Annotated in this window: 51 protein-coding genes and 2 pseudogenes (2 of these 53 only partly in view); 27 read left to right on the forward strand and 26 right to left on the reverse strand. The window is 71.5% G+C overall.

The window, feature by feature from the left end; genetic code table 11:
• The 3 genes from KQY30_RS32090 to KQY30_RS32100 form a co-directional block, all read right to left on the reverse strand.
• Positions 1-1,233, reverse strand: partial view of an NADP-dependent isocitrate dehydrogenase gene (locus KQY30_RS32090; RefSeq protein WP_217310042.1) — the 5' portion only. The gene continues 987 nt to the left of window position 1, outside the view; the window shows 1,233 of its 2,220 coding nt (coding positions 1-1,233); the start codon lies at positions 1,231-1,233; the stop codon falls past the left edge of the window.
• Positions 1,226-2,218 (reverse strand): helix-turn-helix transcriptional regulator, encoded by a 993-nt coding sequence (locus tag KQY30_RS32095; RefSeq protein WP_217310043.1) that lies wholly within the window; start codon positions 2,216-2,218, stop codon positions 1,226-1,228. The genes KQY30_RS32090 and KQY30_RS32095 overlap by 8 nt, the downstream gene beginning before the upstream one ends.
• Before the next feature lie 71 nt (positions 2,219-2,289).
• Entirely contained in the window at positions 2,290-3,624 is a 1,335-nt protein-coding gene (locus KQY30_RS32100; protein WP_217310044.1) for a LuxR C-terminal-related transcriptional regulator, read from the reverse strand.
• A 432-nt stretch (positions 3,625-4,056) separates the two neighbouring features.
• On the opposite strand from KQY30_RS32100, the gene KQY30_RS32105 reads away from it, so the two are divergent.
• From KQY30_RS32105 to KQY30_RS32125, 5 genes are all read left to right on the forward strand, one after another.
• Complete coding sequence (locus KQY30_RS32105) at positions 4,057-4,818, forward strand: hypothetical protein (protein ID WP_217310045.1); 762 nt, start codon at positions 4,057-4,059, stop codon at positions 4,816-4,818.
• Positions 4,802-5,809 (forward strand): hypothetical protein, encoded by a 1,008-nt coding sequence (locus KQY30_RS32110; protein ID WP_217310046.1) that lies wholly within the window; start codon positions 4,802-4,804, stop codon positions 5,807-5,809. Before KQY30_RS32105 ends, KQY30_RS32110 begins: the two co-directional genes overlap by 17 nt.
• Positions 5,806-7,188 carry a M56 family metallopeptidase gene (locus tag KQY30_RS32115; RefSeq protein WP_217310047.1) on the forward strand — a complete coding sequence of 461 codons (1,383 nt, stop codon included), beginning with the start codon at positions 5,806-5,808 and terminating at the stop codon, positions 7,186-7,188. Before KQY30_RS32110 ends, KQY30_RS32115 begins: the two co-directional genes overlap by 4 nt.
• Before the next feature lie 183 nt (positions 7,189-7,371).
• The gene (locus KQY30_RS32120; RefSeq protein ID WP_217310048.1) at positions 7,372-9,294 is read left to right on the forward strand and encodes a LamG-like jellyroll fold domain-containing protein; all 1,923 of its coding nucleotides are present in this window, start codon (positions 7,372-7,374) and stop codon (positions 9,292-9,294) included.
• Between the two features lie 29 nt (positions 9,295-9,323).
• On the forward strand, positions 9,324-11,063 hold the full coding sequence (locus KQY30_RS32125; RefSeq protein WP_217310049.1) for a PHP domain-containing protein: 1,740 nt from the start codon (positions 9,324-9,326) through the stop codon (positions 11,061-11,063).
• A gap of 103 nt (positions 11,064-11,166) precedes the next feature.
• Here KQY30_RS32125 and KQY30_RS32130 read toward each other — a convergent pair whose 3' ends face one another.
• Positions 11,167-11,895: an HAD family phosphatase gene (locus tag KQY30_RS32130; protein WP_254407415.1), complete on the reverse strand. Its 729-nt coding sequence runs from the start codon at positions 11,893-11,895 to the stop codon at positions 11,167-11,169.
• 144 nt (positions 11,896-12,039) lie between these two features.
• Here KQY30_RS32130 and KQY30_RS32135 point away from each other — a divergent pair, with 144 nt between their 5' ends.
• Complete coding sequence (locus KQY30_RS32135) at positions 12,040-13,098, forward strand: lactonase family protein (RefSeq protein WP_217310050.1); 1,059 nt, start codon at positions 12,040-12,042, stop codon at positions 13,096-13,098.
• Positions 13,099-13,297: 199 nt separating this feature from the next.
• Here KQY30_RS32135 and KQY30_RS32140 read toward each other — a convergent pair whose 3' ends face one another.
• The 5 genes from KQY30_RS32140 to KQY30_RS32160 form a co-directional block, all read right to left on the reverse strand.
• Positions 13,298-14,218, reverse strand: coding sequence for a sirohydrochlorin chelatase (locus tag KQY30_RS32140; RefSeq protein WP_217310051.1), 921 nt, complete (start codon positions 14,216-14,218; stop codon positions 13,298-13,300).
• 95 nt (positions 14,219-14,313) lie between these two features.
• Positions 14,314-15,300, reverse strand: coding sequence for an N-acetylglucosamine kinase (locus KQY30_RS32145; RefSeq protein ID WP_217310052.1), 987 nt, complete (start codon positions 15,298-15,300; stop codon positions 14,314-14,316).
• A gap of 33 nt (positions 15,301-15,333) precedes the next feature.
• On the reverse strand, positions 15,334-16,011 hold the full coding sequence (locus tag KQY30_RS32150) for a uracil-DNA glycosylase (protein WP_217310053.1): 678 nt from the start codon (positions 16,009-16,011) through the stop codon (positions 15,334-15,336).
• 111 nt (positions 16,012-16,122) lie between these two features.
• Positions 16,123-17,217 (reverse strand): sialidase family protein, encoded by a 1,095-nt coding sequence (locus KQY30_RS32155; RefSeq protein WP_217310054.1) that lies wholly within the window; start codon positions 17,215-17,217, stop codon positions 16,123-16,125.
• A 91-nt stretch (positions 17,218-17,308) separates the two neighbouring features.
• Entirely contained in the window at positions 17,309-18,388 is a 1,080-nt protein-coding gene (locus KQY30_RS32160; protein ID WP_217310055.1) for an NADH:flavin oxidoreductase/NADH oxidase, read from the reverse strand.
• A gap of 176 nt (positions 18,389-18,564) precedes the next feature.
• Here KQY30_RS32160 and KQY30_RS32165 point away from each other — a divergent pair, with 176 nt between their 5' ends.
• From KQY30_RS32165 to KQY30_RS37540, 3 genes and pseudogenes are all read left to right on the forward strand, one after another.
• Positions 18,565-18,915, forward strand: coding sequence for a helix-turn-helix transcriptional regulator (locus KQY30_RS32165; protein WP_254407416.1), 351 nt, complete (start codon positions 18,565-18,567; stop codon positions 18,913-18,915).
• A 200-nt stretch (positions 18,916-19,115) separates the two neighbouring features.
• Positions 19,116-19,379 (forward strand): annotated as a pseudogene (locus tag KQY30_RS37535) (DUF6214 family protein); the annotation flags it as partial.
• Between the two features lie 357 nt (positions 19,380-19,736).
• Positions 19,737-19,946 (forward strand): annotated as a pseudogene (locus tag KQY30_RS37540) (DUF6214 family protein); the annotation flags it as partial.
• Positions 19,947-19,994: 48 nt separating this feature from the next.
• On the opposite strand, the gene KQY30_RS32175 reads toward KQY30_RS37540, so the two are convergent.
• Positions 19,995-20,645 (reverse strand): DUF305 domain-containing protein, encoded by a 651-nt coding sequence (locus KQY30_RS32175; RefSeq protein WP_254407724.1) that lies wholly within the window; start codon positions 20,643-20,645, stop codon positions 19,995-19,997.
• A 179-nt stretch (positions 20,646-20,824) separates the two neighbouring features.
• Between KQY30_RS32175 and KQY30_RS32180 the strand changes: the two genes are divergently transcribed.
• Positions 20,825-22,321 carry an LVIVD repeat-containing protein gene (locus tag KQY30_RS32180; protein WP_217310058.1) on the forward strand — a complete coding sequence of 499 codons (1,497 nt, stop codon included), beginning with the start codon at positions 20,825-20,827 and terminating at the stop codon, positions 22,319-22,321.
• Here KQY30_RS32180 and KQY30_RS32185 read toward each other — a convergent pair.
• Together KQY30_RS32185 and KQY30_RS32190 are read right to left on the reverse strand one after the other, a co-directional pair.
• Positions 22,297-22,950, reverse strand: a complete 654-nt coding sequence (locus KQY30_RS32185; RefSeq protein ID WP_217310059.1) for a TetR/AcrR family transcriptional regulator — start codon at positions 22,948-22,950, stop codon at positions 22,297-22,299. The two genes, KQY30_RS32180 and KQY30_RS32185, sit on opposite strands and share 25 nt — an antisense overlap.
• 401 nt (positions 22,951-23,351) lie before the next feature.
• Positions 23,352-24,062 (reverse strand): HAD family hydrolase, encoded by a 711-nt coding sequence (locus KQY30_RS32190; protein ID WP_217310060.1) that lies wholly within the window; start codon positions 24,060-24,062, stop codon positions 23,352-23,354.
• Between the two features lie 208 nt (positions 24,063-24,270).
• Here KQY30_RS32190 and KQY30_RS32195 point away from each other — a divergent pair, with 208 nt between their 5' ends.
• Positions 24,271-24,510 carry a hypothetical protein gene (locus KQY30_RS32195; RefSeq protein ID WP_217310061.1) on the forward strand — a complete coding sequence of 80 codons (240 nt, stop codon included), beginning with the start codon at positions 24,271-24,273 and terminating at the stop codon, positions 24,508-24,510.
• Positions 24,511-24,553: 43 nt separating this feature from the next.
• Here the strand turns inward: KQY30_RS32195 and KQY30_RS32200 are convergent, their stop codons facing one another.
• The 4 genes from KQY30_RS32200 to KQY30_RS32215 all read right to left on the reverse strand — a co-directional run bounded on the left by KQY30_RS32200 (position 24,554) and on the right by KQY30_RS32215 (position 27,418).
• Positions 24,554-24,886 carry a hypothetical protein gene (locus tag KQY30_RS32200; RefSeq protein ID WP_217310062.1) on the reverse strand — a complete coding sequence of 111 codons (333 nt, stop codon included), beginning with the start codon at positions 24,884-24,886 and terminating at the stop codon, positions 24,554-24,556.
• Between the two features lie 64 nt (positions 24,887-24,950).
• Positions 24,951-25,664 (reverse strand): phosphatase PAP2 family protein, encoded by a 714-nt coding sequence (locus KQY30_RS32205; RefSeq protein WP_217310063.1) that lies wholly within the window; start codon positions 25,662-25,664, stop codon positions 24,951-24,953.
• Positions 25,665-25,745: 81 nt separating this feature from the next.
• Positions 25,746-26,681: a M56 family metallopeptidase gene (locus KQY30_RS32210; protein WP_217310064.1), complete on the reverse strand. Its 936-nt coding sequence runs from the start codon at positions 26,679-26,681 to the stop codon at positions 25,746-25,748.
• 158 nt (positions 26,682-26,839) lie between these two features.
• Positions 26,840-27,418 (reverse strand): DUF5134 domain-containing protein, encoded by a 579-nt coding sequence (locus tag KQY30_RS32215; protein ID WP_217310065.1) that lies wholly within the window; start codon positions 27,416-27,418, stop codon positions 26,840-26,842.
• A gap of 352 nt (positions 27,419-27,770) precedes the next feature.
• Here KQY30_RS32215 and KQY30_RS32220 point away from each other — a divergent pair, with 352 nt between their 5' ends.
• Entirely contained in the window at positions 27,771-29,045 is a 1,275-nt protein-coding gene (locus tag KQY30_RS32220) for a glycoside hydrolase family 71/99-like protein (protein ID WP_217310066.1), read from the forward strand.
• 139 nt (positions 29,046-29,184) lie between these two features.
• Here KQY30_RS32220 and KQY30_RS32225 read toward each other — a convergent pair whose 3' ends face one another.
• The 6 genes from KQY30_RS32225 to KQY30_RS32250 form a co-directional block, all read right to left on the reverse strand.
• On the reverse strand, positions 29,185-31,563 hold the full coding sequence (locus KQY30_RS32225) for an ROK family protein (protein WP_217310067.1): 2,379 nt from the start codon (positions 31,561-31,563) through the stop codon (positions 29,185-29,187).
• A complete protein-coding gene (locus KQY30_RS32230) occupies positions 31,556-34,687 on the reverse strand; it encodes a glycoside hydrolase family 38 C-terminal domain-containing protein (RefSeq protein WP_217310068.1) in 3,132 nt (1,043 codons plus the stop codon). Before KQY30_RS32230 ends, KQY30_RS32225 begins: the two co-directional genes overlap by 8 nt.
• A 199-nt stretch (positions 34,688-34,886) precedes the next feature.
• On the reverse strand, positions 34,887-35,966 hold the full coding sequence (locus KQY30_RS32235; protein WP_217310069.1) for a Gfo/Idh/MocA family protein: 1,080 nt from the start codon (positions 35,964-35,966) through the stop codon (positions 34,887-34,889).
• Positions 35,951-36,619: a ThuA domain-containing protein gene (locus KQY30_RS32240; protein ID WP_217310070.1), complete on the reverse strand. Its 669-nt coding sequence runs from the start codon at positions 36,617-36,619 to the stop codon at positions 35,951-35,953. The genes KQY30_RS32235 and KQY30_RS32240 overlap by 16 nt, the downstream gene beginning before the upstream one ends.
• Positions 36,616-37,956, reverse strand: a complete 1,341-nt coding sequence (locus KQY30_RS32245) for an enolase C-terminal domain-like protein (RefSeq protein WP_217310071.1) — start codon at positions 37,954-37,956, stop codon at positions 36,616-36,618. The genes KQY30_RS32240 and KQY30_RS32245 overlap by 4 nt, the downstream gene beginning before the upstream one ends.
• Before the next feature lie 104 nt (positions 37,957-38,060).
• Complete coding sequence (locus KQY30_RS32250) at positions 38,061-38,846, reverse strand: IclR family transcriptional regulator (protein ID WP_046499968.1); 786 nt, start codon at positions 38,844-38,846, stop codon at positions 38,061-38,063.
• Positions 38,847-39,004: 158 nt separating this feature from the next.
• Between KQY30_RS32250 and KQY30_RS32255 the strand changes: the two genes are divergently transcribed.
• The 5 genes from KQY30_RS32255 to KQY30_RS32275 all read left to right on the forward strand — a co-directional run bounded on the left by KQY30_RS32255 (position 39,005) and on the right by KQY30_RS32275 (position 43,721).
• Positions 39,005-40,393, forward strand: coding sequence for an ABC transporter substrate-binding protein (locus KQY30_RS32255; protein ID WP_217310072.1), 1,389 nt, complete (start codon positions 39,005-39,007; stop codon positions 40,391-40,393).
• Positions 40,394-40,410: 17 nt separating this feature from the next.
• Positions 40,411-41,349 (forward strand): carbohydrate ABC transporter permease, encoded by a 939-nt coding sequence (locus KQY30_RS32260; protein ID WP_254407417.1) that lies wholly within the window; start codon positions 40,411-40,413, stop codon positions 41,347-41,349.
• Positions 41,350-41,385: 36 nt separating this feature from the next.
• Complete coding sequence (locus tag KQY30_RS32265; protein WP_217310073.1) at positions 41,386-42,264, forward strand: carbohydrate ABC transporter permease; 879 nt, start codon at positions 41,386-41,388, stop codon at positions 42,262-42,264.
• On the forward strand, positions 42,264-43,100 hold the full coding sequence (locus KQY30_RS32270; protein ID WP_217310074.1) for an NAD(P)-dependent oxidoreductase: 837 nt from the start codon (positions 42,264-42,266) through the stop codon (positions 43,098-43,100). The genes KQY30_RS32265 and KQY30_RS32270 overlap by 1 nt, the downstream gene beginning before the upstream one ends.
• A gap of 72 nt (positions 43,101-43,172) precedes the next feature.
• Positions 43,173-43,721, forward strand: coding sequence for a GNAT family N-acetyltransferase (locus tag KQY30_RS32275; protein ID WP_217310075.1), 549 nt, complete (start codon positions 43,173-43,175; stop codon positions 43,719-43,721).
• A gap of 141 nt (positions 43,722-43,862) precedes the next feature.
• Here KQY30_RS32275 and KQY30_RS32280 read toward each other — a convergent pair whose 3' ends face one another.
• Positions 43,863-44,546, reverse strand: a complete 684-nt coding sequence (locus KQY30_RS32280; protein WP_217310076.1) for a glycerophosphodiester phosphodiesterase family protein — start codon at positions 44,544-44,546, stop codon at positions 43,863-43,865.
• Between the two features lie 249 nt (positions 44,547-44,795).
• Between KQY30_RS32280 and KQY30_RS32285 the strand changes: the two genes are divergently transcribed.
• From KQY30_RS32285 to KQY30_RS32305, 5 genes are all read left to right on the forward strand, one after another.
• Positions 44,796-46,208 (forward strand): DUF6421 family protein, encoded by a 1,413-nt coding sequence (locus KQY30_RS32285; RefSeq protein WP_254407418.1) that lies wholly within the window; start codon positions 44,796-44,798, stop codon positions 46,206-46,208.
• 26 nt (positions 46,209-46,234) lie between these two features.
• Positions 46,235-47,050 (forward strand): SDR family NAD(P)-dependent oxidoreductase, encoded by an 816-nt coding sequence (locus tag KQY30_RS32290; protein ID WP_217310077.1) that lies wholly within the window; start codon positions 46,235-46,237, stop codon positions 47,048-47,050.
• Positions 47,029-48,114: a low specificity L-threonine aldolase gene (locus KQY30_RS32295; protein WP_217310078.1), complete on the forward strand. Its 1,086-nt coding sequence runs from the start codon at positions 47,029-47,031 to the stop codon at positions 48,112-48,114. Before KQY30_RS32290 ends, KQY30_RS32295 begins: the two co-directional genes overlap by 22 nt.
• 79 nt (positions 48,115-48,193) lie before the next feature.
• On the forward strand, positions 48,194-48,793 hold the full coding sequence (locus KQY30_RS32300) for a transglutaminase domain-containing protein (RefSeq protein ID WP_217310079.1): 600 nt from the start codon (positions 48,194-48,196) through the stop codon (positions 48,791-48,793).
• Between the two features lie 68 nt (positions 48,794-48,861).
• The gene (locus KQY30_RS32305) at positions 48,862-49,554 is read left to right on the forward strand and encodes a B3/4 domain-containing protein (protein WP_217310080.1); all 693 of its coding nucleotides are present in this window, start codon (positions 48,862-48,864) and stop codon (positions 49,552-49,554) included.
• Positions 49,555-49,625: 71 nt separating this feature from the next.
• On the opposite strand, the gene KQY30_RS32310 is transcribed toward KQY30_RS32305, so the two are convergent.
• Both KQY30_RS32310 and KQY30_RS32315 read right to left on the reverse strand, forming a co-directional pair.
• Complete coding sequence (locus KQY30_RS32310) at positions 49,626-50,354, reverse strand: 1-acyl-sn-glycerol-3-phosphate acyltransferase (RefSeq protein ID WP_217310081.1); 729 nt, start codon at positions 50,352-50,354, stop codon at positions 49,626-49,628.
• Between the two features lie 142 nt (positions 50,355-50,496).
• A complete protein-coding gene (locus KQY30_RS32315) occupies positions 50,497-50,919 on the reverse strand; it encodes a DUF4395 domain-containing protein (RefSeq protein ID WP_217310082.1) in 423 nt (140 codons plus the stop codon).
• Positions 50,920-51,018: 99 nt separating this feature from the next.
• Between KQY30_RS32315 and KQY30_RS32320 the strand changes: the two genes are divergently transcribed.
• The 5 genes from KQY30_RS32320 to KQY30_RS32340 all read left to right on the forward strand — a co-directional run bounded on the left by KQY30_RS32320 (position 51,019) and on the right by KQY30_RS32340 (position 55,701).
• The gene (locus KQY30_RS32320) at positions 51,019-51,432 is read left to right on the forward strand and encodes a thioredoxin family protein (protein ID WP_217310083.1); all 414 of its coding nucleotides are present in this window, start codon (positions 51,019-51,021) and stop codon (positions 51,430-51,432) included.
• A 170-nt stretch (positions 51,433-51,602) separates the two neighbouring features.
• On the forward strand, positions 51,603-52,109 hold the full coding sequence (locus KQY30_RS32325; protein WP_046499945.1) for a flavin reductase family protein: 507 nt from the start codon (positions 51,603-51,605) through the stop codon (positions 52,107-52,109).
• Positions 52,110-52,327: 218 nt separating this feature from the next.
• Complete coding sequence (locus KQY30_RS32330; protein ID WP_217310084.1) at positions 52,328-53,122, forward strand: electron transfer flavoprotein subunit beta/FixA family protein; 795 nt, start codon at positions 52,328-52,330, stop codon at positions 53,120-53,122.
• A gap of 108 nt (positions 53,123-53,230) precedes the next feature.
• Entirely contained in the window at positions 53,231-54,193 is a 963-nt protein-coding gene (locus KQY30_RS32335; RefSeq protein WP_217310085.1) for an electron transfer flavoprotein subunit alpha/FixB family protein, read from the forward strand.
• A 227-nt stretch (positions 54,194-54,420) separates the two neighbouring features.
• Positions 54,421-55,701, forward strand: a complete 1,281-nt coding sequence (locus tag KQY30_RS32340) for an aldolase/citrate lyase family protein (RefSeq protein ID WP_217310086.1) — start codon at positions 54,421-54,423, stop codon at positions 55,699-55,701.
• Between the two features lie 165 nt (positions 55,702-55,866).
• Here the strand turns inward: KQY30_RS32340 and KQY30_RS32345 are convergent, their stop codons facing one another.
• Positions 55,867-56,363 carry the end of a LacI family DNA-binding transcriptional regulator gene (locus KQY30_RS32345; protein WP_046499954.1) on the reverse strand. 541 nt of this gene lie beyond the right edge of the window, so 497 of the gene's 1,038 nt are visible here — the last part of the coding sequence; its start codon lies beyond the right edge, outside the window — the gene reads right to left on this strand; it ends in the stop codon at positions 55,867-55,869.

Genomic DNA, 56,363 nt, shown 5'->3' on the forward strand with positions numbered 1-56,363 from the left:
CATGAGGCCGACGTTCGGCACCGAGCCCATCGTGGACGGGTCGAACGCGCCGTTCGCCCGGCAGTCGTCGAGAACGACCTGGTAGATGCCCGCGTAACTGCTGTCCGGGATGACCGCCAGGGTGTCGGCCTCCTTGCCGTCCGGCCCCCACATGTGACCGGAGGTGCGGATCATGGCCGGCATCGAGGCGTCGACGATGACATCGCTCGGGACGTGCAGATTGGTGATGCCACGGTCGGAGTCGACCATCGCCAGCGCGGGGCCCTCGGCCAGCTCGGCATCGAAGGACGCCTTGATCTCCGCGCCCTCGGGCAGCGACTCCAGGCCCTTGAGGATGCCGCCGAGCCCGTCGTTCGGGGTCAGACCGGCCGCGGCCAGCGCGTCGCCGTGCTCGGCGAACGTCTTCGGGAAGAAGGCCCGTACGACATGACCGAAGATGATCGGGTCGGAGACCTTCATCATCGTGGCCTTCAGGTGCACCGAGAACAGCACGCCCTCGGCCTTGGCACGGGCGACCTGCGCCGCGAGGAACTCACGCAGCACCGCCCCCCGCATCACCGACGCGTCGACGACCTCGCCCGCCAGGACCGGCACGGACTCGCGCAGGACGGTGGTGCTCCCGTCGTCCCCCGCCAGCTCGATACGGAGCGAACCGGCCTCGGCGACGACCGCGGACTTCTCGGTGGAGCGGAAGTCGTCGGCGTCCATGTGCGCGACATTCGTCTTCGAATTGGCCGTCCACGCGCCCATGCGGTGCGGGTGCGCCTTGGCGTAGTTCTTCACGGAGGCGGGGGCGCGGCGGTCGGAGTTGCCCTCGCGCAGCACCGGGTTGACGGCGCTGCCCTTGACCTTGTCGTACCGCGCGCGGACGTCCCTCTCCTCGTCCGTCTTCGGGTCGTCCGGGTACTCCGGCAGCGCGTAGCCCTGCTCCTGGAGCTCCGCGATCGCGGCCTTGAGCTGCGGGATCGACGCCGAGATGTTCGGCAGCTTGATGATGTTCGCCCCGGGGGTCCCGGCCAGCGCCCCCAGCTCGGCGAGCGCGTCATCGATCCGCCGGCCCTCCTCAAGACGCTCGGGGAAGCCGGCGATGATCCGCCCCGCCAGGGAGATGTCACGGCTCTCGACGGTGATCCCGGCCGTCGACGCGTACGCCTCGATCACGGGCAAGAACGAATACGTCGCGAGGGCCGGGGCCTCGTCGGTGTGCGTATAGATGATGGTCGAGTCAGTCACCGGTCGCTCCGCTCCACGTCTGCAACTCCACATCTGCAACATTGCTCGACATCAAGATATCTCGTGACCGGTCCCTGTTCGACAGGGCCCTGCCCCCATCGGAGACAGCAGGTTCCACGGCCGGGCGGGCCAGCGACCGGAGCTTCTCCTGGGACGGGGAGCCCGGCTCCGCGTGGTACGTGACCAGCATCTGGCCGGGCGCTCCGGGCAGCGCCAGCTTCTCGTAGCGGAGATCGAGGGCGCCGACGCGGGGGTGGAGCAGCCTGGTCACCCCGCTGGTCCTGAGGCGTACGTCCTGGCGTGACCAGAGCGTACGGAAACGCTCGCTGTCCCGGCACAGCCCGGCGATCGGCCCGGCCAGTCCGGGGTCCGTGACGGCGCCCCCGGCGAGCGACCGCAGATAGGCCACGGCCTTGGCGGTCATCTCGTCCCAGTCGCGGTACAGCGCCCGCATCTCCGGCTCCAGGAAGGCCGCGCGCAGGGTGTCGACGCCCGGGGCGAAGTACGGGGACAGCGCGATGGCCATGGGGTTGGCGGCCAGCGTGGTCATGAAGCGGCCGTGGACATGGGCGGGGGTGGTTGTCCAGTTGTCGATCAGGCTCCGCACGCTCTCGCTGACCTGCTCGGGCCGCGGCGGTCCGCTCGGAGCGGTGCGCACCGGACGGGCCAGCTCGCGCAGATACGCCTCGGCGTCGGTGTCGAGGCGGAGGGCGCGGGCGAGACTGGTGACGACCTGGTCGGAAGGGTGCTGGTCACGGCCCTGCTCCAGGCGCAGGTAGTACTCCACGCTGATGTCCGCGAGCAGTGCGACCTCCTCGCGGCGGAGCCCCGGCACCCGGCGGCGCGAACCCGGGGGCAGGCCGACATCGGCGGGGCGCAGGCGCTCACGGCGGGCCCGCAGATAGTCGCCGAGCAGCCCGGCCCCGTGCCGCGCGGTCGCCCTTCTTGTGGTCGCCGCCGTGGTTTTCGCAGGTCCGGTCGCCATGCGCCCCAGGGTAGACGCGGGCGCGGACATACCGGACCGGGCCGCTCCGCGGGTATGCGGGGTGGTACGGGTCAGCGCGGGCGGTCCGGAGTGTCGTCGCCCGGGGCGTCATTGCGCATACGGCCGTCCGTCGTGAGCGGCGGATCGTCCAGCCTCGGCAGATAGCAGCGCTGGAACAGCTCGCCGGAGAACTCACGGCGGCTGCGGACCCCGGCCTTGTCGAACACCTTCCGCAGATGGTCCTGGACGGTGTACTCGCCGATCCGCAGCGAGTTCGCGACCTCGGCGGTCGAGCGGCCCAGCAGAACATGCTGGGCGACCTCGCGCTCACGCGGAGTGAGACCGTACGCGTCGAGCACGATGGCCGTCAGTTCGCCGGGGCGGCTCGGGGCCAGCGAGACATACGTCAGGGCCTCCGGCTCCTCGGTCCCGTCGGCCCCGCTGTTCTCGGCCTTCTCACGCCAGGCGCTCAGGGTGACCCAGTGGCCGGTACGGCTGATCGCGCGGGACTGCACCTGGACGCCCATCCCGACGGAGCGCACCTTGTTGGTGAGCGCGTCGAGCGTGAAGGGGAACCGGTGTCCGGGGGCGGGGTGCGCCTCCTGGATGAGGCCGAGCCAGCGCTCCGCGGTGGAGGTGCACAGACGCACCTCCTGATCGTCGTCGAGGATCAGCAGGCCGGCGGCGTCCGGCACGTCGTCGCGGTCGATGCCCGCGAGGAGGAGGGAGCGGCGTAACGCGGTCGTGACCGGGGTGCTCACGGTGCCCGCGAGGGCGACCTCGGCCGGGGTGAAGGGCGGCGAGCCCTCCGCCCGGCAGAGCACGAACAGCCCCCAGGTACGGGAGCCGTCCCGCAGGAGTACGCGTAACTCGTCCGCCAGACCCACGGGTTGGAGTACGTCACGGTAGTAGACGCTCTCCGTCATCCGGCCGGTCATGGAATCGCTGAGCAGACTGACGGAAGCGGAACGGCGGGCGAGGGCGCGGATGTTGTCGACACCGGTCTGGGCGGCGTGCTCGATCTCGAACAGCCGGGGCATCACACTGCGCGGAAAGCCGTGCTCGTGCAGGCCTCCGGTGTCGAGGAGTGTCGCGGGATCGAGCATGACGACGCACCAGATGTCGGCGGGAACGGCGCTGAGCAGGGCGTCCGCGCCTGCCTGGAGGACATCGAGCGCCCCCAGCGATTCGGTCCCGCGCAGCCGGCGGTCGAGGGCGCCGGCCAGCGCGTCACGGGCGGCGGGGGCGACCGCGGCGCTTCGTGCGCCAGATCTACCCGATCTGACGGTTTTCCCTGATTTGGGCGATATGGCGGGCTTGTTGGAGTCTTGAGACCCGGCGGAATGGCCGGAACGAGCGGAACCGGCGGGGTCCTGCTCGGGATGAGGACGGGAAGCGGAAGTCACGCGAGCAGGCTAGGGCGAACCCCCAGACATCTGGGATGGGAATGGCACAAAAGCCCGTCTACTTTGGTACCCCCAACCGGGCGGTGCACGGGGGCAGTTGACGTAGCGCCTCCCGCGCGGGCGCGCACGCCGGGGGGCGTGCGCGGGATGGCCCTCGCCGGACGGGGAGAGGGCGCGGGGTAGGGGGGATTCGTCGTACTGGCGTCCCGTGATCGCGAAACGGGGCGCCGGTGCGGCGGCCTCCGATGCGACGGCCGACGGGCCGACGCGACAACGGTACGGCAACAGGGGAGCGGCCGGGGGACGGCCGGCAAGGGGGGCACGATGACGGTGCGAGGAACGCGGCGCAGTACGCGGTACGGGAGGCGGGGGCCGGGTCCGGGCCGGGTCCGGCAGCAGAGGCTGCTCGCGGCGGTATGTCTCGGGGGTCTGATGGCGCTGACCGCCTGCGGGGGTGGCGGGAGCGCGTCCGACGAGCCCTCGGACAGCGGATTCACGGCGACGGCGGAGCCGACGCCGACGGAGACGACGGCGGAGCCCACGCCCTCCGAGACGGAGACGTCGGAGCCGGTCGAGGAGCCCACGGAGACGGCCACCGACGACACCGGTTCCGACGACGACTCGGGCTCGGACGACTACTCGTCGGACGACTCCGGATCCGATTCGGGGTCCGGGGACGACGTCTCGTCGGGCGTGCCGCGGGGCCAGTGGTCGGGCACCGCCCAGATCAGTGTCGACTTCTCGGATCCCGGCTGCGGGGAGGCGTCCGAGTCGTACGAGCTGCCCGCGACGCTGATCATCAGCGATCCGGTCGGCGGGGAGGACAACAGCTTCAATCTCTCGTGGGCCAGCGACAGCCAGACACCGGCGGGGGCGTTCGGGGTCTCCTCCGCGCTCGACGCGACCGACACACTGGACGGCGAGGCGGTGTCGGTCAATTACTGGACCCTCTCCGAGGACGGTTCGGGCGGTATCTCCGGAGACCTCACCGACCCGGGCGACTCCGAGGCGCTCGCGCTGAACCTGCTCTTCGTACCCAAGCCGATCCTGCCGTGCAGCCAGTACATGGTCTTCCCGTACGGCATGGCGACGGGCACGACCCTGGAGGGAACGGTGAGCGAGGACTCGGCGTCACTAACCCTCAGCGGTACATCGCTCGACGGGACGAGGAGCTTCCGTGTCGAGTGGTCATGAGGGACGGCGGCCGGGGGCGGCCGGAGGCACCACAGGCGCGGGCACGGACGCGGGCGCGGCTGCCGGGCGTACGGAACTGCTCGACACCTGGGCCGGACGGATCGCCGGGGCCGTCGCGCCGGACGAGATCTCCTTCGCGGGCCCCACGGCCCGGGTGTACGCGGCCGGCGGCCGGGGCCGCCGCGCCCTGCTCCACTCCGCGCCCCCGGCCCCGGGCGGCGCCGGGGGCGAACTGGCCACACTCCTTCCCACTCTCTGGGACGCGCTGGCGTCCTCCTACCAGTTCCTGATGGCGGCGCTGGCCTCCCCGGCGACCGCCAACGCGATCTCGGGGGCCGCGCTGCTGCTGGCCCTGGAGGAGCGAGCGGAACGGAGGGAGGCGGCCGGTGATTCCGGCGCCGGTACGGGCGACCCGGCTGCCGGGCCCGTGGCGGACGCCGGTCCGGCCGCACCGGTCCCGGTTGTCGGCGCTGCCGGTGTCGCGTCGGCCGCGCCCGGCGCTGCCGACGCCTCCGGCCCGGTCCCGGGCGTCGCGCCGGCCGCTCCGGCGCCGGTCGCGGGTACCGGCACGGCCGGTGGCGCGGCGGTTCCAGCGGCCGGGTCGGGTTCGGACGGCGGGGCCGACTCCCGTGCTCCCGCGCTCCCGGCCGCCGACGGCTCCGGCCCGGCCCCTGGGGCGGCTGCGGCCCCGGCCGCCGCGTCTGCGATCGGCAGCGTGCCCGTCTCCGATCTCGCCGTGATCGCCCGGACCGTCGTGCACGTGTCCTCGTGTCTTCAGGACGGCGGCATGGAACGCCGGGTCGCCGACCGGGTGGCCGCTGAGGCCGTTGCCGCGTTGTACGCGGGGCGCCGGGACGGAGCCGGGGACTTTCTCGGTGCCCTCGCGGGCGATCAGCCGCCGGGCGCGCCCGGCCGTCGCCGCGGGTCCGTCGTACGGCGGCTGCGGCGGCGGTTGGCCGCCCGGCTCGCGGGCCGCGGGTCCGGCGAGTGAGCCGGAACGCGGCCTCCGGCGGGGGCGTGCCCCAGGTCGTACCGCCCCCGCCCTGGCTCTGGCTGGTCATGGTGACGTACGTCTACGACGCGCCGGCCGCCGTCACCTGGTGGCGCGAGCAGATCCAGGACCTCTGGACGGACCGGACGTACCCCCTCTACGTGTCCGGCGACGCCTTCACCGCGCTGCGCGTCATGCTCGTCAGCCAGGCGATTCCCATCCTCTTCATCGTGGCCGGAATGGCGGCCGTTCTGCTGCCACACCTCCGCGGCCGGTACACGGAGTGGCGGTACCACCTCGTCGCGCCCGTCAACAGCCCGGCGAATTCCTCCCTCCACGACATACAGCGACTGCTCGACGCCCACGCGCCGGGGACGGTCCTGACCGTCTCGATGCGGGGCCGCGGCCCCTCGATCAGGGTGTACGCGCGGGGCTGGCGCGGCCGGAGGGTCGCCGTGTCCCTCGGCTTCCTCGCGCTGTGGGAGCGCCGCCCGGACCGGGCGCGCGCCCTGCTGCTCCACGAGGTGGCGCACCTCGCCAACGGCGAGCATCTGATCACCGGCCTCGGCAGCCCCTTCACCGGACTGGTCGGCGCCTGGCCCGTGGTGTTCCTGGTCTGCGCCGTGGCCCCGCTGGTCTGGCTGGTCCTGTCGCGGACGTTCCCCGAGCCGTCGCTGCTGACCGGGCAGATCCTCGCGATCGTCGCACGGCTGCCGCAGTTGCTGATCGTGCCGGTCATCGCCCTGTGGTGCGCCGAGTTGGCGGCGGACCGGTACGCGGTGGCCGCCGCCGGGCCGCGTACCGTACTGCAGGCGATCGACGCCACCAGGGCGTCCGGACCGCGCCGGGTGACCGGCAAGCTGTACCACCCGCCGCGCGCGCTGCGCCGCTGGTTCGTCGAGCACGCGGACCGGCCGACGGCGCCGCTGCTGCTTCTGCTCGCGGGGCCGATCGCCCTGCTGCTGCACGCGGCGGCCGTCACGGTCATCGCCGTCCCGAGCCTGATCCTCAACGACTACGCCCCGTCCACCGCGGTCGCCACCAGTCTCGACATGGCGCACATCCATCTGCTCCGGTGGCCGCGGTGGGCGGCTGTGCTGGCCGTGGTGCTGCTGTGGCCGCTGCTCGCGAGGCGATGGCTGCGGCTGTGGGGTGGCCCAACGAGTCCGGGTGCCCCAACAGCCGTACCGGGCACGACGATCGGGCCGGATCGCCCAGCGGGGGCCGGCGGCCTCGTCCCGTACCCCCGTCGGGCGCATCTGCTCGCCGCCCTGCTGCCGGCCGCGGTCCTCGTCGTGGGGCTGCTGCCGTCCTCCGGCGTGGTCGCGCGCGATCCCCTTCTGCGCCCCGACACCGCCGCGGTGGGGACGGAGCGCTGAGCCGCACCTCCCCGAGCACCGAGCCGTACCGCCGCCCACCCCCTCGGCACCTCGCCAAGCGGGGGCGGCGGTTCCGGCCATTCATGGGTTCTTCCCCCAGCCATTGCCGTACCGGCCCCCAAGTGCCCGCCGCCCCCGCGTAGTTTGCCCTCGGTCAATCGGACAAACTTCGCGGAGACGTACATGTGCAGTCCGCTTCACCGGCCCGACGGCGCCCTCCCGGCCGCCGCCGCCAGCCGTCGTCACTTCCTCAGAGCCACCGGAATCGTCGGCGCCGCCACGGCCGCCGGGCTCGCCGCCGCTCCCGCCGCTGCCGCGCGGACCCCGCTCACGACGGGCCATGACGCCTCCGGGAGCGCGGCTCCCTGGCAGCCCGACCCCGACAGCCCGCGGTTCACGCTCGTCGTGATGCCCGACACCCAGTACCTCTTCGACGGCGCCAGCATCCACCCCGCGCCCGTCGAGGCATCGCTCCGCTACATCCTCGACCACGGCCGCGACGAGAACATCGTCTTCCTGTCCCATCTCGGCGACCTCACCGAGAACGGCCGCGCCGAGGAATTCGGGCCGCTGAGCGATACGTTCACCCTCCTCGACAAGCGGCGCGTCGGCTACAGCGTGGTCGCGGGCAACCACGACATCCCGTCCTCCACCGACGACCAGCGCGGCCGCACCCCGTACCTGGACGCCTTCGGCCCGCAGCGCATGCGCAGGCTGCCCACCTTCGGCGGAGCCACGCCCGACGGCTACAACTCGTACCACCTCTTCCGCGCCGCCGGCCGCGAGTGGCTGGTGCTCGCGCTCGACTGGCGCCCCTCGGCGGCCGGTCTCGCCTGGGCGAAGAAGGTCATCGCGGACCATCCAGGGACGCCGGTCGTCCTCACCACCCACGAGCTGGTGTACGCCGACGAGTCGGGTGACGAGGCCGAGTTCTCCGACCACGGCAGACACCTGTGGGACGAGCTGATCGCCGGGAACGACCAGGTCTTCCTGACCCTCAACGGTCACTTCTGGCCGGCCGCCCGAACCGTCCGCCGCAACGACGCGGGCAACGACGTCCATCTGCACATCACCAACTACCAGAACCGCTACTACGGCGGAAGCGCGATGATCCGCCTCTACCGCTTCGACCTCTCCAGGAACACCATCGACGTGGAGACCATCTCCCCGTGGATCCTGGGCCGGGCGGGCGAGCACCTCAACGAGCTGGAACGGCACGAGATCGAGCTGACCGGGCCGCAGGACCGGTTCTCCGTACCGCTCGACTTCGAGAGCCGGTTCGCCGGTTTCGCACCGGTTCCCGCACGTGGTCCGCGTCCTGCCGCGCGGATGCTGGTGCCGGGCACCGTCGCGTACTGGCGCTTCGACAGCCCGTACCAGGACGGCCCGCGCCAGGACGGTTCGGCCGCCGACGAGGCCCTTCGCATCCGCGATCTGTCCGGCCACCGCAACGATCTGACCAGGGTGCCCGTCCCCGGCAGCGGGCCCGAGGCGCTCCGCTGGTCCGACAGCCACCACCCCGACCAGCCGGGCCACGGCAGCCTGTTCTTCGACGGCGGCAAGCCCCCGCTGCGCGGCGCGTATCTCCGTACGGCCGACGGCGCGCCGCTCAACTCGCACACCTTCCGCGCCGGTTACACCATCGAGGTCTTCTGCAAGGTCCCCGCGGACTGGGCCGCCGGGCACAACGCCTGGTCCTCGCTGCTGAGCCGCCGGGGCACGGCAGGCGCGGCGGGCAAGACCGAGGGCGACCCCAACGAGCCGGTCGCCACGCTCTCCCTCTCCGACGGGCCGGGAGCACAGTGGGCGGCGGCGCCGCTCAACCAGCCGTCCCTGGTCACGAATTGGGGCCATGAGCTGGAGCGCGAGAAGTGGTGGCACCTCGCGGTCGTCAACGACGGGAAGCACACCACGATGTACGTCGACGGCTGTCCGGTCGCCCGCAACCCCGCCACACGCACCACGGGACTCGCGACGCTCGGTCTGCCCTGGCTGCTCGGCGGCTACGAGTACGGCGGGACGCTCGACCAGCTCCTCTACGGCTGGGTCGGCGATGTCCGTGTCGTGGAACGAGCCCTGTCCGTACGCGAGTTCATGAACGCCTGAACTGCCGCGCCCCAAGGAGACCCTCACCCATGCAGGACCCCACACACGACTCCCTTCCCGATGGCCGGCAGTTGCCCCGCTGGGCCGACCCCGCCGTACCCGCCGACTCGCTCGACCCCCAGGGCCTCTCACGGCGCGGACTCCTGCGTACGGCAGGCCTGTTCGGCGCCGCGTTCGCCGGCGGCGCGGCGGCGCTCGCGCCGTCCCCGGCCGGGGCGACGACCGGCGCGGCCACCGGTGCGGCGGCCGGGCACGAGCGCGGGCACGGCAACCAGAGCGACCCCGAACTCGCCTATCTGGTCGGCGATCACCATGTGCACTCGATCTACAGCCACGACGCCAAATACACCTTCTCCCAGCTCTCCCGGGCCGCGTCCACCTACGGTCTGGACTGGCTGGTCCTGACCGAGCACAGCAACATCGGCCACTCCCTGCCCGGCGGCGCCACGGCCGAGCACCGCGAGATAGCCAGGGCGCGCGCCGAGAACCGGCGCATGCTGATCTTCCAGGGCCTGGAGTGGTACGTCCCGGGCGCGGAGCACTGCACGGTCTTCTCCCCGCCCGGACCCCACGAGGTCGATCTGCTCACCAGCTTCGAGCAGGCGTACGACGGCAAGCTGCTGGGCTATACGGCGGGCGCCCCCGGACACCCCGACACCCCGCGCAACGAGGCGCACGCCGTCAAGGCGCTCCAGTGGCTCGACCGGCAGCGCCGTACCGGATACGTCGACGACGTCCTCGTCCTCGCCAACCACCCCCTGCGCCTGGGCATCGACTCCCCGCACGAGATACGCGCCTGGCGGGACGCCGCCCCGGAGATCATGATCGGTATGGAGGGCGCACCGGGTGCCCAGGCGGGCGCCTTCCCCGGCTGGGCCGGGCCGAACAGCATCCGCGGCGAGTACGTCAACTCCCCGTCGGCGGACTCCTGGCCGGGGTATCCGACGGCGGCGTATGTGACGTACGGCGGCTTCGACTGGGCGACCGCGACGGTCGGCGGGCTGTGGGACTCGATGCTGGCGGAGGGCAGGCTGTTCTCCATCACCTCCAACTCCGATGTGCACCGTGTCGCGTTCGACACCTGGAAGAACGGGGACTGGCTGCCCGGCCAGAACTTCGACAACGTCGGCCATCTCCCCGACCCCGTCAACACCACCGAGCCGCAGCCGGGCGGCGACTTCTGGCCGGGCCAGTTCAGCCGGACGCATGTCGGTGTGACGCGGTACGGCTACCGGCAGGTCATGGAGGGGCTCCGGGCCGGCCGTGTGTGGGTCGACCACGGTCAGCTCCTGGACGGTATCGACGTACGGGTGAACACCGAGCACGGCGCCGGGCGCGGGGTCACGCTCGGCGGGCGGCTGCGCGTACGGCGCGGGGAGCGGGTCGTCCTGAACGTCACCGTGACCACGGCGTCCCGGCCCAACTACCACGGAGAGGTGCCGCGGCTGGCGCACCTCGATGTGATCCGGGGCGCGGTACGGGGCCCGGTGCAGGACCGTGACACCTGGCGGGCGCCCGACACCCGGGTGGCGCACACCACGGACGTGCACGGCCGCCGGGGCCGGTACACGCTCCGTATCCCGGTGGGCAGGGCCGAGGAGTCCTTCTATCTGCGGCTGCGCGGCAGTGACGGCAAGCGCCACGGGGCCGGATATCTGGGCGCGGCGATCGACCCGCACGGGCCGGTTCCGCACGAGCCGGGCAACGGCGATCCGTGGGCCGACACCTGGATGTACACCAACCCGGTATTCGTGGACGTGGTCCGCTGACGGACACCAGGTCCGCCGGACGGACATGGGACCGCCCGTCGTGCGCCCGCCGTGCGCTGCCGTGCGCGCGGCGGGCGGTTCCGCGCGCCGGACGGCTTCGATGTCATCGGGCGCGGGGCCGCCGGACGCCTCCGTCCGGCCCGGCGCCACCCGTCTCGAAGAGCCAGGTGTACGCGGCCTGCGCCGTGAACTCGCGCTGCCCGCCCGGGAACAGCAGCCCGGCCGTGGCGAACGCCGGGTCGTCGGCCGTGGCCTGGACATAGGGGACCGCGATACAGCGCATCCCGGCGGCGTTCGCCGCGACCACCCCGGGCCCCGCGTCCTCCAGGACCACACATCCGGCGGGCGCGGCACCCAGCCGGCGCGCCGCCTCAAGGAAGACATCCGGCGCCGGCTTGCCATGGGCGACCTCCTCGGCGGAGACGGTCGCGGTGAAGTACGCGTCCAGACCGGTGGACGACAGGGCCATGTCGATGGCCGCGCGCGAGGAGCCGGACGCCACGCCCATCGGCACGCCCTCGGTGTGCAGCCGCTCCACGAACTTCCGCATCTGCGGGAACACCTCCGTCGAGGCGTGCACCCGTTCCAGATACAGCCGGTTCTTCTCGGCCAGCAGATCGTCGACCGACGCGTCGATCCCGTACTCCGCGCGCAGCGTCTCCAGGGTCTCCCGCGTGCCGATGCCGATGAAGCGGATGTGGTGCTCCCAGCCGAAGCCGGTCACCCCGTACCGGGCCAGGAGTTGGCGTCCGGCTTCGTAATAGTTGGGCTCACTGTCCACAAGTGTTCCGTCGAGATCGAAGATGACTGTCGGAAGCTCTGAAGCGCTCATACGCCCCAGCATGCCCAGCGAAGCCGCGGCTCCGCTCGTCGGCCGGGACACCGGTCGCCGGTGATTGGTCCAGACCGCCTGCTACCGTCGGCCGGGCATCCACGGATCGGGCGTTGCGGTTCAGCCGAAGAGGGGACAGGGACTGTGAGCGGCAGGAACAACGGACGGGCCTTCATCGGGTCGTTCACTTCGGCGGGCGGTCGCGGCATCATCCACGCGGCCGTGGACGCGGACACCGGCGCACTGACGGAGCGGGGAGTGACCGACGCCGTGGCCGATCCGTCCTTCCTCGCGCTCGCACCGGACGGATCCGTGCTGTACGCGGTCTCCGAGACGGACGAGGGCGCGGCGGCGGCCTTCGGCGTGCCTGTCGCGGACACCGGGGGCGGGAGGCCCCGGCTGATCGGCGACCCCGTACCGGTGTGCGGGAGCAGCCCCACCCACCTCACGCTCACCCAGGGGCATCTGCTGACCGCCAACTACGGTTCCGGCAGCGTCACGGTCCTGCCGGTCGGCGCCGACGGCGGACTGCTGGCCGCCGCCGGGGTGCTCCAGCACCAGGGCGCGGGCCCGAACCCGGACCGGCAGCGCGGCCCGCACGCACACCAGGTGGTGACCGACCCGACCGGGCGCTGGATCCTCGCCACCGACCTCGGCACCGACTCCGTACGGATCTCCGCCCTGGACACCGCCTCCGGCGAGCTGGCAGCGCACGGCGAGACGGCGCTGCGCCCCGGCTCCGGGCCGCGCCATCTCGCCTTCCACCCGGCCGGCGGCCATGCCTATGTGCTCAACGAACTGACCCCCACCCTCACCGTCTGCCGCTGGGACGCCGAGCGGGGCGTGCTCGAACCGCTCGGTGAGACCCCGGTCCTGCCCGACAGCGTGGACACCGAGAGCTACGCCTCGGAAGTGGTGGTGTCCCTGGACGGACGGTTCGTCTGGGCGGCCAATCGCGGCCACGACAGCATCGCGGTCCTCGCGCTCGACGAGACCTACGAGAAGCCGGAACTGGTCACCACGGTGGAGTGCGGAGGGCGCTGGCCGCGCGATCTGACGCTCGATCCGGCGGGCCGCCGTCTGTACGCCGCGAATGAGCACTCCGGCGATGTGACCTGGTTCGACATCGACCCGGAGACGGGGGTCCCGGTCCGCGCGGGGTCTCTTCAGGCCCCGGCCGCCTCCTGCGTGATCTTCGACTGACGGCCCGACCTGCTGGCCTGGCCGGCTGACCGCCTGACCTGTTGGCTGACTGACCTGCTGACCGGGCTTTGGCCGAAGCCGTGTTCGGCGGATCGCGGAAGGGCCCGCCCCGGAGAGTTCCGGTGCGGGCCCTTTCCATGCGTACGCGGGACGCTGCCGTCCCGTACCCGTACCCAGGGGCATCCGTCGGCGCGAGGGCTCAGGAAGCGGGCGTCCCCTGCGGCTGCGCGGGGATGCCCAGCGCCGTCGTGTACTTCGACAGCACCAGCTTGCCGATCGCCGGGTACGCGCCCAGCGGCTCGGCGGCGGCGCAGTCGGCCTCCTTGAGAGCCGTGTCGAGCAGTCCCTCGGGCAGCTCGGGACCGACCAGATACGGCGCGAGCGCGAGCTGCGTCGAACCGGACTCGCGCAACTGCTCCGCGATCGCGGTGACCGAGCCCTCCTGGTCGAGCGCGGCGGCCATCACCGGTACGGCGAGGCGCGCGGCGAGCAGCATCCCGGTGATCCCCGCCGTCTGGACGGCCTCCTCGCCGCCCACCGTGGCCAGGATGATGCCGTCGGCGGCCGTGGCGACCGTGAACAGCCTCGCGCGGTCGGCGCGGGCCAGACCGGCCTCCGACAGCCGTACGTGCAGCGCCTCGGCGAGCAGCGGATGCGGGCCGAGGACATCGGTCAGCTCCGCGACAGCACCGCTGTCCCCGACCTCCTGGCGTATCCGGGCGATCAGTCCGCTGTCGGGACCGGCGAGCAGCGGTACGACGACGGCGGCGGGGCCCTCAGGCTCGGCGGCCTCCCGGCCTGCGGCCTTGGCCAGTTCATAGCGTTCGGTACGGAGCGCGGCGGTTCCCGTCAGGGTGGCCGCCAGCGTGGGGTACTCGTCGTCGTCACCCTCCAGGAAGCCGATGACGGCGTCGAGGCCGGGCAGCTCGGAGCGGGCGATGCTGACAATCTCCTCGGCCAGTCCACGGACGGCGCTGGAGGGGGTGCCGGGAACGGCGAGAACAAGCGCGGGCGCACCTTCGGGAGCCGCCACTGGTTCGGGGCGGCGGTGGCGCCCCGACTGTCGGGGTCGCGGCATTCGTACAGGCAGGCCGGATGCGGGCCCAGTGGGGGTGCTCATGCCGTCGAATGCTACTGGTTTTGTGGGCGCGGCTGTTCGGGGAGGGGCCGCTCGCGAACCATCTGCCCTTATTTATCCGTTAGGTATTTTTCCCCTTATCTGTCCTGATGTGTCGGGACGTGGAGGAGTCGTCCGTCGGGCGGCAGCCGCAGCGAGTCCGTCGCCAGCTCCGCCGCGATACGCAGCGCTCCGCTCAGCGGATCGGCCGCCGCCGAGACGACGGTGGCGTGCGGGAGTTGCTCGGCCAGCTCGGCCCTCATCGGTGCGAGCAGCGGGTCGCCCAGCTTGAACAGGCCGCCGGTGAGGGCGACTTCGGGGGTTCCGGAGGCCGGGCAGACCGCCGCGGCCGACTCCGCGATATGGCGCGCGGCCTGCGCGAGGATGTCCGCCGCGACCGGATCGCCGGACGCGCAGCGGGCCACTTCCGGTGCGAACGAGGCGAGTACGGCGGGCCGGTCCGTACGCGGATAGATCAGCCCCGGCAGCTCGCCGGCCGGTCCGAAAACCGCTTCCACTCTGGACAGCAGTGCGGGCGAACCGCCGCGCCGTCCGTCGTGCGCGCGCATGGCCGCCTCCAGCCCCGCCCGGCCGATCCAGGCACCGCCGCCGCAGTCGCCCAGCAGATGGCCCCAGCCGTCGGCGCGGTGCCAGGCCTTCAGATCCGTGCCGAGCGCGATCATTCCCGTACCGGCGGCGACGACCGCTCCCGGGCGCTGCCCGAGCGCCCCGGCGTACGCGGTGACCGCGTCCGCGGCGAGCGCCAGCCGCCGTACCCCGAGCGAACGCTCCAGCGCGCCGGGCAGTTCGGCCCTGAGCCCGCCACCGAGCGTCGCCATGCCGGCCGCGCCGATCGCGGCCGCGGCCAGGGTGTCCGTACCGGCCCGGGTCAGCAGTGTCTCGACCGCGGGCAGGAGCTGGGCCAGCAGATGCCCGGCGTCGATGCCCGTGGGCCCGGCGCGCACCGGCTCGGCCGAGGCGGTGGTGCCGACCGTCCTGACCCCGGCGGGCTGGCCCCCGGCCGTGGAGCCGAGCGCGATCCGCAGGCCGGAACCGCCCGAGTCCACGCCCAGCACCCAGCTCATCGCGGCACCTCGTTCATCGCCGGACCCGGCCGCTCATGGCAACTGCCAGTCCACCGGCTGTGCGCCCTGGCGGACCAGGAGGTCATTGGCCCGGCTGAACGGACGCGAGCCGAAGAAGCCCCGGTCCGCCGACATGGGGGAGGGGTGGGCCGATTCGATCGCGGGGAAGTCGCCGAGGAGCGGCCGCAGATTGCGGGCGTCACGGCCCCACAGGATGGACACCAGCGGCTTGCCGCGGGCGATCAGGGCCTTGATCGCCTGCTCGGTCACCTCTTCCCACCCCTTGCCGCGGTGGGCGGCGGGCTTGCGGGGCGCGGTGGTGAGCGCCCTGTTGAGCAGCAGGACCCCCTGGCGCGTCCAGGGCGTCAGATCACCGTTGGAGGGCCGGGCCAGGCCCAGATCCGTGTGCAGCTCCCGGAAGATGTTCTCCAGACTGCCGGGCAGGGGACGGACCTCGGGGGCCACCGAGAAGCTCAGCCCCACCGCGTGCCCCGGTGTCGGATAGGGATCCTGGCCGACGATCAGGACCCGCACCTCGTCGAAGGGCTGCTGGAAGGCTCTCAGCACATTCGGTCCGGCCGGCAGATAGGTGCGCCCGGCGGCGATCTCCGCCCGGAGGAAATCACCCATCTGGGTGATACGCCCTGCTGCGGGGCCCAGCGCGTCCGCCCATCCGGGCTCGACGATCTCATTCAACGGTCTTGCTGTCACGGAGCGCCACTCTACTGGTGCGCAGGGCACGGCTCCGCCCGTACCCGTCAACGCTCCTTCATCGCATGGCATTTGACCGGCCGCCCAGCATTCCAGTCGCGCCGCTCCCGGCTATCCGGCGAGCGTGGTCGCACGAACACAGAGTACGTCCGGAAGGTGCGAGGCGAGCTGCTGCCAGGTGTCGCCGTCGTCCGCGCTGGCGAACACCTCGCCATTGCGGTTGCCGAAGTAGACGCCCGCAGGATCGGAGCCGTCCGTACACATCGCGTCACGCAGCACCGTGCCGAAATGGTCGCCGTCGGGCAGCCCCGCCGACAGGGGCTCCCAGCTTCCGCCCGCGTCCTGCGTACGGAACACCCGGCACCGGCGCCCGGCCGGGACCCGGTCCGCGTCGGCGTTGATCGGGAAGACATAGGCCACATCGGCGCGGTGCGGATGCGCGGCGACCGTGAAGCCGAAGTCGGAGGGCAGGCCGGAGCCGATGTCGCTCCACCGGTCGCCCGCGTCGTCGCTGCGGAACACCCCCCAGTGGTTCTGGAGATACAACCGGTCCGGATCGCCGGCGTCCTGCGCGATCTTGTGGACGCACTGGCCGAACTCCGGATTCGGATCGGGCAGGAAGACGGCCGACACCCCCTGGTTCGACGGCGCCCAGCTCCCGCCGCCGTCCCGGGAGCGGAACACCCCGGCCGTGGAGACCGCGACGGTCACCGCGGCCGGATCCCGCCGGTCGGTCACCACCGTGTGCACCGCCTCACCGCCGCCGCCCGGCACCCACTTCGACCGGGTGGGATGCTCCCAGAGCGGCCTGACCAGCTCGAAGGTCTCGCCGCCGTCCTCGGAGCGGAACAGTGCGGCGGGCTCCGTCCCCGCATACACCACGCCCGGGGCCGCGGGCCCCGCCGGATGGAGCTGCCAGACCCGCTCCAGGGACGCCCCTGTGTCCTTCGGGAACTTCACCGCGAGACGGCTCGGCTCCGTCCAGCTCGCGCCCAGGTCGTCCGAGCGGAACACGGACGGGCCCCAGTGCAGGCTGTCGCCGCCGACCAGCAGCCGTGGCGCTCCTCCGTCTCCCCGTGTGTCGATTCCGATCGAGTAGACCGCCTGCGCGTTGAAGTGCGGTCCGTCGAACTCCCATCGGCCGCCGCGCCTGCGGCCGATGAAGAGTCCCTTGCGGGTGCCTACGGTGAGAAGTACCTCGGTCATCGCCTGTCCCTCCAGGACGCCTTTGTCACGGATACGGGCCAGTCTGCACCCGGCCACTGACAATGGCGCCTGAAGTGAACGTCCGCGCAGGTCAGAGGGCCCGGTGATACTGCGGCGGGGTCTGTACGGAACCGCCCAGCACCCCGGCGGCGCGGCGGGCCCAGGACGGGTCGCGCAGCAGCTCCCTGCCCAGCAGCACGGCGTCGGCCTCACCGTTGGCGACGATCTTCTCGGCCTGCTCGGCGTCGGTGATCAGACCCACGGCCGCCACCGGCAGCCGGGTCTCCTTCCTGACCCGGGCCGCGAACGGCACCTGATAGCCGGGGCCGAGCGGGATCCGTACCCCCGCGGCGTTGCCGCCGCTGGAGACGTCCAGCAGGTCCACGCCGTGCGCCATCAGCTCGTCCGCGAGCCGCACGGTGTCGTCGGCCGTCCAGCCGCCCTCGTCGAGCCAGTCGGTGGCCGAGATCCGGAAGAAGACCGGCAGCTCGTCCGGCCACTCGGCCCGTACGGCGTCCACGACCTCCAGGGCGAACCGCGCGCGGTTCTCGAAGGAGCCGCCGTAGGCGTCCGTACGCCGGTTGCTGTGCGGGGAGAGGAACTCGCCGATCAGATAGCCGTGCGCGCCATGCACCTCGACCACCTGGAAGCCCGCCTCCCGCGCCCGTCGCGCCGCCGCCGCCCACTGTCCGACGATCTCCTCGATCTGCGCCACGGTCAGCTCGGCCGGCACCGGGTGCCCGTCCGCGAAGGGCACCGGGCTCGGCGCCAGCGGCTGCCACCCGTTGGCCTCGGCCCCGACGGGAGCGCCGCCCTTCCAGGGCCGGTCGGTCGAGGCCTTCCGCCCGGCATGTGCGAGCTGGATGCCGGCGATCGTGCCCTGAGAGGCGAGGAAGCGGGTGATCCGGCGGAACGCCTCGACCTGGGTGTCGTTCCAGATCCCCAGGTCGGCGGGGCTGATCCGGCCCTCCGGGCTGACGGCCGTGGCCTCCGTGAGGATCAGCCCGGTGCCGCCGGCCGCGCGCGCCGCGAGATGGGCGAAGTGCCAGTCGTTCGGGACGCCCGCGTCCGGACCGGTCTCGTCCGCGGAGTACTGGCACATGGGTGCCATCCAGACCCGGTTGGGGATGGTCAGTGACCGCAGGGTGTACGGCTCGAACAGCGCGCTCACGGGGGAACTCCATTCAGGCGGGGCAGGGCAGACGAGACGGAGCGGGGCGGCCGGCCCGGCGGTCCGGGCGCCGGCCTTCTCCGCTTCGTACGGTACCCATCGTAGTACGGTGAATGTCAAACTACGATGATCCTCGAACGACCGTACAATGGAAGCCCCCGAGGAGTGGAGCCGCTGTGACCGCCGCGACCAGTACGCGCGAACTCGCACACCCCCCGCGCACGGACATCCGTCTGGAGGGGGTGCTGCACGCGCTCTCCGACCCGATGCGCCTGCGCATCGTGCGGGAGCTCGCCGCCGCGGACTGCGAGCTGGCCTGCTCGCACTTCGGCCTCCCCGTCGCCAAATCCACCACCACGCATCACTTCAGGGTGCTGCGTGAGAGCGGGTTGATCCGGCAGATCTACCGGGGAACGGCCAAGATGAGCGGGTTGCGCAAGGACGACCTGGACGCGCTCTTCCCCGGCCTGCTCGACAGCGTCCTCGGCGCCGCCGACGCGCAGGACCGGCGGCTCGGTGACCGCTGACCCGGGCGGCGTGCCGGGGTCCCGGGTCCCACGCCCGGCCCCGGGGCGATGCGCCGACAGGGTGCCGTGCGGGCCCGGTCCGTGCGCGCCATGACAATAAGGGTGGATTGCCTGATTAAGTGGCGAATGTGTCGGAACATAAATGGATTTCCGCCCAGGAACCGCATGAGCGCGCCGCGTACGAATGGCCGGTGTGGGAGGTGCAGGGACACGGCACCGTCACCGGCGCCGGTGACCCGCGCGACGGTTCCACACGGCGTGAGATCCTGCCGCCCTGGGTCGATATCCGGCTGACCTTCGCGGACGGCGCCCGGATCGATGTGCTCGCGGTGGTGCAGGACGGCCGTATCGCCATCGAGGACGCGCAGGCCGATCCGCCGCTGGCCCTGGAGGGCTTCGCCGCGCTGGCCGGGGCGATCGAGGCCCCGCTCCAGAACGCCTGCCAGGTGGTCTCGGGCCGGCACAGGCCGCCGATGCCGGGAACCGTCGTCAGCGAGCCGGCCATCACCCCCGGACCTGCTCCTGCCCCTGCCCCGGCCCCCGAGCCCGCTGCCGCGCCCGCCGCCGAGAGCACCGCTGCTCAGGAGTACGCGCCCGACCTGCCCGTGGAGGCCGACCCGGCCCCGAGCGGTCCCGCTGCCGACGTCCCCGCCGTGAGCGATCCCGTACCCGTGGCGCCGGCCCCGGACGACGCGCCCGCCGACACCGCCGCCGCCGACACTCCCGCCGCATCGGCCGAGCCCCGTGAAGAACCGGCGCCCGAGCCCGAGCGGGGACCGGAGCCCGAGCCGGAGGCCGAGCCGGAGCGTGAGCGGGACGCGTCGGGACGCCACCGGGCCCGGCCCTCCCTGCCGCGCGGCAGCGCCGCCCGGCGCAGTGTCGCCGAGATCTACCGAGCGGCCCAGCAGGCCGGCCAGGACCCGGTGCTCGCGGTGATGTCGGCCACCGGTTTCAGCCGCCGCAAGTCGCTCAAGCTGATCGCGGGCGCTCGCGACGAGGGCCATCTGACGCCACGTCACCACCGCCGCTGATTCACCGGGCCCCGGGCCCGCCGCCCGTACCGCGCCCGCCCCGGGCACTCACATCGAGCGCATACGGTTCATCTCGACCGTCTGCTGCGCGATGACCTCGTTCGCCATCTCCTCGACCAGGACGTTCTTCCCGTCCGTGAGCACCTCGGTGGCCATGGTGATCGCCCCCTGGTGATGAACGGTCATCAGCTTCAGGAACAGTTCGTCGAACGCCTTGCCCTTCGCCGCCCGCAACTGGGCCAGTTGGGCCTCCGTCGCCATCCCGGGCATCGTGGCGTGGTCATGGCCGTGCTGCTGCTTCGCCCCGCCCTGGCTCTTCAACCAGCCCTTCATCGACTCGATTTCGGGCTTCTGCGAGGCGGCTATCCGCTCCCCGAGCCGCTTCACCGCCTCGGAACCGGCGCGCGCCTCCACGAGTTCGGTCATCTTCAGCGCCTGGCCATGGTGGACGATCATCATCTGCGCGTAGTTGAAGTCGGCCGAGTTGGGGGTGTTGTCCGGCGCCGCCTTCACGGCCTCCTCGGCCGAGAGCGTCTTCGCCGGTTCGCCCGGCTTGCCCGGCGCGACCACCACCGGCTCGTCCTTCTTCACCTTCGCCGCCCCGTCGTCCCCCGAGTCACAGGCTCCCAGGGCGAGTACGGCGACGGCGGCCACCGCCGTGAGGGCGGCCCGGCGGGCATGCCGGCTCCTGTGGTGGATCAACACGGTGACCTCCTGCGACACATGATGTGGTGAAACTTTCCTAGCACGCTTCGGTGTGCGGCTGATCAAAAACTTTTATTACGTCTCTGTTGCCATCTGTTGAGATGTACATGAGAAGGACGATACTGCCCAGGTCCGTGACCCGTTCACCCTGAACGGATACAAGGGAGGACGCAGTGACCTCGTTGCACACCACCCGCGTGCGGCGCAGACGTCTGGGCGTGGCGGCAGCCGCGGCCGGACTCTTCGCCATGCTCCTGACCGCCGCGCCGGCGGTCGCCACCCCCGACCCCGGTGACGCCCCGGCCACGGAGAAGGTCTCCTCGGCCCAGGCCGCCGAGGTGCGAGCAGCCATCCAGGACGGCGAAGTGCCCGGTGTGGACGAGATCGTCCACAGCGACAACATCAAGCACCTCGTCAACATCCCCAAGGACCTGATCGCGGGGACCAACTCCGACCTGGCGTTCCAGGGGAAGTACGCCTTCTCCGGCAACTACGACGGCTTCCGGATCTTCGACATCAGCAACCCGAAGGCCCCCAAGACCGTCGCCCAGGTGCTCTGCCCGGGATCGCAGAACGACATATCCGTCTCCGGCGATCTCCTGTTCCTCTCCACCGACTCCTCGCGCAGCGACAACTCCTGCTCGAGCGTCACGCAGTCCGCGACGGTCAAAGAGTCGTGGGAGGGCATGAAGATCTTCGACATCAGCGACAAGCGCAACCCGAAGTACGTCGCCGCTGTCGAGACCGCGTGCGGTTCGCACACCCACACGCTGGTGCCGGAGCGCAAGGACGTCTACATCTACGTCTCGTCGTACTCGCCGAGCACCACCTTCCCGGACTGCCAGCCGCCGCACGACGGAATCTCCGTCATCAAGGTGCCGCGCAAGTCCCCGGAGAAGGCGGCGATCGTCAACTTCCCGAACCTCTTCCCGGACGGCGGGAACCCGGGCGCGCCCACCAACCCGGGCGTCTCGGCGACCACCGGCTGCCATGACATCACCGCGCTGCCCTCGAAGGACCTGGCCGCCGGCGCGTGCATGGGTGACGGCATCATCTTCGACATCAAGAACCCCGAGCGCCCCAGGGTGATCGACCGGGTCCAGGACAACGTCAACTTCGCGTTCTGGCACTCCGCGACCTTCAACCAGAAGGCCAACAAGGTCGTCTTCACCGACGAGCTCGGCGGCGGTGGCGCCGCCACCTGCAACGACGAGATCGGTCCCAACAAGGGTGCCGACGGCATCTACGACATCGTCGGCAAGGGCGACCGGCGCAAGCTGGTCTTCCGCAGCTACTACAAGATCGACCGTCCGCAGGCGGCGACCGAGGTCTGTGTCGCGCACAACGGTTCGCTGATCCCGGTCAAGGGCCGCGACATCATGGTCCAGGCCTGGTACCAGGGCGGTGTCTCCGTGTGGGACTTCACCGACTCCTCGAAGCCCAAGGAGATCGCGTACTTCGAGCGCGGTCCCATCACCACCGCGCAGGTCACCACCGCCGGCCCCTGGTCGGCGTACTACTACAACGGCTACATCTACTCGAACGACATCGCCAAGGGCTTTGACGTGCTCCAGCTCAACGACCGCAGGACGGACGAGGCCAAGCGCGTCCGGCTGCCCGAGCTGAACGTACAGACGCAGCCCGACTACTTCTCCGGCTCCGGCCACTGAGAAGTGATGTCCTGACTCGTTCCGCCGGGCGGCCTGCCGCCCGGCGGAACGCCGAGTTCCCAGTCCAGCCCGTAGCGCTGGAACAGCTCGGCGCGCAGCCGCGGCAGCGGCATCGGGGCACCCGGGATCAGGACCGCGAAGACCGCGCCCATCAGCAGGGCGCGCAGCATCGGATAGTCGCTGTCCGGGTCCGCAGATCCGTAGCGCGTCACCGTGTCGCGCAGCAGCGCCGCCAGCCGCTGCTGCTCGGGGCACTGCACGAAGCCCTGGGCCTGGAGGATGCCGGCCATATGAGTCCGCATCAGGACAGGACTGTCCGCGGCGAGCCCCAGAATGGCGTCGATCGCCCGCGCGAGCAGCTCCCGCCCGTCGTCCGTGGCCGGCTTGCGCTCCAGGGCCGCGGCCAGCGTCTGATGCATCAGCCGGTGCACCGCGGACTGGAGGAGCTGCCGCTTTCCCGGGAAGTAGTACGAGACGAGACCGCGGGCCGAGCCGGCGCGGTCGGCGATGTCGGCGAGCGTCGTGGCCTCGTAGCCGCGCTCGGCGACCAGTTCCACGGTGGCTTGCAGCAGCCGCTCCCGGGAACGCCGACGCAACTCTTCATTGACCGATGGGCTCCGCGGGGACATGCTTGACTCCTGCGTTGACTGGCTCTCAGCCAATATACTCAGTGCGTCCCGTCGCAGACCTCTTCAGGCCTGGTCAGCGGGGCTGCCGCCTGCCTTGGGCGACGCGGGGGATCGTCCAAGGCAGGCGGCTTCGGCATGCTCGGGGAGCGCGGGGGTGCCCGTTTCGGGCTGCCCGGGGCGCCGTTTCATGGTCCGGAGCCGCCCGATTCCGGGGTGTCGGCTGCCCGCTTTCCCGGCCGTGCCCCGTTTTTCCGAACGGCACGCGCCTGTCTTTCCGTACGAGCTGTCCGTACGAGCCGTCTTTCCGTACGCGTCCAGTTTGCGTACGAGAGGGGCGCCCAGGGCCAAGAGGTGCCGGGCGCCCCCGGCTCACGTAACCGCTTCCTCGGGTTGTGCAGGTGTTACGGAAGCGGGCCCTGGCCCGCCAGTGCGACAACCGGGCGCAGGCCCGCCGGGCGCTCCTCCACCGGGAGATGGTCCACGAAGTGCACCGAGCAGCCGAGCTGGGCCGCTCCGCCGTCGGCGTTCCGGTCGTCCCCGACCATCAGCACATCGTGCGGATCCTGCCCCAGCGCCTCGCACGCCACCCGGAAGAGCCGGGCGTCGGGCTTCTGGACGCCGTGCTCGTACGACAGCACATACGCGTCGACGAGGGCGTCCAGGCCGTGCGCGCGGAAGACGGGCCGCAGGTCCCAGCCGATGTTGCTGACGACGGCGATGCCGATGCCCCCGTGCCGCAGCGTCGCGAGGACCTCGGCGGCGTCGGCGTAGGGACGCCAGGCGTGCGGGGTCATATGGCGCTCGTAGAGCGCGTCGTACAGGGCCGGGCTGGGGAGCTTCACCAGGCGGGCGAGTCCGGTGTACGCGGCGCGGTGGCTCTCTGCGCTCTCGTCGCGGGTGGCCCAGAGCGCGGCCAGGTCCTGCGGCACCCGCTGCGGTTCCGAGCCGCCGGGCAGCGCGCCCGCCACGGCCAGCTTCATCGCGTAGCGCCGTACCTCGTCGGGCGGCAGGGCCACGCCCGCCTCGTCGAGCACGGCTCGTAGCCAGGATCCGGCGGATTCGATGCGGAAGAGGGTTCCGGAGAAATCGAAGAGCACACCTTTGAAGGTCATGCATCAGATCCTCGCGGGGGCAGCGCTCCCGGGACAAGGCCAGGCAACCGTACGACGCGATGGCGAACGCGACCGTACCCGACTCTCTCTCAGGTCTGTGACGGTCTCTTGGTTACGCGTTCACCTGGTGCCGGTACCAAGGGTGAAGACGTGGTGGACACGGGGCGGGCCGTTCTGTGTCACGAGGCTCGAATTCACGGGGGATCGCATGAGGGTTCGTCGTACGACCGCGCTCGCCGGACTGACGGCCGTGGGCACGCTGCTGCTCACGGGCTGCGCCGACCGCACCGAGTCCGTCACCTGGACCGACGAACACGGCAGGGCCTGCACGGGCGTCGCCGTGGTCGACTCGTCCGACGGGGACCGGGAGGTCACCAGCATCGACTGCGACTACCCGCCGGCGGGCCGGCGGCCGGGCGACGAGACGTGGAAGCCGCTGCCGGGCTGACGACCGGCGTCGGCGCGTGTGTCCGGGAGACCGGGGGCGGAACTCAGCCCCGGTCGGTTCCGGACGTCCTTCGGGCAGCGCCGCGCGGGCGATTGCGCAGCAGCGGCACGACGATGGCCAGCATGACCACGAGGCTCAGTGCGTCGCAGGCCAGGACGACGGACGTCGGCGCGTCGAGAAGAGCCGGCAGCTTCCGCAGGAGTCCGGCCAGCCCGAGAAGCGACAGAAAGGCCCCGAGGACAACGCGGCGCACATCGACGGAGGTCCGTCGTCGTCTCCTCGCCCGCTCGGCCAGCACGAGGACAAGACCGGCAAGAGATATCGAACCCGCCGTCCCCACGAAGATCCAGGCCGTCACCTGTTCCGCCGTCTTCATGACTACCCCCACCCCTTGAATGCCGTCGAGCCCGGGAGCCTCCCGGCGTCGCCGGCTCGCCGGGTCAGTGTTCCCGGGGCACGGCCAGGCGGCCGTACGACGCGATGGCGAACGCGACCATACTGCCCCCGAGCAGCCAGCCGCCCAGTACGTCCGCGCTCCAGTGGACGCCCAGCCAGAGCCGGGTCAGGCCCGCTCCGGCCACCGAGACGGCCGCCAGGACCAGTGCCGTACGCCACACCCGCCGGCCCACCCCGAGATGCTGCGCCAGCCACAGCAGCAGCCCGCAGGAGACCGCCGCTGTCATCGCGTGTCCCGACGGGAAGGCGGCGAAGTGGGCGGAGTCGACCGGGTCGGGCCACTGCGGGCGCTCGCGGCCCACCGCGGACTTCAGCACGTGGGACAGGGCCGCGCCCAGCGCGCTCGTCCCCGCCACCCAGAGCGCCAGCAGCCGCTTGCCGCGCAGCCACGCCACGGCCACCGCCACCGCGATCAGCAGCCGCATCGTCCACGGGTCCCAGGCCCAGTCGGTGAGTATCCGATTGATCCAGGTGACGCCCGGCTCGGACACCGCCCGCCGGTGCAGCGCCTGCGCGGCGGCCCGGTCGAAGGAGAGCAACGGCCCCCACTCCGCCACGACCAGCGCCACCAGCAGGCAGAGCAGAAAGGCGAGAAGAGTGCCCGTGCGGGCCGGGGTGAACAGCGAAGGACCGGCGGAGGGCGGCGGTGGCGTCTGCGAAGCGGATGAGGCAGCGGAAGAGAGCGACTGCGGGCGCATGGGACGATCTTCGCCGACGACGGGCGCGCCGAGCCAGCCGTACGGGCGTTCGGGTTACCGGGGCCGGGGGATCGGTCCGCGCTATCCCAGCGCGCGCAGTGCAGGTACGAAGGCGATCAGGAGCGGCACCACGGGGACGGCGGCAGCGGCTGCGGTCAGCCGCAGCCTGCGGGCCGCGGGGAGCCGCGGTACGGGCGACAGGAGGCGGTTCACCCGCTGCGGAAGCTGTGCGTCCGGGGCGGTGCCGGGGCCGAACACCCCGCGCTCTTCGTTCAGTTCGACCAGGGCGAGCGCGGTCGTCATCCGGCCGAAGCGGCGCGAGGCGACATCGTCGGCGGCCAGCTCCACCAGCCGGTGCATCTCGTCACGGAACGCCGCGAACACCGGGATCTGCGGAAAACCGTTCGCGAGCGCCGCCGAGCAGTGCAGCAGCCAGTCGTGCCTGGCGCGCGCGTGGCCCTGCTCGTGCGCGAGTACGGCGTCGAGCCTGCTGCCCTTCAGCTTGCGCAGCGCGGCCGTGGTGATCACCAACTGGGGCGCGGCACCCGGCAGCCACCAGGCGCCGGGGCGCACGCCCTCCAGGACGACCAGCGGCCCGCCTCCGGGCTTCTCACCGGGCAGCAGAGGGGAGCGTTCGAGCAGCTCCGCGCGGCGCCGACGGCGTCGCCGGCGGGCCCGGTGGATCTCCCGGGTGAGCATCGCCGCCGTCCACACGCCGCCGCCCGCCAGGGCCACGGCGAGCAGCGCCGACCAGGGCCGGTGCGAACCGAGGGCGTAGGCCTCCACCACCCCGCGCGGGGCGGGCGCGAAGACATGGCCCCGTACGGCCTGCCAGGCGGCCGCGGCGCTGAAGGTCATCGAGAGCGCGAAACTCAGCAGGACGGCCGCCACCACGCACTGCCACACCCACAGCGCCACCACGGGCTCGCGCTCCGGCCAGTCGGCGCGCGCCAGCAGACGCGGGGCGACGACGGCGGCCAGTGCGCCGAGCAGCAGCAGCGCCAGGGAGACCATCATGGTCATCAGACTATGAGGACGGGAGTACACAGCGGTATGTCCTTGCCGGGCAAGTGATCCAGGACACGTTTCAAGGCGGTCCATATCTCCCGCGCCCGGCCCGGTGTCGGCGCCGGTGTCCGCTGTCCGTCCTGGTGCCCGTCCCAGTGTCCGCCGGGTCACAGGGCCAGCAGCATCGCCAGCGTCGCGATCCCCATCGACAGCCGGCAGACCAGTGCCAGCTCGGCCCTGTCCTCCCACGGCACCGCCGTCGTGACCGTACCCGGACCGCCGGGGCCCGCCCCCGCCGGCAGCGGCAACAGACGCCCGCCCGCCCACAGCACATAGCCCGCGTAGTAGAGCAGCAGTACCCCGGTGACCAGCGGCGCCCCGCCGGCGGAGTGCGAGCTGTGCGCCCCGGCGGGCGCTGCGGCCATCGCCCCGGCCATATAGACCATCACCAGCATCCCCAGCAGATGGTGTGTCCGGTGCGCCCGGTAGGCCCCGTCCCGGGACCGTACGGCCGTATACAACGCCGCCGCGCCGAACACCGCCGCATACCCCAGCCAGACCCACCGGGGCGGTGACATCACGGCCGCGGGCACGGCCATCGCCGCCATCCCGAACCCCATCAGCGCCTCGGTACCGGCCCACCGGCGCTGTTCGTCCACAGCACTGCGCATCCGCAGCAGACAGTAACTCCCGTTCGCCGCACAGAGCGCGACGAGCAGCCAGCCGGCCAGCGCCGGTCCGTGCACCGCGCACCTCCCCCGTTCAACGGTGTCGGGGAGGTGATGCCCGTCGCCGTGGAGGCGCATACGAGCGCAGAGGGACACGGGGGGAGCGCACCGCGCGAAGCGGCGCCGGACGCGAACCGCCGTACCTTCATTCGCATTTCGCTGGAAACGGAAAGCGTAAAGAAAATCGGCTGACAAGTGATGTGAAATACCGCCGAATTACTGGCGCACGCGGCTTGTGGCGGGCACGGCTCCCGGCTACTTTTCAGATGCGTGCCCTTGGGGTCCTGGCGGGCTGCCACCGTCTGTAAATCCCCCCACCCCCGGGGACTTTACGCATTTCTGGCAGATATCTAGTGGGAGGAAATCCTCCATGAATGTGTCACGACGATCGGTCCTCGCGTCCGCGCTGGCCGCGTCGGCCGCGCTCGGCGGCGTCGGCGCTGCCCAGCAGGGTGCCGTGGCGGCGGAGCCCAGGCGCCGCGCCCAGTTCGGGCCCGCCGCCAGCCCGCCCGGCGATGTGGTCGGCAAAATCACCGTGGGCTACCAGGGCTGGTTCGCCTGCACCGGCGACGGCGCCCCCATCAATGGCTGGTGGCACTGGAGCCAGAACATGAGCCAGCCGCCCTCGCCCAGCAATACCACCATCAAGTCGTGGCCGGACATGCGGGAATACTCCCGCGGTTACCGCACCGCCTACGCGAATCTCAACGGCGGCCAGCCCGCGACGCTGTTCTCCTCCTGGGACCAGCAGACCGTCGACACGCACTTCCGCTGGATGCGTGAGAACAACTGCGACACCGCGGCGCTCCAGCGCTTCAACCCGTTCAGCCCCGAGGGCCCCACGCGGGACGCCATGGCGCAGAAGGTACGGCAGTCCGCCGAGGCCAACGGCCGCAAGTTCTACATCATGTACGACGTCACCGGCTGGACCTCGATGCAGTCCCAGATCAAGGAGGACTGGACGACGAAGATGCGGGCGCACACCGCGTCCAGCGCCTACGCCAAGCAGAACGGCAAGCCGGTGGTGTGCATCTGGGGCTTCGGCTTCAACGACCCTGGCCGGCCCTTCGCGCCCGCGCCCTGCAAGGACGTCGTCGACTGGTTCAAGGCCCAGGGCTGCTATGTGATCGGCGGAGTGCCCACGCACTGGCGCAACAGCACCGACGACTCACGGCCCGGATTCGGCGACGTGTACCGCTCGTTCAACATGATCTCGCCCTGGATGGTCGGGCGGATCTCCAATGCCGCCGACACCGACCGGTTCTTCCGCGACGTCAACACCCCGGACCAGGCGGAGTGCAACGCCCGTGGCATCGACTACCAGCCGTGTGTGCTGCCGGGCGATCTCCAGGAACGGCACCGCGCGCACGGTGACTTCATGTGGCGCCAGTTCTACAACATGGTCCGGCTCGGCGCGCAGGGCATCTACATCTCGATGTTCGACGAGTTCAACGAGGGCAACCAGATCGCGAAGACCGCGGAGAACGCCGCGCAGGTGCCGTCGGGGTCCGGCATCTGGGCGCTGGACGAGGACGGGACCTCCTGCTCCTCGGACTACTATCTGCGGCTGACCGGTGACGGCGGCCGGATGCTCAAGGGCCAGATCGGACTCACGGCGACCAGGCCCACGCGGCCGAGGGTCTGACGACAGCAGGACCCGGGACGGCGGGACGCACAACACTGGATCAGAGGACCACAGCACCCAGCACCACAGGGCCGCCGGGATGCCCCCGGCGGCCCGCCGATATGCCTTCCTCGCCGATGCGCCGCCCTCGCAACCGAGTTCAGCCCACCGGCAGATGCCTGGCCCGGCCCTCCCGCCCCCGCAGCCGGGGGGTGAACGTCGCGTGGAAGATGGTCGAGGCGGCACCCACCGCCGCCGCCTCCGCGCTGAGCACGGACGGCTCGACCTCAACCCGGCGCAGCCTTCTGGCCGTTGGGAACTCATTGACCGTACGGGCGATCTCGTCCAGGTAGAAGCCCGCGACGTCCTCGGTGAAGAAGGGCCCGCCGAGCACGATCAGATCGATGTCCAGCAGATCGACCAGGCCCAGCGCCCCGCGTCCCACCGCCTGTGCCACCTCCCGTACGGCCCCCACCGCCGCCGGGTCGCCCGCGGCGGCGGCCTCGCCCACCGCCAGATAGGCCGCGGTACTTCCCGAAGCGGTACTTCCCGAAGTCGTGCTCCCCGAAGCGGTGTTCCCCGAGGCCGTGGTGCCCGCGGCCGTCGTGCCCGACGTCCTCGCCACGGGCCGCATTCCGCCCCGTACCGCCAGATCCGGCACCGACACCGGCGGATTGCACTCGGGCAGGATCTCCGGCCGGCCGTCCTTGCCCACCCGCCCCAGCGCGATCGCGCAGAGCTGCCCGAACTCCCCGGCGTTGGAGCTGATCCCGCGGTAGATGTCACCGTTGAGATAGAGCCCGGTGCCCACGCCCGTACCGAGATACAGATACGCGAAGTCCCTGGCCCTGCGGTCCCGGCCGATCCAGCGCTCCCCGGCGGCGGCCGCGGTGGAGTCCTTCTCCATCAGGACGGGACACGGGAAGTGGTCCTTCAGCAGATACAGCAGCGGCAGATCGCCCCACGCCGACATCAGCGGCGGCCCCAGCACCGTGCCCGAGGCGATGTCGACCGGCCCAGGCACGGCCACCCCGATGCCCAGGAAGCCGTCCTCCCGTACCGCACCGCGCGCCTCGGCGAGTGTCTCGCGGCCCAGCGCGGCCACCCGCTCCACGAACTCCGCGGGATCGGTGTCGGGCGTGACCGGCCGGGTACGGGTGCACACGATCGCCCCGTCCAGATCGATGACGACGGCGGTCAGCACCTCCGGGTCGATATGGATGCCGAGCGCGTGCGCCGCCGTACCGCAGAGCCGTACCGGTGTCCGCGGCTTGCCCGAGGTGGCGCGCCGCTGGGCGTCCTCGATCAGGATGCCGCGGTCCAGCAGCGAGCGCGCGATCCGGGAGACCGACTGCTGGGTCAGGCCCGTACGGTGCGCGATCTCGCCCCGGGTGATGGTTCCCGAGAGCCGTACCGTCTCGATGACCACGCACTCGTTGAACGAGCCTAGATCGATCTGGTTGACCCCGCTCCACGACTGGTTCCGTGCCGGGCCGCCGGCCGGTCCTGCCGGGTGGCGGGCGGCGAGATGCCCGGCCACGTTCTCGCGCAGCCAGCGCACCGCCGTGCAGGGCCGGTCGGACCGCGCGGTCGCGTAGCGCTCCAGTTCGGCGGCGAGATCGAGATAGACCCGGCGCGAGGACTCGGGATGGCTGGTGCTGTCGAGCGCGATCATGGCCCGCAGGAAGGTACGCCAGCTCGACCGCGCCGGTATCTGATGCCGCGTCACCTCACCTTCGTACGAAGGTGGTACGGACCCGGCCCCGGCGTCCCAGAGCGTGATCGCGTGCAGGCCCAGGTCCGGATGGCTGCGGCCGGCCTCGGCCAGATACTCCGCCAGACCGTCCGCCCCGCCCGGCCCGGGTGCGCCGTCCCGGCCGTCCTCGCGCGCCTTCGCCGCCGTCAGCGCGGCCTCCAGCGCCCGGTCGAGACCGGCCAGCACCTCCGTACCGATCACCGTTCCGGCGGCGGTCGGCCGGTCGGTGCCCCGCCGGGTCCCCGCGAGCAGCACCGCGCGCAGCGGGTCCACATACAGTCCCATCACCCACACCGCGGCGGCGGGCAGCGGCGGTCTGGTCGGTACGGACGGAGCGCGCGCCTCGTCGGGGCCGAGCCGCCAGCGCCGCCGGATCCCCGCGACCGTGGCGTGCGAGAGCCCCAGCTCCCTGGCGACCGCGCGGGACGCGCCGCTGCCGCCGGGCGCCAGCAGCGTACGGGTCACCACCTCCGCCTCGTCGACGGTGGCCGGTCTGCCGGTGCGCGGCCGGTGTTCGAGCCCGTCGAGCCCCGCGCTCGTCCAGCGCTGCCGCCAGCTCCCCACGGTCTGCCGGGACACCCCGAGCCGGCGGGAGATCTCGGCGTCGCGGAGCCCGTCGGCGGCGAGCAGGACGACGCTCGCGCGGGTCGCCAGCGCGCCGCCCTCCTCGGCCCAGCGGCGCAGTACGGCCCGGTGCTCGGGTGCCAGCGGGCCGGCCGGAGCCGCCGGGCCGGCCGAGGCCGGTGAATGGCCAGGGCCTGCGCCGAGCGGGGCCTCAGGCACGGCCACCCCCGGCCCGGCCGTCCCCGCGCACCAGCCGCAGGGTGAGGATCTGGAACGGCCGCAGCGTCAGCGCCACCGAGCCGTTCTCGTACGGGCGGTCCGCGAGCGTCTCCTCCAGCAGGTCGGTCTCCCGGGCGCCCACGACCGGGAAGGCCGCGGTGAGCGCCGTACGGACCCGGCCGCCGCGCGACTCGTAGAGCCGTACGATCACATCCCCCGAGCGGTCGTCGGCGAGCTTCACCGCCTCCACCACCACATTCGGATGGTCCACGGACACCAGCGGTGCCCCGGCGGGCCCGGCGGCACCCGGGCGCAGCGGCAGGGCGAGGGCGTACCCCTCGGTGATCGCCTCGCCGACTCCGGCCCCGGGCCGCAACGTGTGGCGGAAGACCTGGGGCCCGCGGTCGGCGTGCGGATCGGGGGAGTGCGGGGCGCGCAGCAGGGAGAGCCCCACGGTCGTGGTGGTCCCGGCGTCCTCGCGGGTGTGGCGCGAGACGTCGTATCCGTATGCCGAGTCACCGGCCAGCGCGACCCCCCAGCCGTGCTCGCCGACATGGATCCAGCGGTGCGCCCAGTGTTCCGGACGGGCCGCGTCCGGGCCGGAGTTGTCGTGCGTCGGGCGCTCGACATGGCCGAACTGGATCTCGCCCGTGCTGTGTTCGGCGTGCACGTCCAGCGGCCACACGGCCTTGAGGAGCGTGTCCCGCTCGCGCCAGTCGACCTCCGTGGCGATGCTCAGCACAGGGCTGCCCGCCGTCAGGGAGAGCACCTGCTCGACGGTGGATCTGCCGGTGCTCCGCACCACCCGCACCGACGCCAGCAGCGGGCCGCGCGCGGTCACTTCGACCTCGCAGGCGCGGTCCAGGTCCCGGCCGGTGCGGTGGTAGTGGGGGTCCAGACGCCAGGCGCTGCCGCGCGGCGCGTCGTCGCGGTGCAGCCGCAGCAGATTGCCGGCGGCGCCGGGCGCGATGGCATCCCGGCCGGTGGTCAGGTCCAGCACGGAGCGTACGAGCCCCTCGGCGTCGAGACGGACCCGCAGCAGCCCGTTGTCCAGCAGCGCTCCGCCGCCCTCGGCGGGCCGGGCGCTCACCGGCGCGGCACCCGCGGCCTCTGCGGCACCCACCGGACCACGGCCCAGCGCGGGCGCCTCGGCCAGGACCGCGATCCGGCCGTCGGCGAGCCGCTGGCCGCCCTGCGCGGGCCGGTCCCCGTCGAGGACGACCACCTCGCGGCGGGCGAACGGACCCGCGTTGAAGACGGCGGTCTCCGCGTCGGGCGCGCCGACCGCGCGGCGGACGAGCTGCTCAAGACCCCGGTGGATCTCGCGATGGGCGCGCTCGGCCTCCTGGTGCGCCCAGGCGATCGAGGTGCCGGGCAGGATGTCATGGCTCTGGAGCAGCAGGACCTTCTTCCAGAGCGCTTCCAGCTCCTTGTACGGGTACGGGATGCCGTCCCGCACCGCGGCCGTCGCCGACCACAACTCGGCCTCGCGCAGCAGGGATTCGGCACGCCGGTTGCCGCGCTTGGTGCGCGCCTGGCTGGTGTACGTACCGCTCCTGGCCGGTGCGGACAGCTCGCCACGCCACACCGGGGCGTCGTCCGCCTGCTCGTCGAGGGCGTCGCGGAAGAAGTGCGACGGATGCCGGATTCCGACCCGGGGCGAGCCTTCGAGATCGGCGAGGCGGCGGGCGCGCTCCAGGGTCTCGCGGGTGGGGCCGCCGCCGTCCGCGTGGCCGAAGGGCAGCAGGGAGCGGGTGCCCGTGCCACGGCCGGTCGTGCCGGCGAAGGAGGCGGGGCCGGTGGCGGCGGTGTACGGGGCGACCGTGTCGGCCAGTTCACCGCCGTTGAGGCCGAAGTCCTGGGCGGCGGGCGCGAGTTGGCTGAACAGACGGGTGCCGTCCAGCCCCTCCCACCAGAAGGCACGCTGCGGCACATCGCCCGGCGCCGCGTGGCCGCCGAGGAACCAGCGGGCTCCCGCCAGCGCGGCCACCTGCGGAAAAGCGGCGCTCATCGTGAGGGAGCCGGGCAGCCAGACCCCGTCGGTGTCGCCGCCCAGCTCCTCGCGGTGGAAGCGCCGCCCGTACACGAACTGCCGTACCAGCGCCTCGCCGCCGGGCAGCGCGCCGTCGGCCTCCACCCACATCCCGCCCACCGGTGCCCAGTTGCCGTCCGCGACGGCCTTGCGCACCCGCTCGAAGACATGCGGGTGGTGGTCCTTCATCCAGGCGTACCGCTGGGCCGAGGCGGCGGCGAAGATCAGCTCCGGGTACTCGTCGGCCAGCGCGGTCATCGTGCTGAAGGCGCGGGCGGTCCTCCGTACCGCCTCGCGCGCGGGCCACAGCCGGGCCGGGGCCTCGGGGATGTGGCCGACGGCGGCGACGGTGAGCGCCGACTCATGGGCGCGACGGGCGAGTACGGGGGCGAGGACCGCGCGGGCGGTCCCGGCGGTGCCGGCCACATCGCGCGGATCGACGGCGTCCACGGCCAGTTCCAGGGCGTGCAGGATCTCGTAGCGGCGGGGGAGGTCCAACGGGAGGGCACGCATCAGCCCGTCGAGGACATCGATGTCATGGATGAGCTGCCAGATGTCCTCGTCGCGTACGGCGAGATCGGCGCGGAGCAGCCGGTGCAGCGGCTCGTCGCCCGCGGTGACCGGATCGCCGTACGCCGTGCCGGTGCCGGATTCCGCGTCGATCGGCGGATTGGCGGCGGCCTCGACGAGCAGCCGGACCTGCTCGCCGCCGCTCGCCGCCGTCGAGACCGTCAGGGACCGGTTGAGCGGGTGCAGGCCCTGGAGGGGGGTGCCGTGCGCGTCATGGACGAGTCCCTCGGCACGGCTGTCGAAGCCGAGGTCGAAGACCGCCTCCACACGCCGGCCGGCCCAGCGCTCCGGAACGGTGGCACGGACCTGGAACCAGGTGGTGGACCAGGGGCGGCCCCACGCGTCCCCGACCACAAAAGGCGTGTAGTCGGCGCGCAGGGCCACACCGACGGGGACCGGCTCGCCGGGAATGTGCCAGGCACCGACCTCCATCGGAAGCCGCCCGGTGTAGAGCGCGGGGCGCAGACGGGCGGCGAGGAAATGGGCTATCCGCTCTTCTCCGGACTTCCTGCGGTCATGCATGGGCGGCCCTTCCTGTCCAGCCAGTAACCGCCATGTAAAACCAAGAGTGTTATCAAGTCAACGCCTTTCCCCATTCCTTCCAGTGCCAGGTGATAAGGGCCTGATGGGCGGCTGTCAGGTCAATTAATGGCCGAATAGTGAAAGCGTTGGAAAATAATTGAATTGACGTTCTTCGGGCGGACTCCGCCGGCCCGCCCGCTCATCCGGTCACCGGTTCCGGCCTGGCGCAGGTGCTCTCCACCGGCAGTGCCCTGCCCTCGCGCGCCGAGGCGAGCAGGGTCAGCATGATGTCGAGGACATGGCGCGACAGTTCGGCCGACGCCCGGTGCGGACGGCCCGTGGCGAGCGCCTCGGCCAGATCGGCGAGACCGGTGCCGCGCCCGGCTCCGGCGTATCCGGCGGACACGGGAAGGGTTTCCCAGTCGCCGCTGCCGCGGTGGAGTGCGACAGGCCCGTCGAAACCGTTCGGGTCGGGTACCGAAAGGGATCCTCCGGTGCCGTGCACCTCGATCCTGGGCAGCCGCGCCGCATGGATGTCGAAGCTCATCACCAGAGTGGTGAGCGCCCCGTTCGCATGGTGCAGTACGCCGGTGACATGCGTGTCCACCTCGACAGCGAACCTCTCGCCCGCCCGGGGGCCGCTGCCGATCTCCCGCTCGGCGCGCGGCCGGGAGGCAGCGCCGGTCACCCGGGCGACCGGGCCCAGCAGGTGGACGAGGGCGGAGAGGTAGTAGGGGCCCATGTCGAGCAGCGGTCCGCCGCCGGGCCGGTAGTAGAACTCCGGGTCCGGGTGCCAGCGTTCATGTCCAGGGGTGGTCATGAAGGCCGTCGCAGCGACCGGCGTGCCGATCAGCCCGTCGTCGACCGCCCTGCGCGCCGTCTGGATCCCCGTACCGAGAACGGTGTCGGGCGCACAGCCGATCCGCAGTCCAGCGGCCTCGGCTGCGGCCAGCATGGCGTCCGCCTCGGCGAGGGTGGCGGCGAGCGGCTTCTCCCCGTACACATGGCGGCCCGCGGCCAGCGCGGTCAGGGCCACCTCGGCGTGGGCCGCGGGGATCGTCAGATTCAGTACGGCGTCGACATCGGGGCGCGCCGCCAGCTCGGCCACCGAGCCGCTGACCGCGACTCCGGGGACCCGGCCGGCGACTGCCCCGGCGCGGGCGGGATCGAGATCCGTGACGGCCGTCAGGACCACACTGTCCAGCCCTTCCAGGGTGTCCAGATAGGCGCCGCTGATCTTGCCGGCGCCCACCATCCCGATCCTCAGCGGCTCGCCCACAGCAGTCCCCTCTCGGTGAGTGTCCGTACCTCCGGCACATCGAAGTCGTCCGGCTTGTGACCGATCGCGGAGACGAAGACCCGGCCCGCGCCCCATGTCCTGGTCCAGACGGCGGGCATGGTGACCGGCCGTGCCCGGTCCTCGTCGGCCGCGAACTCCGTGGTCGCGAGGACATCGATCAGCGGATCGGTGAGCATCCAGTACTTCTCGGTGTGGACCTGGAAGGGGCCGAGTCCGGCGATGACCGGATGGGCGTCGTGTTCCCGCGTCGGTGTGACGGTGTGGTCGGAGAAGCCGGGCGGGTGCATCAGGAACTGTCCGCCGGTCAGAAGCTGATAGCCGACATCGCCGCGGAAGGAGTCGACGATTCCGCCGTGCCAGCCGGCCAGTCCGGTGCCCGCGCGGACGGCCGCGGTGAGCCCGGCGCTCTGCTCCGCGGTGATCTCGCCCATGGACCAGCACTGCACCACCAGATCGGTGGCGGCCAGGAGTTCCGCGTCGGCGTAGACGTCGAGGGTTCCGGAGGTACGGACGGTGAAGCCGCGTGCGCGCAGGAAGGGCAGGAACAGCTCCGTGATCACCACGGGCTGGTGGCCCTCCCAGCCGCCGCGGACGACAAGTGCCTTGCGGTCTCCGGAGGTTTCGGAGGTCACGGTCGTTGCACGCTCCCATCGGTGTTGCGCAGCAGGGCCCAGCGGTCGTGTTCCAGCGGTTCGGGTACGGGATGGCGGCGGGCGGCGGCCTCGTCGAAGTCGACACCGTGCCCGGGGGTCTCGTGCGGAGTGAGGCCGCCGTCCCGGGCGGTGATGGTGCCGGGGAAGACCTCGGCGACCGCCGGTTTGAAGACCGCGGCCTCCTGGACCCCGAAGGCATGGCTGCTGATGTCCAGCGCGAGGGTGGCGGCCTGCGCCACGGGGCTGACATCGGCGGGGCCGTGCGGGGCGAGCCGTACCCCGCGCAGCTCGCAGTAGGCGGCCAGTTTGCGCACCGGGGTCAGCCCGCCCAGGGTCGGGATCCGCACCCGGGCGAAGTCGATGACCGGCACGGGACCGTCGAGCAGCGCCAGGAACTGGCCGGTGTCGCTGAAGAGTTCACCGACAGCGAGCGGTACGGAGGAGCCCGCGCGCACCCCCGCGAAGTGCGCCGAGTCCTCCGGGGCGAGCAGATCCTCGACGAAGTACAGCCCGGCGCCCTCGACCCGGCGCAGGAAATCGCGTGCCTGCCGGGGATCGAGCCGTTCGTGCACGTCGTGGAGGAGTTCCGTACCGTCGCCGACCCGGGCCCGTACCTCGGTCAGGACGGCCGGCACGGTCCGTACGTACGCGGCGGAGTCCCAGGGCACCGCGCGGTGGCGCAGCGCCCGGGCGTCGGCCGTGCCGCCCGCGCCGGTGCCGTAGGTGTCCGAGCCGGGCACCGCCGCCTGGACGCGGACATGCCGGTAGCCCCGCTCCCGCGCGGCGGTCACCTTGTCGGCGATCTCGGCGGCGTCGGTGCCGTCGACATGGGTATAGGCGTCGGCGCGGGTACGGACCCGGCCGCCGAACAGCGAGTACAGCGGGGCGCCGAGCCGCTTCGCCTTGAGGTCCCACAGGGCGACATCGACACCGCCGAGCGCGTTTCCGGTGATCGAACCGCCGCGCCAGTAGGCGCTGTTGAGCATCAGCCGGTGCAGGTCCTCGATGTCGTCGGGATCGCGCCCGACGAGCAGCGGCGCCAGATAGGCGTCGAGCACGGACCGTACGGCGAGGGTGCGCTGAGGATCGCTGGCGCACCCCAGGCCGTACAGCCCCGGGTCATTGGTCTCCACCCGGACGATGAGATGGGGACAGCCGTGCGGGGCTGTCAGAAAGGTGCGTACGGCCGTGATGCGGACCTTGGCGCCGCGTTCCTCGACCCAGGGCGCGGGGGCGAGAAGGGCGGAGGCGGCGGGATCAGTGGGGACAACGGTGGGGACAGCGGGAGGAACGGAGCGGGCATCGGGCTGAGCCATGCGAACTCCAGCGTACGGATAGCAGAATGATGTACCGCCATCCGAACGTAGGGAGGTCGACTTTCATTTGTCAATGACTCTACCAAATATGGCCCCCGAAGGGCTCAGTGCTGCCCCAGCCGCTTGAGGAGAGTGCCCAGCGAGTGGGCCGCCTCGGTGACCGCGCGGGCGACCTCCTCGGCACGCGCGTCGTCCATCCGGCTCTTGGGCGCCGAGCAACTGATCGCGTCGCCGCCGCCCTGCCCGGTGCCGAGCGCCACGGCCACACACCGTATGTCCGGCGAGTTCTCGCCGTCGTCCATCGCCCACCCCCGCAGCCGGGCCTCCGCGAGCTGGCCCAGCAGCGCCTCGGGATCGGTCACGGTGTCCGGAGTGAGCCGTTCCAGCGGCCAGTTGAGACGCATCCGCACCTCGGCCGCGTCGTACTGGGAGAGCATCGCCTTGCCCAGCGCGGTGGCGTGCGCGGGAAGTCTGCGGCCCACCGCCGAGTACATCCGCAGTGCGTGCCGCGACTCGCGTTTGGCCAGGTAGACCACGTCCGTACCGTCCAGTCTGCCCAAGTGCACCGACTCGCCCGTCTCCTCGGCGAGCGCGTCGAGCACCGGCCCCGCCAGGCTCGCGACATCGTCTCCCTCCAGATACGCGGTCCCCGTCAACAGGGCTTTCAGGCCAAGGCTGTAACGGGTCCCCGACGGGTCGAGGTCCACCCAGCGCCGTGCCTCCATCGTGCGCAGGATCGCGTGCAGACTGCTCTTGGGCACGGCCATCGCGCCGGCCATCTCGGCGAGCGAGAGCCGGGCGCCCTCCGCGCCGAGCAGTTCGAGCACCTCCAGTACCCGAGCGGCGGACTTGACCTCTTCGGGCCTGCGCCCGCGCGCTGCTGCTGCCACCGATTCCACGGAACCTCCGCTTCCCGCACCGGCGCCCCTCGGCGATCCGGTCAGCACGAAATCTCGACGTGCGTCTTGACGCTATATCACCCCGACCATAAGTTCAGTCACTCCAACGTCATTCGGTCTTCTGAACGGTTAATCCTTAGGCAGGGGCCATGCGCATACCTTTTTCGCGGAATGTCCGGCTCGCGGTGGTCGCGGCGGCCACCGTCCTCTCACTGACCACCCTTGCCGCCTGCGGCAGTTCGTCCGACTCCGGCGGGGACTCGTCCTCGCTGGAGATGTGGACGTTCAAGCAGTCGCATGTCGGCGCGCTGCGCGCCGCGGCGGCCGAGTTCAAGAAGCAGACGGGTATCTCGGTCGAGGTCGAGGCCTACACCCCCGACGACGCGTACACCACCAAGGTGCAGAGCGCGGCCAAGACCGGTGACCTGCCGGATGTGCTGGAGGTGCACTCCGACGGCGAGGACCGGGTCTTCGGCGCCGCCGGGATCGCGGCCGACATCAGCGGCGACTTCAAGGGCGAGTGGGCCGCCCGTATCCAGCAGCCCGTACAGCAGTCCGGACTCGTCACCGAACAGCGCTTCAAGGACTCCCAGCCCGAGACCGCCAAGGACCACGGCATCGAGAACGGCGCCCGCTACAGTGTGCCGCTCACCGTGGGCACCTTCGGCATCGTCTACGCCAACAAGAAGATGCTCGCCGAGGCGGGCATCACCGAACCCCCCGCCGACTGGCAGGAGTTCCTCGACGCGCTCAAGGCCACCACCGCCAAGAACCCCACGACCGGCGGTCTGGCCCTCGGCCTCAAGGTCCAGGCCACCGGACTGACCTGGGTCCTCCAGCCGCTCGCCTTCAGCCAGCTCGGACAGCAGGGGTACGAGGCGCTCTTCGGCAAGGACCAGAGCGCCGACTTCGGCTCGCCCAACGGGATCAAGGTGCTGAGCCTGTACGACCAGTTGACCCCGTACTGGATGCCGGGCGCGCAGAGCCTCACCATCGACGAGGCGGACCAGGCCTTCGCCCAGGGCAAGGCGGCCTTCGACGTCGGCGGCACCTTCACCCTCGCTTTCCTCAAGCAGAACGGCATGAATCCCGAGGACGTACTCACCTTCGCCCTGCCCTCCCTGAAGGACGGCGCCGTACCGGACCGGGCGCTCGGCCCGCTCGCGCTGACCGGCCTCAGTGTCACGTCCACCAGCGAGCAGCCCGACAACGCCAAGAAGTGGATGGAGTTCCTCTCCACCCCGAAGGTCGCCGCCCAGTTCGCCAAGGACGCGTCCGACGTGCCCGCCACCGAACTCGGCGCGGACTCCGCCACCGTCCTCGGCCCGGCGCTCGCCGCCATGGTCGAGAGCTTCAAGGGCACCCCGCAGAACACCTACGACCCCAACCGCGGCAACGAGTTCCGCGCACCGGGCTACGAGCAGGACGACGCCGGCGCGATCCTCGCCGACCTCAGCCCGCTCAAGCAGCAGTCCGTCGAGCAGACCGCCAAGAAGCTCCGTGAGCTGAACGCCTCCTTCTGGGCGGCGGCGCAGTGACCATGGCTCCTGGCGCGGTGACGGAGGCGCCGGCGGCAGGTGAGACATCCCGCCGGCGCCCGCGTTCGTACGAGGCGCTCACCGGCTATCTGTTCGTCGGCCCCGCCGTGGTCCTGTTCTGCGTCATGGGCCTGTACACCGTCGGCTACGGCTTCGCGCTCAGCTTCGCCACCTGGAACGGCTTCACCCCGACCTGGAAGTGGGTCGGTATCGACAACTACGCCGACCTGCTGTGGCGCAGCCCCGTCTACGCGCCCCGGGTCCGGAACGCCGCGCTCAACACCCTCTGGGTCATGATCGCGGCCCCGGCCCTGACCGTCGCGGTCTCCTTTCCGCTGGCCGTCCTGCTCAACCGCGTCCGGCGCTTCCAGTCGGTGCTGCGCTCGGTGTACTTCCTGCCGTACGTGACCAGCGGAGTCGCGGTCTTCTTCGCCTGGCAGTACATCCTCCAGCCGGACGGCGCCATCAACACCCTGCTCGGCAGCGTGGGTCTCGGCTCCCTCCAGCAGCCGCAGGGCTGGCTCGGCAATCCGTCCACCGCCCTGCCCACCATGATCGTGGTGACGGTCTGGGGCCTGGTCCCGGTCGCGATGCTCCTCTATCTCACCGGACTCCAGAGCATCGACCGCAGCGTGCTGGAGGCCGCGGAGCTGGACGGCGCCGGCTGGTGGCGTACCAACGCCTCGGTCATCTGGCCGCTCGTACGTCCCATCACCGCCGTGGTGATCCTGCTCAATCTGCGGGAGTCCCTGCAGGGCTTCCAGACCTTCCTGGTGATGACCAACGGCGGCCCCGGCGACCACACCAATGTGCTGGGCCTGGAGGCGTACCGCCTCGCGTTCCTCAAGCAGCTCTCTCCGACCCTGGGGCTCGCCAGCGCGCTCGGCTGGATCCTGTTCGCCGCGGCCCTGATCCTCGCCCTGATCAATCTGCGCGCGCTGCGGAGCAGGACATGACGCCCCGGAGCGGAACATGACATCGCGGAGCACCACATGACATCGACATCCCTCACGGCGCGCCCCGGCCCGCCGGACGAGCGCGCGGCCCGTACCCGCTGGCTGGTCGCCCGTTCCGTCGTCGGCGTACTCCTCGCCCTGTACGGACTCGTCAGCGTCTACCCGTTCCTGTGGATGGTGTCGGCGGCCTTCAAGAACCAGATCGAGGTCGTACGCGGCGGACACCTCATCCCCGACGACCCGACGCTCTCCACCCTCGTGGACACCTGGAACAAGCTGCACTTCTTTGACTTCTTCCTGAACAGCCTGCTGGTCACCGGCTATACGGTGGTGCTCACCCTGGTGATATACGCGGCGGCCGGCTACGCCTTCGCCGTGCTGCGCTTCCCGGGCCGGGGCTTCCTCCAGAAGCTGTTCGTGTCGCTGCTGTTCGTGCCCGGCATCACGGTGATGCTGCCGATCGTGCTGCTGGAGAACACCCTGGGCCTCCTCGGCACCCACTTCGGACTGGTGCTGCCCTTCGTCAACGGCGGCGCGCCGCTGTCCATCCTCCTGATGACCGGGGCCTTCGCGGCCGTACCGGGCGAGCTGCGCGACTCGGCCCGTGTGGACGGCGCGAGCGAACTGCGGATTTTCGCCAGTGTCTATCTGCCGCTGGCCAGGCCCGCGCTGATCACGGTGGCGCTGCTGACGGCCATCCCGACCTGGAACGAGTTCCTGCTCACCCGGGTCTCGCTCAACGACCCGTCCACCTACACCCTGCCACTGGGCCTCCAGACGCTCTCCGCCGAGAACGTGCCGCACTACAACAATCTGATGGCGGGCGCGCTGATCGTGGTCATCCCGGTGATCCTGCTCTTCCTGAGCCTTCAGCGGTACTTCGTCAACGGCCTGGTCGGGGCGGTGAAGGGCTGATGAGGGTGCTGGTCACCGGAGCCGCCGGCCATATCGGGCAGTTCGTACGGGACGACCTGCTGGCCCGCGGCCACCAGGTCGTCGCCACCGATCTGGTCCCCGTCGACGACCCCCGTGCCGAGGCCGTCCACACCGGTGATCTGCGCGACCCCTGTCTGGTGCGCAAGGCCATGGACGGGGCGGACGCGGTCGTCCATCTCGGCGCGATCCCGCACCCCAAGTCGGACGACGACAGCGACCTGTTCGCCACCAACTGCCTCACCGCGCACCGGGTGCTGGACGAGGCGGGCCGCTGCGGGGTGCGCCGGGTGGTGGCCGCCTCCAGCCTGGCCGCCGTCGGCCTCGCCTGGTCGCCCGTACCGCGGTCGCCACGGTACGTCCCGCTGGACGAGGAGCATCCGACACTGGTCCAGGACCCCTACGGACTGTCGAAGATCGTGCTGGAGGAGACCGCCCGCGCCACCCACCGCCGCTACGGCACGGACATCGTCTGTCTGCGGTTCCCCTTCACCGGGACCGGGGAGCGGCTGCGCCTCCAGCTCGACGCCGTACGGGCCGATCCCGCGGCGCACCGGATGGACCTGTGGGGATGGCTGGACACCAGGGACGCGGCCGAGGCGGTCCGGCGGGCGCTGGAGACGGAGTTGTCCGGCTGCCATGTGCTCCAGGTGACCGCGCGCGACACCAGCTCGCCGGTGCCGACCGCCGAGCTGATGCAGCGCTACCACCCCGGGGTGCCCGCCTTCGCCGAGCTGGCCGGCCACGGCTCGCTGTTCGACACCGGGGCCTGCGCCCGGCTGCTCGGATTCGTACCGCGGTACGACCGTCCGGGTTAGGCTGCGGAGGATTCGGACCCGGGCCGCGACGCCGGGGCCAGGACGCAAGACCGGATACGGAGAACACGCACCATGGACACCGCCCCGCGCACCACCGGCGAACTCGTCTACCGGGACGCCACGGCGGCCGACACCGAGGCGCTGGTCGCCCTCATCGAGTCGGCCTACCGAGGGGACAGCAGCCGCCAGGGATGGACCACCGAGGCGGACATCCTGGAGGGCCAGCGGACCGACCCGCGCGGGGTGCTGGAGGTCATCGAGTCGCCCGTGAGCAGGCTGCTGGCCGTGGAGCGCGACGGCGGGCTGATCGCCTGCTGTCAGCTCGAACACCGCGGCGAGGCCGCCTACTTCGGCATGTTCGCGGTGCTGCCCGGCGCGCAGGGCACGGGTCTCGGCCGGCGGATCATCGCCGAGGCGGAGCGTCTCGCACGGCGGGACTGGGGGGTCCGTGAGATGCACATGACCGTGATCACGGTCCGCGAGGAACTGATCGCCTGGTACGAGCGGCGCGGCTACCGCCGTACGGGAAAGCTCCAGCCCTTCCCGTACGGCGACGAGCGGTTCGGCATCCCGCAGCGCGACGACCTGGCCTTCGAGCTGCTGGTCAAGCCGCTGGTGTGAGGGCACCGCCGTGATGCCGCCGGCCGAGGCGCCGGTGTGACACGGCGCCGGGTCCGCGCGTCAGGAACCGCGCGGCCCGCGACCACGCCCGCGGTGTGGGACATCGCGCGGCCCGGGACCGCGCGGCTCCGGCTCTCCCGCTCAGGCGGTGAAGCGGCCGGTGCGACGGATCTCCGGGAAGTCCGTGGTCACCGCGTCCAGCTCGAAGGCGCGCGCGAGCCGTAGCTGGCTCTGGCTGTTCACCACCCAGCCGATCACCCGCAGCCCCTCGGCGTGCGCGCGCTCGACGACCTCCAGCGTCATCCTGCGGATGTTCAGGGCCAGCGAGGCGGCGCCCACCGCCCTGGCCCGTTCCACCACGTCCGAGCCCCAGCGGCTCGCGATCAGCACCGTCCGCACCCCGGGCACCAGCGCCGCGATCTCGGCGACCGCGCCGTCGTGGAACGACGACACCTCGACCCGTCCGGCGAGACCGCGCCGCCGTATCACCCCGGCCAGCGCCCGGGCCGCGGCCACGTCCTTGATCTCCGCCTGGAGCGGTGACCGTACGGCGTCCAGGACCTCCTCGAAGACCGGGACCCGCTGACCGTCACCCGCGTCCAGCTCCCGCAGCTCGGCGAGGGTCCGGTCGGCGATCGCGCCCGTGCCGTCGGTCGTACGGTCCACTTCGGTGTCGTGCATGACGACGAGCGCGCCGTCCTTGCTCAGATGCAGGTCCAGCTCGATGGCGTCCATGCCGGCGCGCTCGGCCCGGACGAAGGACCGCAGGGTGTTCTCCGGCTCGACACCCATCACTCCGCGATGCCCGATGGTCTGGAAAGTCAAGATTCTTCTCGCTTCCGTCGACAGCGGCTCCAGCGGGGCAGCCTAGGCCCTGCCGGGCGGATGGGACCCTGTCGCGCGCCGGGGAGCCGTGTGCCGCACGATGGAACTGTGTGTCCGGTCCCCGTAGTGCAGGAAAAATCGCGGTGACCATGCGGGTCCGCAGGATAATTTCTCACAGTCATTCTTGTACGGCGGAACAAGAGACCTATACGGTGTCTTTACGCCAAGATCTCGCGTGGAGGAAGTGACATGACGGAAATTCTTGCGCAGGACGCCGTATCCGGCACAAGCCGTGCCGCCGGTGCTGTTGGCGCGGCCCGGGTGGTCGAGCACCCGGCTTGGCCAAGGCTCAAGAATGCCGTCGAGGAGATCCGGCCCTGGCAGTCCAAGGACGGTTCGATCGACTTCGACGCCGAGGGCGCGCCGTCGCGCGGTCTTGCCGAGGCGACGCTCGACCGTGTGATCGCCGCAGTGGAGGAGCTCTCCCCGCTGCTGCCGCACGACGCCGCGTACCACACCGCGCTCGTCGCGGACCTCCGCAAATGGGCCGACGGAGCCTTCGACGTCCCCGACTTCCTGGACTCGCTGCTCGCCTTCCAGCCCGCGGCCGACCGGCGTGACGGCCTCCAGCATCTCGCCGTCTTCCCCATGTACACGCAGAACGGCAACCCGGACCGCAATCTGGAAGCCGTCGTGCTGCGCATGGTCTGGCCCGAGTGGCTGGCCGAGCTGGAGCGCACCCGCTACGACAACCCGCTCTTCTGCGGTATCACCTTCGAGGACTTCACCGCCGGATACGACACCAATTCCGCGGTGTTCTTCCCGGAGACGATCGCCATGCGCGAGGTGCCCGAGCGGTTCACCTGGGGCGGGATCTTCTGCGACCGCGAGGCCGCCCGCTTCCGCCGGGTCACCGAGGCCGCGGTGCAGACCCTCGGGGTCCGGCTGCCCGACGACATCGCCGAGATGGTCGGCGACCAGGACCGCTGCCAGCAGGCCTTTGTGCTCTGGGACATGATCCACGACCGTACCCACAGCCATGGCGACCTGCCCTTCGACCCCTTCATGATCAAGCAGCGCCAGCCGTTCTGGATGTACGGACTGGAGGAGCTGCGCTGCGACCTCACCGCGTTCCGCGAGGCGGTACGGCTGGAGGCGGACGGCGTTCCGCAGGGGCGCGACGTCCAGTACGCGGTGCTGTTCGACCGGATGTTCCGCTTCCCGGTCACCGGCGCGCGGGTGCGCAACTACGACGGTCTGGGCGGCCAGTTGCTCTTCGCGTATCTCCACCGGAACGATGTGCTCCGCTGGACCGACAACACCCTGCGCATCGACTGGGAGCGCGCCCCGGAGGTCACCAACCAGCTCTGCGCGCGTATCGAGGACCTCTACCGGGCCGGGATCGACCGCCCCAAACTGGTCCACTGGTTCGCCGCGTACGATCTCGTCTCCGAGTACCTCTCCCCGCATCCGGGCTCCCGCTGGGCCAAGGGCCCGGAGGCCCTCGACCTCACCCAGCCGCCCCGTAAGCTGGTCGACGACGTGCTGCCGGACGAGTTTCCGCTGAGCATGTTCTACGAGGCGCTTGCCAAGAAGCTGAAGAACGTGATCGCCTCCACCAAGGGGATCACCGCCACGAGCACCGAGCGAGCGGCCGCGTGAGCCCTCACCGGCGGGAGGCGGTGCGCATGAACGAGAGTGGTGGGAACGGCGGTACGGGTGTGAGCGCCGGTACGGGCAGGTCCGGCGGCACGGGCGGGAACGGCGGCGCGCTGGACGGCGCGGTCGTCGCGGTCGCGGGCGCCGCGGGCCCGGCCGGACAGGCGGCTCTGCTGCGGCTGGCCGAGGCGGGTGCCACCGTCGTCGCCGCCGACGCGGACCCGGCGCGGCTGGCGAAGGCCGTCGACGCGGCGCGGTACGCGCACGGCGGGGCCACCGTCACGGGCGACACCGTCGATCTGCTGGACCTCGCGGCCACCCGGGCCTGGGCGGACAGGACCGAGAAGGAGTTCGGCCGGATCGACGGACTGGTCCATCTCGTGGGCGGCTGGCGCGGCAGCGCCACCTTCGCCGCGACCGACCTGGCCGACTGGGATCTGCTGGAGAAGCTGCTGATCCGTACGGTCCAGCACACCTCGCTCGCCTTCCACGACGGGCTGCTGCGCAGCGACCGCGGCCGGTTCCTGCTGGTCAGCGCGGCGGGCGCGACCAAGCCCACGGCGGGCAACGCCGCCTACGCCGCCGCCAAGGCCGCGGCCGAGGCCTGGACCCTGGCGCTGGCCGACGACTTCCGCAAAGCGGGGGGCGCGGAAGGGCCCCGGGCGGCGGCTGCCATCCTGGTGATCAAGGCGCTGGTGCATGACGCGCTGCGCGCCGAGCGCCCGAACGCCACGTTCGCGGGCTTCACGGACGCCACGGAGCTGGCCGAGGCCATCGCCGGGGTCTGGGAGCGGCCCGCCAGGGAAGTGAATGGAAAGCGCCTGTGGCTGACCCCCGAGCCGTGAGCCGTACCACCGACGCGCGCCGGCACCACGATCCCGAGGTGCGCGGCTTCGCCAGCGACAACTACGCCGGAGCCCACCCCGAGATCCTCGCCGCGCTCGCCGTCGCCAACGGAGGCCACCAGGTCTCGTACGGCGACGACGCGTACACGGAGCATCTCCGGCGGATCATGCACAGCCACTTCGGGCAGCACGCCGAGGTCTTCCCGGTCTTCAACGGCACCGGCGCCAATGTGGTGGCGCTCCAGGCGCTCACCGACCGCTGGGGCGCGGTGATCTGCGCCGAGTCCTCGCACATCAATGTCGACGAGTGCGGTGCTCCGGAGCGGGTCGGCGGGCTCAAGCTGCTGACCGTACCGACCCCGGACGGCAAGCTCACGCCCGAGCTGATCGACCGGCAGGCGTACGGCTGGGAGGACGAGCACCGGGCCATGCCGCAGGTCGTCTCGATCACCCAGAACACCGAGCTGGGCACGGTCTACACGCCCGCCGAGATCCGGGCGATCTGCGAACACGCCCATGAGCGGGGCATGAAGGTCCATCTGGACGGGGCGCGCATCGCCAACGCGGCGGCCTCGTTGGACGTTCCGATGCGGACCTTCACCAACGCGGTGGGGGTGGACGTCCTTTCGTACGGCGGCACCAAGAACGGCATGCTGTTCGGCGAGGCGGTGGTCGTCCTCGACCCGGACGCGGTACGGGCGATGAAGCACATCCGCAAGCTGTCGATGCAACTGGCGTCCAAGATGCGCTTCGTGTCGGTGCAGTTGGAGGCCCTGCTCGCGGGCGACCTCTGGCTCCGCAACGCCCGTCACAGCAACGCGATGGCCCAGCGCCTCGCGGAAGGCGTCCGCGGCGTGGACGGTGTCCGGATCCTTCACCCCGTCGAGGCGAACGCGGTCTTCGCCCGCCTTCCCCACGAGGTGAGCCGCCGCCTCCAGCGCCGCTTCCGTTTCTACTTCTGGGACGAGAAGGCGGGAGACGTCCGCTGGATGTGCGCGTTCGACACCACGGAGGACGATGTCGACGCGTTCGTCCAGGCCCTCAAGGAAGAGATGGCCGCGTAACCCTTCGGCGACCGCATAGGTATGGGGTCGGGCGGAAATCCATTGGATTCCGTCCGGCTCCCGGCTTAAGGTCGCCGGTATGCGGCTCATCCAGCGGAATCCTGAACTCTCGGCCTATCTGGCCGCCGACGAGGCCATCGACCACCGGCACCCGCTGGTACGGGAGACGGCGGCCCGCCTCCGCGTCACGTGCGATGACGCATACTCATACGCCAAAGCGGCCTACGAATTCGTCCGCGACACCATCCCGCACTCCGGCGACACGGACGATCCACGGGTCACCTGGCGTGCCTCGGACGTCCTCGCCCGGCGCACCGGTATCTGCCATGCCAAGGCGCACGCCCTGGCCGCGCTGCTGAGGGCGGAGTCCATTCCCACCGCCCTCTGCTATCAGCGGCTGACCGACGACGACGGGACGAACCCCGTTGTCCATGGCCTGGTCGCGGTCAGGCTGCCGGGGCGGGAGCGCTGGGCCCGGCAGGACCCGCGCGGCAACAAGCCGGGCGTGGACGCGCAGTTCTCGCTGGAGGGGGAGCGGCTGGCCTGGGCCGTCCGACCTCAGTGCAATGAGATGGACTATGCGGTGTTGTACGATGCACCGCATCCGGTGGTGCTGCGCGCGTTGCGTGGCGCCGCCGACCGGATGGATCTCTGGCGGAAGCTTCCCGCCGCCCTCTGACAACCGCACCCGACCCTCTGACAGCCGCACCCGAAGCCGCACCCGAAAGTCCTGAGGCAGCACAGACCATGACCCTGACGCTCACCGTGTCCGACGAGGTGCGTGACCTCGCGCCCGGATTCACCCATCTCGTCGTCGAGGCCCACGGCCTGGTCAACGGGCCCAGCAATGAGGACAGTTCGGCGCTGCTCGACGACGCGGCGCGGCGGCTCGCCGCCCGGCTGGGCGGCCGGGCGCCGCACGAGGATCCACATCTGGCCGCCTGGCGCGCGGTCTACAGCGCCTTCGGGGCCAAGCCGTCCCGTACCCGCAACTCCGCCGAGGCCCTCGCCAAGCGTGCCCTGTCCGAGGCCGGGCTGCCGCGGATCAATCTGCTCGTCGATCTCTACAACGCCGTGAGCGTCGCGCATCTCGTCCCGGTCGGCGGCGAGGACACGGACCGTATCGCCGGCGGAATGCGGCTCGTACGGGCCACCGGCGACGAGCCGTTCGCGACGGCCGCCGGGGGCGAGCCGGTGGTGGAGCACCCCGAGCCCGGCGAGGTGGTCTGGCGCGACGACGAAGGCGTGACGTGCCGGCGCTGGAACTGGCGCCAGGGCGTCCGCACCCGGCTGACCGAGGAGTCCGTGAACGCGGTCTTCCTGCTGGAGCGCCTCGCGCCCATGACATCCGCCGAACTCGACGCCGCAGGCGCGGAATTGGCCGAATCCCTGGAGAAGCTGAGCCCCGGAGCGCGGATCACGGTCCACCCGGCCCGCTGACACCGGGCCCGGCCCGGCCCCGTCGTACTGCCGACACCCGCCGGTGGAGAGACGTTTCGGCCGGGGCTGTCCTAGCGGGTCTCCAACTCACGGGCCTCGGCGGGCGTCGGCGCCGTACCGCCCAGGTGCGTCGGCACCCACCAGGTGTCGTGCGCGTCCCTGGGCCGTACCGGATACGCCCGCTGCGCCGCCTCCAGCAGCTCCTGCACACGCTCCCGGAGCCGCCGGGTGATCGCGCCCGCGTACTGGTCCGCCGCCGCCTCCACCTGCTCGCCCACCCGGATCGTCACCGGAAAGTGGCTGCGCCGGAAATTGCGCGGGCGGCCCTTCGTCCACACCCGCTGCGTACCCCACAGCGCCATCGGGATCAGCGGCACCCCGGCCTCCTGCGCCAGCCGTGCCGCCCCCGACTTGAAGCTCTTCAGCGTGAACGACTGCGAGATGGTCGCCTCGGGGAAGACCCCCACGATCTCCCCGGACCGCAATGAGTCCAGCGCGTGCGCATACGCCTGCTCACCCTGCTTCCGGTCGACCGGGATGTGCTTCATCCCGCGCATCAGGGGGCCCGAGATCCGGTGCCGGAAGACCGACTCCTTCGCCATGAAGCGCACCAGACGCTTCTGCGGCAGCGCGGCGAGACCGGTGAAGATGAAGTCCAGATAGCTGATGTGGTTACTGACGAGCACGGCGCCCCCGGCGCTCGGAATGTGCTCCGTACCCTGCGTGTCGATCTTCAGGTCCAGCGCCTTGAACATCGTGCGGGCGACGCCGATGACCGGTCGATAGACGAACTCTGCCATCTGGAGGGGACCCTTCTGTTCCGGGGAGGGTTCTCCCGGCGGAAGTTACGCAGCCGTAGGTTTTCGGCATTGCGCCGATGGTGCCCCATACGCGGCCCCGAGGCCAGTCCTGGTCTGCGCGTACGGCGAGATTCTCGTCACGTCAGCGCAGCCCGAAGTTGGCCCGCCGTACCAACAGATACATCTCGCACCCGAGACAGTAGGCGAACGCCGCGTTGAGGAAGGCGGCGGCGAGCGCGCAGCCGGTGGCGGCCAGGGCCAGCCAGGACGGTCCCCAGAGGTAACCGGCGAGTCCGGCCAGCGAGAAGGCCAGCCCGACCGCCTGGGCGAACCGCGGCGGCTCCGGCGACTCGAACTCCGCCGCCGGCCCGATCCGGGGGCGCACGGCCGTACGGAACAGCCAGCCGTACGGTGAGTACTGCACCCCGGCCACCGCGCCCACCGCGAAGCACAGCGCCTGCCAGGCGAGCAGCGCGCCGCTCCCGGTGATCAGCACCGCGGCGAGTACGAGAGTGGTGACGGCCGCTCCGAACCGCGGCCCCCTGACGTCGATGTCCTTGTTCATGACGCCAGCATCCCCCGCCGGGGCCGCCGTGCGGCCCGGGAATATTTTGCGGTTGTGTGAACGCTGATACCGCGGACAGCAGAAGGCGGAGGGGGCGGGATGACGGGACTGGTGGTCTGCGCCGCGGTGCTCGCCGTGGCGAGTGCCTTCGGGCTGCTGAGCCGCCGCGTCGACGGGAGGCTGCGGATGCGGGTGAAGGACGGCGAAAGGCGGCTCGGCGCGGCCGAGTTGGGCGCGGAGCTGGGGGAGCGGGCCACGCTCGTCCAGTTCTCCAGCGCCTTCTGCCAGCCCTGCCGGGCGACCAGACGCGTACTCGGCGAGGTGGCGGACATGGTCGACGGGGTCTCCCATGTCGAACTCGACGCCGAACAGCGGCTGGAGCTGGTACGCGAACTGGGCATCCTCAAGACCCCCACGGTCCTGGTCCTCGACGCCGCGGGCCGCATCGTCAGGAGGGCGGCCGGACAGCCCCGCAAGGCCGATGTGATCGCCGCGCTGGGGGAGGCGGTGTGAGCCACGTACTTGACTGCGCGCGGCACGTATCGTCACCCTGACGAGGTGCCCCCAGAACTCCTTCTCCATGGGCGGGTCCATGTCGATCTGGCCCGCAACGCGAGTGCGCGCTGTCCGGGCTGCTGAGCAGCCACGGACCCCGTTCGTATCTCCCGCAGAAGGACAACTCGATGACGGCGACGCCCGATCTCGGCACTCCTCAGCTTGCCTCCCCCGATCTGCTCCGCTCCGTCTTCCGGCGGCACGCCGCCGGTGTCGCGGTGATCACGGTCCGCGGCGACCGCCCGGCCGGATTCACCGCCACCTCCCTCAACTCCGTAGCCGCGGAGCCTCCGTTGGTCTCCTTCGGCGTGGGCGTCTCGTCCTCCACCTGGCCGGTCCTCGCCGAGGCGAGCCATGTCGGCGTCCATGTCCTCGGCGAGCACCAGCGGGAGCTGGCCGCCACCTTCGCGCGCAGCGGAGCGGACCGCTTCGCGCCGCCCACGGCCTGGCGCGAGGGCCCCGAGGGCGTACCGGTGCTGGACGGTGTCCTGGCGTGGCTGGTGTGCCGGGTGGTCACGCTCGTACCCGCCGGTGACCACCGTCTGGTGATAGCGCAGGCCGTCGCCGGCGACCCGGCGGGGCCCGGCAGGCCGCTCCTCTACCACCAGGGCCGCTTCAACGCGCTGCGCGACTGAGTTCCGGGCGCGGGGAGTCGTACGCCGGTGGATCCTCCCCGCGCCGGCGTCGGCAAGCTCACAGTTATAAGCGCTTGCTCAGCGGGCATCCTCTGACTGTACTGGCGAGTAATATTTACTGCGGTCCGCCGGTCCCCCGACCGGAAACCGCCCGATGAGGCGCCTATGCTGCGTTCAACAAGGCAGCCCGGAAATGACGATGCAGTAGGAGAGCCGGCGTGAGCTTGAGGATCGTTGTCTGTGTGAAGTACGTGCCCGACGCCACCGGCGACCGGCACTTCGCCGATGACCTGACCGTCGACCGCGACGACGTGGACGGTCTGCTGTCGGAGCTGGACGAGTACGCGGTCGAGCAGGCGCTGCAGATCGCGGACGACTTCGACGGCGACGGCGACGCGGAGATCACCGTCCTGACCGTCGGTCCCGAGGACGCCAAGGACGCGCTGCGCAAGGCCCTCTCCATGGGCGCCGACAAGGCCGTCCACGTCGAGGACGACGATCTGCACGGCACCGATGTCATGGGCACCTCCCTGGTGCTGGCCAAGGCCATCGAGAAGACCGGGTACGACCTGGTCATCTGCGGTATGGCCTCCACGGACGGCACCATGGGCGTGCTGCCCGCGATCCTCGCCGAGCGGCTCGGTGTCCCGCAGGTCACGCTGCTGTCCGAGGTCTCGGTCGAGGACGGCACCGTCAAGGGCCGCCGTGACGGCGACACCGCGAGCGAGCAGCTCGAGGCGTCCCTGCCGGCCGTGGTGTCGGTGACGGACCAGTCGGGCGAGGCGCGCTACCCCTCCTTCAAGGGCATCATGGCCGCCAAGAAGAAGCCGGTGCAGTCGCTGGACCTGGAGGACCTGGAGATCGACGCCGACGAGGTCGGCCTCGCCGGGGCCTGGACCGCGGTCGACTCCGCCGCGGAGCGCCCGGCCCGTACGGCGGGCACGATCGTCAAGGACGAGGGCGAGGGCGGCAAGCGGCTCGCCGAGTTCCTCGCGAGCCAGAAGTTCATCTGAGGCCCGCGCCCGCGTGCGGCCCCGACGGCCCGCGCGGCGTCCCCAGGGCTCGTACGGAGCCCGGACCGCCCCCCTCCCGTTTCCTCGTTTCCGCAGGAGAGCAATCCCATGGCTGAAGTTCTCGTCTATGTCGACCACGTGGACGGTGCCGTCCGCAAGCCCACCCTGGAACTGCTGACGCTGGCGCGGCGGATCGGCGAGCCCGTGGCCGTGGCGCTGGGCACGGGCGCCGGGGACACCGCGCCCGCGCTGGCGGAGCACGGCGCGGTCAGGGTCCTCACCGCCGACGCCCCCGAGTTCGCCGACTATCTCGTCGTCCCGAAGGTGGACGCGCTCCAGGCCGCCTACGACGCCGTCTCGCCGGCCGCCGTCCTCTTCCCGTCCTCGGCGGAGGCCAAGGAGATCGCGGCCCGGCTCGCGGTGCGTACCGGCTCGGGTCTGATCACCGACGCCGTGGACCTGGAGGCCGGTGACGAGGGTCCGGTGGCCACGCAGTCGGTGTTCGCCGCCGCGTTCACGACCAGGTCCCGGGTCTCCAGGGGCGTTCCGGTGATCACGGTGAAGCCGAACGCGGCGCCGGTCGAGCCCGCCCCGGCCGCGGGCGCCGTCGAGGCGCTGTCCGTGACCTTCGGCGAGAAGTCCACCGGTACGAAGGTCGTCTCCCGTACCCCGCGCACCTCCACGGGCCGCCCGGAGCTGACCGAGGCCGCGATCGTGGTCTCCGGTGGCCGTGGGGTCAACGGGGCGGAGAACTTCGCGATCATCGAGGCGCTGGCCGACTCGCTCGGCGCGGCCGTCGGTGCCTCGCGCGCCGCGGTCGACGCGGGCTGGTACCCGCACGCCAGCCAGGTGGGCCAGACCGGCAAGTCGGTCTCCCCGCAGCTCTACATCGCGTCCGGGATCTCCGGCGCGATCCAGCACCGGGCCGGGATGCAGACGTCCAAGACGATCGTGGCGGTCAACAAGGACGCCGAGGCGCCGATCTTCGACCTGGTCGACTACGGCGTGGTCGGTGATCTCTTCGAGGTCGTCCCGCAGCTCACCGAAGAGATCAAGAACCGCAAGGGCTGAGCGGCGGACGCGGTCCGTCCGCAGCCGTAGCCATAGCCGTTGTTCGTACGGTCCCGGGGCCGCGTGGTGATCTCCACCGCGCGGCCCCGCGCCGTCCATGCCGTACGGTCACGCCGTCCATTGACGCGGATCGAGCGCGCCGACTACCGTCTTCAACGGATTGTTGATTCCGTGCAGCGGGAGCGCCGTACGAGCGGAAACGCGACGGGCGGCGGAAGGGCGTGGGCATGGGGCGGCAGGAGAAGGTGGCCACGAGCCTCGCGAGCACGGTCGGCGCGGACATCGGCCGCCCCCTCGCGGCGGTCGACGCGGAGCTGGCCCGCCGCTACCCCGGCGACCCCGGCACCCGCCAGCCCGTCCACACCGTCTACGTACCCGCCGACACCTTCGCCGCCGGCACCATCCGCTCCTGGGGCGACCAGGCTCTGGCCGCACTCGACGAACACGCCCCCGACGCCCGTACCCTGGCCCGGGTTCTCGGCCTCTCCGACGCCCTGGCCGGACCGGTGTACGAGCGCGTACGGGCCAAGCTGGAGCGCGAGCCCGTCGAGGACCTGCGGATCGACTTCGAGGACGGCTACGGTCCCCGCCCGGACGCCGAGGAGGACACGGACGCGGCGCGTGCCGCCCGGCTGGTCCACGAGGCGTACGGGAACGGCACGGCCGCCCCGTACATGGGCATCCGGATGAAGTGCCTGGAAGCCGCCGTACGGGACCGCTCCATCCGGACCCTCGACATCTTCCTCAGCGGACTGATGGAGGCGGGCGGCCTCCCCGCGGGACTGGTGCTGACCCTGCCGAAGGTCAGCTACGCCGAGCAGGTCACCGCGATGGCGCGGCTGGCCGGGGAGTTCGAGAAGGCGCGCGGTCTGGAGCCCGGCCGGATCGGCTTCGAGATCCAGATCGAGACCAGCCAGTCGATCCTCGCCGCCGACGGGACCGCCACCGTGGCCCGGATGATCGGCGCCGCCGACGGCCGCGCCACCGCGCTGCACTACGGCACCTTCGACTACAGCGCCTGCGTCGGGGTCAGCGCCGCGTACCAGTCGAGCGACCATCCCGCCGCCGACCACGCCAAGGCCGTGATGCAGGTCGCCGCGGCGGGCACGGGCGTACGGGTCTGCGACGGATCCACCAATGTCCTTCCGGTCGGCCCCACCGCCCAGGTCCACGAGGCCTGGCGGCTGCACTACGGGCTCACCCGGCGTGCCCTGGCCCGCGCCTACTACCAGGGCTGGGACATGCACCCGGGCCATCTGCCCACCCGGTACGCCGCCGTGTACGCCTTCTACCGCGAGGGGCTGGAGCCGGCCGCCGCGAGGCTGGCCGCGTACACCACGAGGGCGGGCGGCGATGTGCTGGACGAGCCCGCCACCGCGAAGGCGCTCAGCGGCCATCTTCTGCGCGGCCTGGACTGCGGTGCGCTCGACTCCGACGAGGTGTCGCGGCTCACCGGTCTGACCCGGGCCGACCTGGAGGCGTTCGCCGCCCCCGCGGCCCGGCCCTGAGGAGCGCACGGACGATCACACGGGTGGTTACGGTGAGCCGTCACCCTTGCCGATGGCCCGGACGTACTTGGACGACTCCGGCAACGCGGCGAGGTGCCGCCCGCCGCGGCAGCGGCTGATGTCACTGGCGGCGTTCCGGGCCCGCGCAGATCCGCCGGACAGGGCCTACGCCGACGGGCGGATCTCGCCCGAGCCGCGGGCGATCAGCCGGGTCGGCACCACCACCCGCGACGGCGCGTCCACCGCGCCGTCCAGCCGGCTGAAGAGCCGCTCCGCCGCCGTACGCCCCAGGGTCGCCGCGTCCTGGGCGATGACCGTGACACCGGGGTCCAGCAGATCGGCCAGTTCGATGTCGTCGAAGCCGACGAAGGCGACCGGACGGTGGTGCGCGGCCAGCACCCGTACCGCCGTCACCGTCACACGGTTGTTGCCCGCGAAGATCGCCGTGACCGGCTCGGGCCCCGCGAGCATCGCGGTCACCGCCTCGCGCACCCGCTCAGGAGCGGTCGTACCCAGCGAGACCCAGTCGTCGTGGATCTCCAGACCCGCCTCCGCCATCGCGGTGCGGTAGCCGCGCAGCCGCTCGATCGCGGTATGGATCCTGGGCTGGTCGCCGATGAAACCGATCCTGCGGTGGCCGTGCGCGATGAGATGCGCGGCGC

The organism is Streptomyces sp. GMY02, assembly GCF_019056675.1.
Classification (GTDB): domain Bacteria; phylum Actinomycetota; class Actinomycetes; order Streptomycetales; family Streptomycetaceae; genus Streptomyces; species Streptomyces odonnellii.

What these genes read in the sequence shown, in the direction of transcription:
- KQY30_RS32095 (WP_217310043.1), bottom strand. Translation starts at nt 2,218, where the DNA reads ATGGCGACCGGACCTGCGAAAACCACGGCGGCGACCACAAGAAGGGCG.
- KQY30_RS32105 (WP_217310045.1), top strand. Translation starts at nt 4,057, where the DNA reads ATGGCGCTGACCGCCTGCGGGGGTGGCGGGAGCGCGTCCGACGAGCCC.
- KQY30_RS32120 (WP_217310048.1), top strand. Translation starts at nt 7,372, where the DNA reads ATGTGCAGTCCGCTTCACCGGCCCGACGGCGCCCTCCCGGCCGCCGCC.
- KQY30_RS32125 (WP_217310049.1), top strand. Translation starts at nt 9,324, where the DNA reads ATGCAGGACCCCACACACGACTCCCTTCCCGATGGCCGGCAGTTGCCC.
- KQY30_RS32130 (WP_254407415.1), bottom strand. Translation starts at nt 11,895, where the DNA reads ATGAGCGCTTCAGAGCTTCCGACAGTCATCTTCGATCTCGACGGAACA.
- KQY30_RS32140 (WP_217310051.1), bottom strand. Translation starts at nt 14,218, where the DNA reads ATGAGCACCCCCACTGGGCCCGCATCCGGCCTGCCTGTACGAATGCCG.
- KQY30_RS32145 (WP_217310052.1), bottom strand. Translation starts at nt 15,300, where the DNA reads ATGAGCTGGGTGCTGGGCGTGGACTCGGGCGGTTCCGGCCTGCGGATC.
- KQY30_RS32155 (WP_217310054.1), bottom strand. Translation starts at nt 17,217, where the DNA reads ATGACCGAGGTACTTCTCACCGTAGGCACCCGCAAGGGACTCTTCATC.
- KQY30_RS32185 (WP_217310059.1), bottom strand. Translation starts at nt 22,950, where the DNA reads ATGTCCCCGCGGAGCCCATCGGTCAATGAAGAGTTGCGTCGGCGTTCC.
- KQY30_RS32190 (WP_217310060.1), bottom strand. Translation starts at nt 24,062, where the DNA reads ATGACCTTCAAAGGTGTGCTCTTCGATTTCTCCGGAACCCTCTTCCGC.
- KQY30_RS32195 (WP_217310061.1), top strand. Translation starts at nt 24,271, where the DNA reads ATGAGGGTTCGTCGTACGACCGCGCTCGCCGGACTGACGGCCGTGGGC.
- KQY30_RS32200 (WP_217310062.1), bottom strand. Translation starts at nt 24,886, where the DNA reads ATGAAGACGGCGGAACAGGTGACGGCCTGGATCTTCGTGGGGACGGCG.
- KQY30_RS32205 (WP_217310063.1), bottom strand. Translation starts at nt 25,664, where the DNA reads ATGCGCCCGCAGTCGCTCTCTTCCGCTGCCTCATCCGCTTCGCAGACG.
- KQY30_RS32210 (WP_217310064.1), bottom strand. Translation starts at nt 26,681, where the DNA reads ATGATGGTCTCCCTGGCGCTGCTGCTGCTCGGCGCACTGGCCGCCGTC.
- KQY30_RS32220 (WP_217310066.1), top strand. Translation starts at nt 27,771, where the DNA reads ATGAATGTGTCACGACGATCGGTCCTCGCGTCCGCGCTGGCCGCGTCG.
- KQY30_RS32230 (WP_217310068.1), bottom strand. Translation starts at nt 34,687, where the DNA reads ATGCATGACCGCAGGAAGTCCGGAGAAGAGCGGATAGCCCATTTCCTC.
- KQY30_RS32245 (WP_217310071.1), bottom strand. Translation starts at nt 37,956, where the DNA reads ATGGCTCAGCCCGATGCCCGCTCCGTTCCTCCCGCTGTCCCCACCGTT.
- KQY30_RS32255 (WP_217310072.1), top strand. Translation starts at nt 39,005, where the DNA reads ATGCGCATACCTTTTTCGCGGAATGTCCGGCTCGCGGTGGTCGCGGCG.
- KQY30_RS32265 (WP_217310073.1), top strand. Translation starts at nt 41,386, where the DNA reads ATGACATCGACATCCCTCACGGCGCGCCCCGGCCCGCCGGACGAGCGC.
- KQY30_RS32270 (WP_217310074.1), top strand. Translation starts at nt 42,264, where the DNA reads ATGAGGGTGCTGGTCACCGGAGCCGCCGGCCATATCGGGCAGTTCGTA.
- KQY30_RS32275 (WP_217310075.1), top strand. Translation starts at nt 43,173, where the DNA reads ATGGACACCGCCCCGCGCACCACCGGCGAACTCGTCTACCGGGACGCC.
- KQY30_RS32285 (WP_254407418.1), top strand. Translation starts at nt 44,796, where the DNA reads ATGACGGAAATTCTTGCGCAGGACGCCGTATCCGGCACAAGCCGTGCC.
- KQY30_RS32290 (WP_217310077.1), top strand. Translation starts at nt 46,235, where the DNA reads ATGAACGAGAGTGGTGGGAACGGCGGTACGGGTGTGAGCGCCGGTACG.
- KQY30_RS32300 (WP_217310079.1), top strand. Translation starts at nt 48,194, where the DNA reads ATGCGGCTCATCCAGCGGAATCCTGAACTCTCGGCCTATCTGGCCGCC.
- KQY30_RS32305 (WP_217310080.1), top strand. Translation starts at nt 48,862, where the DNA reads ATGACCCTGACGCTCACCGTGTCCGACGAGGTGCGTGACCTCGCGCCC.
- KQY30_RS32310 (WP_217310081.1), bottom strand. Translation starts at nt 50,354, where the DNA reads ATGGCAGAGTTCGTCTATCGACCGGTCATCGGCGTCGCCCGCACGATG.
- KQY30_RS32315 (WP_217310082.1), bottom strand. Translation starts at nt 50,919, where the DNA reads ATGAACAAGGACATCGACGTCAGGGGGCCGCGGTTCGGAGCGGCCGTC.
- KQY30_RS32320 (WP_217310083.1), top strand. Translation starts at nt 51,019, where the DNA reads ATGACGGGACTGGTGGTCTGCGCCGCGGTGCTCGCCGTGGCGAGTGCC.
- KQY30_RS32325 (WP_046499945.1), top strand. Translation starts at nt 51,603, where the DNA reads ATGACGGCGACGCCCGATCTCGGCACTCCTCAGCTTGCCTCCCCCGAT.
- KQY30_RS32335 (WP_217310085.1), top strand. Translation starts at nt 53,231, where the DNA reads ATGGCTGAAGTTCTCGTCTATGTCGACCACGTGGACGGTGCCGTCCGC.
- KQY30_RS32340 (WP_217310086.1), top strand. Translation starts at nt 54,421, where the DNA reads ATGGGGCGGCAGGAGAAGGTGGCCACGAGCCTCGCGAGCACGGTCGGC.